At 69.9% G+C, this 55,764-nt stretch carries 56 protein-coding genes and 1 pseudogene (2 of these 57 cut by a window edge); 17 read left to right on the forward strand and 40 right to left on the reverse strand.

The window, feature by feature from the left end; translation table 11 throughout:
* From ACFVRO_RS16375 to ACFVRO_RS16415, 9 genes are all read right to left on the reverse strand, one after another.
* Positions 1 to 216, reverse strand: partial view of an ABC-F family ATP-binding cassette domain-containing protein gene (locus ACFVRO_RS16375; RefSeq protein WP_386954203.1) — the 5' portion only. 1,473 nt of this gene lie to the left of the window's left edge; 216 of the gene's 1,689 nt are visible here — the first part of the coding sequence; it begins with the start codon at positions 214 to 216; the stop codon falls past the left edge of the window.
* A 137-nt stretch (positions 217 to 353) separates the two neighbouring features.
* Positions 354 to 905, reverse strand: a complete 552-nt coding sequence (locus ACFVRO_RS16380; RefSeq protein WP_386954205.1) for an OsmC family protein — start codon at positions 903 to 905, stop codon at positions 354 to 356.
* A gap of 98 nt (positions 906 to 1,003) precedes the next feature.
* Positions 1,004 to 2,773 (reverse strand): ATP-binding protein, encoded by a 1,770-nt coding sequence (locus tag ACFVRO_RS16385; RefSeq protein ID WP_386954208.1) that lies wholly within the window; start codon positions 2,771 to 2,773, stop codon positions 1,004 to 1,006.
* Positions 2,770 to 3,117 carry a response regulator gene (locus tag ACFVRO_RS16390; protein ID WP_386954211.1) on the reverse strand — a complete coding sequence of 116 codons (348 nt, stop codon included), beginning with the start codon at positions 3,115 to 3,117 and terminating at the stop codon, positions 2,770 to 2,772. The genes ACFVRO_RS16385 and ACFVRO_RS16390 overlap by 4 nt, the downstream gene beginning before the upstream one ends.
* Positions 3,114 to 3,257, reverse strand: coding sequence for a hypothetical protein (locus ACFVRO_RS16395; protein ID WP_386954214.1), 144 nt, complete (start codon positions 3,255 to 3,257; stop codon positions 3,114 to 3,116). The genes ACFVRO_RS16390 and ACFVRO_RS16395 overlap by 4 nt, the downstream gene beginning before the upstream one ends.
* Positions 3,254 to 4,744: a glycosyltransferase family 2 protein gene (locus ACFVRO_RS16400; RefSeq protein ID WP_386954215.1), complete on the reverse strand. Its 1,491-nt coding sequence runs from the start codon at positions 4,742 to 4,744 to the stop codon at positions 3,254 to 3,256. Before ACFVRO_RS16400 ends, ACFVRO_RS16395 begins: the two co-directional genes overlap by 4 nt.
* A complete protein-coding gene (locus ACFVRO_RS16405) occupies positions 4,741 to 5,454 on the reverse strand; it encodes a PHP domain-containing protein (protein WP_386954218.1) in 714 nt (237 codons plus the stop codon). The genes ACFVRO_RS16400 and ACFVRO_RS16405 overlap by 4 nt, the downstream gene beginning before the upstream one ends.
* Positions 5,451 to 6,437: an ATP-grasp domain-containing protein gene (locus ACFVRO_RS16410; protein WP_386954221.1), complete on the reverse strand. Its 987-nt coding sequence runs from the start codon at positions 6,435 to 6,437 to the stop codon at positions 5,451 to 5,453. Before ACFVRO_RS16410 ends, ACFVRO_RS16405 begins: the two co-directional genes overlap by 4 nt.
* 1 nt (position 6,438) lies before the next feature.
* Entirely contained in the window at positions 6,439 to 7,485 is a 1,047-nt protein-coding gene (locus ACFVRO_RS16415) for a response regulator (protein WP_386954223.1), read from the reverse strand.
* Positions 7,486 to 7,712: 227 nt separating this feature from the next.
* Here ACFVRO_RS16415 and ACFVRO_RS16420 point away from each other — a divergent pair, with 227 nt between their 5' ends.
* Positions 7,713 to 8,177 (forward strand): DUF4190 domain-containing protein, encoded by a 465-nt coding sequence (locus ACFVRO_RS16420; protein ID WP_386954226.1) that lies wholly within the window; start codon positions 7,713 to 7,715, stop codon positions 8,175 to 8,177.
* A gap of 70 nt (positions 8,178 to 8,247) precedes the next feature.
* Here ACFVRO_RS16420 and ACFVRO_RS16425 read toward each other — a convergent pair whose 3' ends face one another.
* Positions 8,248 to 8,883, reverse strand: coding sequence for a TetR/AcrR family transcriptional regulator (locus ACFVRO_RS16425; protein WP_105672712.1), 636 nt, complete (start codon positions 8,881 to 8,883; stop codon positions 8,248 to 8,250).
* A 95-nt stretch (positions 8,884 to 8,978) separates the two neighbouring features.
* Here ACFVRO_RS16425 and ACFVRO_RS16430 point away from each other — a divergent pair, with 95 nt between their 5' ends.
* A complete protein-coding gene (locus ACFVRO_RS16430) occupies positions 8,979 to 10,415 on the forward strand; it encodes a DHA2 family efflux MFS transporter permease subunit (RefSeq protein WP_386954228.1) in 1,437 nt (478 codons plus the stop codon).
* Between the two features lie 63 nt (positions 10,416 to 10,478).
* Here the strand turns inward: ACFVRO_RS16430 and guaB are convergent, their stop codons facing one another.
* Entirely contained in the window at positions 10,479 to 11,981 is a 1,503-nt protein-coding gene (gene guaB, locus ACFVRO_RS16435; protein WP_344011954.1) for an IMP dehydrogenase, read from the reverse strand.
* A gap of 260 nt (positions 11,982 to 12,241) precedes the next feature.
* Between guaB and ACFVRO_RS16440 the strand changes: the two genes are divergently transcribed.
* The 4 genes from ACFVRO_RS16440 to ACFVRO_RS16455 are packed head-to-tail and all read left to right on the forward strand — an operon-like array spanning position 12,242 to position 16,317.
* Positions 12,242 to 13,591 carry a branched-chain amino acid ABC transporter permease gene (locus tag ACFVRO_RS16440; RefSeq protein WP_386954231.1) on the forward strand — a complete coding sequence of 450 codons (1,350 nt, stop codon included), beginning with the start codon at positions 12,242 to 12,244 and terminating at the stop codon, positions 13,589 to 13,591.
* A 2-nt stretch (positions 13,592 to 13,593) separates the two neighbouring features.
* Positions 13,594 to 14,571 (forward strand): branched-chain amino acid ABC transporter permease, encoded by a 978-nt coding sequence (locus tag ACFVRO_RS16445; protein WP_105672708.1) that lies wholly within the window; start codon positions 13,594 to 13,596, stop codon positions 14,569 to 14,571.
* A gap of 49 nt (positions 14,572 to 14,620) precedes the next feature.
* Entirely contained in the window at positions 14,621 to 15,583 is a 963-nt protein-coding gene (locus ACFVRO_RS16450) for an ABC transporter ATP-binding protein (RefSeq protein ID WP_386954500.1), read from the forward strand.
* Positions 15,580 to 16,317, forward strand: a complete 738-nt coding sequence (locus ACFVRO_RS16455; protein WP_105672707.1) for an ABC transporter ATP-binding protein — start codon at positions 15,580 to 15,582, stop codon at positions 16,315 to 16,317. The genes ACFVRO_RS16450 and ACFVRO_RS16455 overlap by 4 nt, the downstream gene beginning before the upstream one ends.
* A 104-nt stretch (positions 16,318 to 16,421) precedes the next feature.
* Here ACFVRO_RS16455 and ACFVRO_RS16460 read toward each other — a convergent pair whose 3' ends face one another.
* The 3 genes from ACFVRO_RS16460 to groES all read right to left on the reverse strand — a co-directional run bounded on the left by ACFVRO_RS16460 (position 16,422) and on the right by groES (position 19,211).
* Positions 16,422 to 17,681, reverse strand: a complete 1,260-nt coding sequence (locus ACFVRO_RS16460) for an ABC transporter substrate-binding protein (protein ID WP_386954232.1) — start codon at positions 17,679 to 17,681, stop codon at positions 16,422 to 16,424.
* Between the two features lie 144 nt (positions 17,682 to 17,825).
* Positions 17,826 to 18,761, reverse strand: a complete 936-nt coding sequence (gene rarD, locus ACFVRO_RS16465; protein WP_386954235.1) for an EamA family transporter RarD — start codon at positions 18,759 to 18,761, stop codon at positions 17,826 to 17,828.
* 153 nt (positions 18,762 to 18,914) lie between these two features.
* Positions 18,915 to 19,211, reverse strand: coding sequence for a co-chaperone GroES (gene groES / locus ACFVRO_RS16470; protein WP_017203655.1), 297 nt, complete (start codon positions 19,209 to 19,211; stop codon positions 18,915 to 18,917).
* Between the two features lie 142 nt (positions 19,212 to 19,353).
* On the opposite strand from groES, the gene ACFVRO_RS16475 reads away from it, so the two are divergent.
* A complete protein-coding gene (locus ACFVRO_RS16475; protein WP_386954501.1) occupies positions 19,354 to 20,559 on the forward strand; it encodes an SAM-dependent methyltransferase in 1,206 nt (401 codons plus the stop codon).
* Here ACFVRO_RS16475 and ACFVRO_RS16480 read toward each other — a convergent pair whose 3' ends face one another.
* From ACFVRO_RS16480 to ACFVRO_RS16530, 11 genes are all read right to left on the reverse strand, one after another.
* Positions 20,560 to 21,768 carry a hypothetical protein gene (locus tag ACFVRO_RS16480; RefSeq protein WP_386954238.1) on the reverse strand — a complete coding sequence of 403 codons (1,209 nt, stop codon included), beginning with the start codon at positions 21,766 to 21,768 and terminating at the stop codon, positions 20,560 to 20,562.
* A gap of 45 nt (positions 21,769 to 21,813) precedes the next feature.
* The gene (locus tag ACFVRO_RS16485; RefSeq protein WP_386954241.1) at positions 21,814 to 22,281 is read right to left on the reverse strand and encodes a hypothetical protein; all 468 of its coding nucleotides are present in this window, start codon (positions 22,279 to 22,281) and stop codon (positions 21,814 to 21,816) included.
* Positions 22,278 to 23,342, reverse strand: coding sequence for a tRNA (adenosine(37)-N6)-threonylcarbamoyltransferase complex transferase subunit TsaD (tsaD, locus tag ACFVRO_RS16490; protein WP_386954244.1), 1,065 nt, complete (start codon positions 23,340 to 23,342; stop codon positions 22,278 to 22,280). Before tsaD ends, ACFVRO_RS16485 begins: the two co-directional genes overlap by 4 nt.
* A complete protein-coding gene (gene rimI, locus ACFVRO_RS16495) occupies positions 23,339 to 23,830 on the reverse strand; it encodes a ribosomal protein S18-alanine N-acetyltransferase (RefSeq protein ID WP_386954246.1) in 492 nt (163 codons plus the stop codon). Before rimI ends, tsaD begins: the two co-directional genes overlap by 4 nt.
* A complete protein-coding gene (tsaB, locus tag ACFVRO_RS16500) occupies positions 23,827 to 24,438 on the reverse strand; it encodes a tRNA (adenosine(37)-N6)-threonylcarbamoyltransferase complex dimerization subunit type 1 TsaB (protein ID WP_386954249.1) in 612 nt (203 codons plus the stop codon). Before tsaB ends, rimI begins: the two co-directional genes overlap by 4 nt.
* On the reverse strand, positions 24,435 to 25,592 hold the full coding sequence (locus ACFVRO_RS16505) for a hypothetical protein (RefSeq protein WP_386954251.1): 1,158 nt from the start codon (positions 25,590 to 25,592) through the stop codon (positions 24,435 to 24,437). Before ACFVRO_RS16505 ends, tsaB begins: the two co-directional genes overlap by 4 nt.
* Positions 25,589 to 27,178, reverse strand: a complete 1,590-nt coding sequence (locus ACFVRO_RS16510) for a sensor histidine kinase (protein WP_386954253.1) — start codon at positions 27,176 to 27,178, stop codon at positions 25,589 to 25,591. The genes ACFVRO_RS16505 and ACFVRO_RS16510 overlap by 4 nt, the downstream gene beginning before the upstream one ends.
* A 184-nt stretch (positions 27,179 to 27,362) precedes the next feature.
* A complete protein-coding gene (locus ACFVRO_RS16515) occupies positions 27,363 to 28,148 on the reverse strand; it encodes a response regulator transcription factor (RefSeq protein ID WP_386954256.1) in 786 nt (261 codons plus the stop codon).
* On the reverse strand, positions 28,145 to 28,630 hold the full coding sequence (tsaE, locus tag ACFVRO_RS16520) for a tRNA (adenosine(37)-N6)-threonylcarbamoyltransferase complex ATPase subunit type 1 TsaE (protein ID WP_223586964.1): 486 nt from the start codon (positions 28,628 to 28,630) through the stop codon (positions 28,145 to 28,147). The genes ACFVRO_RS16515 and tsaE overlap by 4 nt, the downstream gene beginning before the upstream one ends.
* The gene (gene alr / locus ACFVRO_RS16525; protein ID WP_386954258.1) at positions 28,627 to 29,733 is read right to left on the reverse strand and encodes an alanine racemase; all 1,107 of its coding nucleotides are present in this window, start codon (positions 29,731 to 29,733) and stop codon (positions 28,627 to 28,629) included. The genes tsaE and alr overlap by 4 nt, the downstream gene beginning before the upstream one ends.
* Complete coding sequence (locus tag ACFVRO_RS16530; protein ID WP_105672694.1) at positions 29,730 to 30,089, reverse strand: holo-ACP synthase; 360 nt, start codon at positions 30,087 to 30,089, stop codon at positions 29,730 to 29,732. Before ACFVRO_RS16530 ends, alr begins: the two co-directional genes overlap by 4 nt.
* A gap of 163 nt (positions 30,090 to 30,252) precedes the next feature.
* Between ACFVRO_RS16530 and ACFVRO_RS16535 the strand changes: the two genes are divergently transcribed.
* A complete protein-coding gene (locus tag ACFVRO_RS16535; RefSeq protein ID WP_386954260.1) occupies positions 30,253 to 30,717 on the forward strand; it encodes an endonuclease domain-containing protein in 465 nt (154 codons plus the stop codon).
* A 215-nt stretch (positions 30,718 to 30,932) separates the two neighbouring features.
* Here ACFVRO_RS16535 and glmS read toward each other — a convergent pair whose 3' ends face one another.
* Positions 30,933 to 32,780, reverse strand: a complete 1,848-nt coding sequence (glmS, locus tag ACFVRO_RS16540) for a glutamine--fructose-6-phosphate transaminase (isomerizing) (protein ID WP_386954262.1) — start codon at positions 32,778 to 32,780, stop codon at positions 30,933 to 30,935.
* Positions 32,781 to 32,921: 141 nt separating this feature from the next.
* Positions 32,922 to 33,866: a type I pantothenate kinase gene (gene coaA / locus ACFVRO_RS16545; RefSeq protein ID WP_105672691.1), complete on the reverse strand. Its 945-nt coding sequence runs from the start codon at positions 33,864 to 33,866 to the stop codon at positions 32,922 to 32,924.
* Between the two features lie 36 nt (positions 33,867 to 33,902).
* Here coaA and ACFVRO_RS16550 point away from each other — a divergent pair, with 36 nt between their 5' ends.
* Together ACFVRO_RS16550 and ACFVRO_RS16555 are read left to right on the forward strand one after the other, a co-directional pair.
* Complete coding sequence (locus tag ACFVRO_RS16550) at positions 33,903 to 34,850, forward strand: Ppx/GppA phosphatase family protein (protein ID WP_386954263.1); 948 nt, start codon at positions 33,903 to 33,905, stop codon at positions 34,848 to 34,850.
* Entirely contained in the window at positions 34,847 to 35,527 is a 681-nt protein-coding gene (locus tag ACFVRO_RS16555; protein ID WP_386954265.1) for a low molecular weight phosphatase family protein, read from the forward strand. Before ACFVRO_RS16550 ends, ACFVRO_RS16555 begins: the two co-directional genes overlap by 4 nt.
* 8 nt (positions 35,528 to 35,535) lie before the next feature.
* Here the strand turns inward: ACFVRO_RS16555 and ACFVRO_RS16560 are convergent, their stop codons facing one another.
* On the reverse strand, positions 35,536 to 36,309 hold the full coding sequence (locus ACFVRO_RS16560) for a type II CAAX prenyl endopeptidase Rce1 family protein (RefSeq protein WP_386954267.1): 774 nt from the start codon (positions 36,307 to 36,309) through the stop codon (positions 35,536 to 35,538).
* Positions 36,310 to 36,395: 86 nt separating this feature from the next.
* Between ACFVRO_RS16560 and ACFVRO_RS16565 the strand changes: the two genes are divergently transcribed.
* Positions 36,396 to 37,886 carry a polysaccharide biosynthesis tyrosine autokinase gene (locus ACFVRO_RS16565; RefSeq protein ID WP_386954270.1) on the forward strand — a complete coding sequence of 497 codons (1,491 nt, stop codon included), beginning with the start codon at positions 36,396 to 36,398 and terminating at the stop codon, positions 37,884 to 37,886.
* A gap of 129 nt (positions 37,887 to 38,015) precedes the next feature.
* Positions 38,016 to 39,563, forward strand: coding sequence for a sugar transferase (locus tag ACFVRO_RS16570; protein WP_386954272.1), 1,548 nt, complete (start codon positions 38,016 to 38,018; stop codon positions 39,561 to 39,563).
* A 19-nt stretch (positions 39,564 to 39,582) separates the two neighbouring features.
* Here the strand turns inward: ACFVRO_RS16570 and ACFVRO_RS16575 are convergent, their stop codons facing one another.
* Positions 39,583 to 40,908 carry a hypothetical protein gene (locus ACFVRO_RS16575; protein ID WP_386954274.1) on the reverse strand — a complete coding sequence of 442 codons (1,326 nt, stop codon included), beginning with the start codon at positions 40,906 to 40,908 and terminating at the stop codon, positions 39,583 to 39,585.
* Between the two features lie 28 nt (positions 40,909 to 40,936).
* Here ACFVRO_RS16575 and ACFVRO_RS16580 point away from each other — a divergent pair, with 28 nt between their 5' ends.
* Entirely contained in the window at positions 40,937 to 41,809 is an 873-nt protein-coding gene (locus ACFVRO_RS16580; protein WP_386954276.1) for a polysaccharide pyruvyl transferase family protein, read from the forward strand.
* Positions 41,806 to 43,140, forward strand: coding sequence for an O-antigen ligase family protein (locus tag ACFVRO_RS16585; protein ID WP_386954279.1), 1,335 nt, complete (start codon positions 41,806 to 41,808; stop codon positions 43,138 to 43,140). The genes ACFVRO_RS16580 and ACFVRO_RS16585 overlap by 4 nt, the downstream gene beginning before the upstream one ends.
* A gap of 12 nt (positions 43,141 to 43,152) precedes the next feature.
* On the opposite strand, the pseudogene ACFVRO_RS16590 reads toward ACFVRO_RS16585, so the two are convergent.
* Positions 43,153 to 43,833, reverse strand: a pseudogene (locus ACFVRO_RS16590) (glycosyltransferase family 4 protein); the annotation flags it as partial.
* A 490-nt stretch (positions 43,834 to 44,323) separates the two neighbouring features.
* Between ACFVRO_RS16590 and ACFVRO_RS16595 the strand changes: the two are divergent.
* Both ACFVRO_RS16595 and ACFVRO_RS16600 read left to right on the forward strand, forming a co-directional pair.
* Entirely contained in the window at positions 44,324 to 46,144 is a 1,821-nt protein-coding gene (locus ACFVRO_RS16595; RefSeq protein ID WP_386954282.1) for a DUF4012 domain-containing protein, read from the forward strand.
* A 117-nt stretch (positions 46,145 to 46,261) separates the two neighbouring features.
* Complete coding sequence (locus ACFVRO_RS16600; protein WP_386954285.1) at positions 46,262 to 46,837, forward strand: cell wall protein; 576 nt, start codon at positions 46,262 to 46,264, stop codon at positions 46,835 to 46,837.
* 48 nt (positions 46,838 to 46,885) lie between these two features.
* Here the strand turns inward: ACFVRO_RS16600 and ACFVRO_RS16605 are convergent, their stop codons facing one another.
* From ACFVRO_RS16605 to ACFVRO_RS16625, 5 genes are all read right to left on the reverse strand, one after another.
* Positions 46,886 to 47,737 carry a patatin-like phospholipase family protein gene (locus ACFVRO_RS16605; protein WP_386954288.1) on the reverse strand — a complete coding sequence of 284 codons (852 nt, stop codon included), beginning with the start codon at positions 47,735 to 47,737 and terminating at the stop codon, positions 46,886 to 46,888.
* 76 nt (positions 47,738 to 47,813) lie between these two features.
* Positions 47,814 to 49,172, reverse strand: a complete 1,359-nt coding sequence (gene glmM / locus ACFVRO_RS16610) for a phosphoglucosamine mutase (protein WP_105672678.1) — start codon at positions 49,170 to 49,172, stop codon at positions 47,814 to 47,816.
* Positions 49,173 to 49,186: 14 nt separating this feature from the next.
* Entirely contained in the window at positions 49,187 to 49,672 is a 486-nt protein-coding gene (gene rpsI, locus ACFVRO_RS16615; protein WP_105672677.1) for a 30S ribosomal protein S9, read from the reverse strand.
* A 27-nt stretch (positions 49,673 to 49,699) separates the two neighbouring features.
* A complete protein-coding gene (gene rplM, locus ACFVRO_RS16620; protein WP_105672676.1) occupies positions 49,700 to 50,146 on the reverse strand; it encodes a 50S ribosomal protein L13 in 447 nt (148 codons plus the stop codon).
* Positions 50,147 to 50,367: 221 nt separating this feature from the next.
* Positions 50,368 to 51,120: an MBL fold metallo-hydrolase gene (locus tag ACFVRO_RS16625; protein WP_386954291.1), complete on the reverse strand. Its 753-nt coding sequence runs from the start codon at positions 51,118 to 51,120 to the stop codon at positions 50,368 to 50,370.
* 70 nt (positions 51,121 to 51,190) lie between these two features.
* Between ACFVRO_RS16625 and ACFVRO_RS16630 the strand changes: the two genes are divergently transcribed.
* Positions 51,191 to 52,150, forward strand: coding sequence for a GlxA family transcriptional regulator (locus tag ACFVRO_RS16630; protein ID WP_386954294.1), 960 nt, complete (start codon positions 51,191 to 51,193; stop codon positions 52,148 to 52,150).
* A 1-nt stretch (position 52,151) separates the two neighbouring features.
* On the opposite strand, the gene ACFVRO_RS16635 is transcribed toward ACFVRO_RS16630, so the two are convergent.
* The 5 genes from ACFVRO_RS16635 to ACFVRO_RS16655 all read right to left on the reverse strand — a co-directional run.
* Positions 52,152 to 52,820 (reverse strand): endonuclease/exonuclease/phosphatase family protein, encoded by a 669-nt coding sequence (locus ACFVRO_RS16635; protein ID WP_105672673.1) that lies wholly within the window; start codon positions 52,818 to 52,820, stop codon positions 52,152 to 52,154.
* Between the two features lie 43 nt (positions 52,821 to 52,863).
* Positions 52,864 to 53,745, reverse strand: coding sequence for a hypothetical protein (locus ACFVRO_RS16640; protein ID WP_386954297.1), 882 nt, complete (start codon positions 53,743 to 53,745; stop codon positions 52,864 to 52,866).
* A 173-nt stretch (positions 53,746 to 53,918) separates the two neighbouring features.
* Positions 53,919 to 54,764, reverse strand: a complete 846-nt coding sequence (gene truA / locus ACFVRO_RS16645; protein ID WP_386954300.1) for a tRNA pseudouridine(38-40) synthase TruA — start codon at positions 54,762 to 54,764, stop codon at positions 53,919 to 53,921.
* A gap of 9 nt (positions 54,765 to 54,773) precedes the next feature.
* Positions 54,774 to 55,247: a ribonuclease E activity regulator RraA gene (gene rraA / locus ACFVRO_RS16650; protein ID WP_344012001.1), complete on the reverse strand. Its 474-nt coding sequence runs from the start codon at positions 55,245 to 55,247 to the stop codon at positions 54,774 to 54,776.
* On the reverse strand, positions 55,247 to 55,764 hold the 3' portion of the coding sequence (locus ACFVRO_RS16655; protein WP_386954303.1) for an APC family permease. Its footprint extends 1,021 nt past the window's final position; 518 of the gene's 1,539 nt are visible here — the last part of the coding sequence; its start codon lies beyond the right edge, outside the window — the gene reads right to left on this strand; it ends in the stop codon at positions 55,247 to 55,249. Before ACFVRO_RS16655 ends, rraA begins: the two co-directional genes overlap by 1 nt.

Below are 55,764 nucleotides of genomic sequence, written 5' to 3' on the forward strand. Positions count from 1 at the left end.
CTGGTCCATCACGCCGAGCCCGCCGTCGATCGTCACGACGCCGTCATCCGCCGCCTGATCACCGCGGATGATCCGCAGCATCGTCGTCTTGCCTGCGCCGTTCGGTCCGATCAGCGCGCTCGTCGAGCCTGATCCGACCCTGAATGTCGCTTCATCGAGAAGCGGTCTGCCGTCTGGGAGCGTCAATGAGACGCCGGAGACATCGATATACCCCACCGTGCGTGGCCGTCCTTCCGCCCGCATGGCGAGCCGACCAGGCTATCAGGACTCGGGGCGCACGGCGAACCGTCGCGGACGGCGGGTGCGGTGCGGGCGCACCCGTCATCCGCGACGGCTCGGTTCCGCGGCGACGATCAGACGAGAGCGCCCGAGGTCGGCACCGGGTTCGCGAACAGGTCGAGCACGGGGCAGTGCGCGTCGACGACCCGGCGCAGCTCCTCGTACTGCTCGGCCGTGTCGGGGCCCGTGATGTCGACCCGCACGCGCACGTCGTGGAACCCCGCACGACCGGACTCGTCGATGCCGAACAGCTTGCGCACGTCGAGGTCGCCCTCGGCCGTGATCTCGATCTCGTCGATCGTGAGCCCGAGCGCCTGGGCGTACAGGCGGAAGACGACGACCTGACAGGAGACGAGCGCGCCCAGGGCGTACTCGACCGGGCTCGCCGCCGCATCGTCTCCGGCGAGGGCGCCCGGCTCGTCGACGAGGAAGCGGTGCTTCCCCGCGCGGATCTCGGTCGCCACGGATCCGATGCCGCGACCCGTGACCTTGTAGGTGAGAGCGGCCGCGCCCGCATCGGCGGCGATGCGCTCGTTCCACGCGGTGCCCGCGGCGGTGAGACGCTGAGCGCGCTCCTCGGCGGTGACGTCGGCGATGATCGAGAGCTGTTCCTGGAGAAGAGTCATGCGGCGAAGGTACCCGCGCGCCGTGCGGCGCCGCACGGTCGGCGTCACCCGCGGTCACCCGCCGTCACGGCGCGACACACGGGGGCGCCGCCGGCGCCTCAGCCCAGGCGCAGCGCCTCGGTGCGGGGCGCGAGCGGCAGGGTGATGCGGAACTCCGTGCCGACCCCCTCCTGGCTGCTGACGTCCATCGATCCGCCGTGCGCGAGCACGATGGCACGCGTGATCGTGAGCCCGAGCCCGACGCCCGGCACCGCGTTCCTCGTCGCACTGGACGCGCGGAAGAAGCGGGTGAAGAGCATGCCCTGCTCGTCCTCCGGGATGCCGATGCCGGTGTCGGCGACCGAGAGCCGGATCACGCCGTCCCCTCGCTCGACCCGCGCCGTCACCCTGCCGCCACGCGGGGTGAACTTGATGGCGTTGGAGAGCAGGTTGTCGAGCGCCTGCCCGATGCGGCCGGCGTCGGCGTCGAGCCGGAAGGAGTCCACGGGGATCTCCGCGGCGAGCTCGATGCCCTCGCGCTGCGCGTGCGGCCGCGCCGAGGCCACGGCGGAGACGACGAGGGCGCCGATGTCGGCATCCGCCTTCTCCAGGGGGAACCGGCCCGACTCCACCTGCGCGGTGAAGAGGAGGTCTCCGACGAGGTTCAGCAGCCGTTTCGCATTGCGCTCGATCACCGTGACGAACTCGGTCTGGTCGGCGGTCAGCGGCTGCCCCGGGTCGTTCTGCAGCAGATCGAGGAACCCGATGATCGCGCTGAGAGGGGTGCGCAGCTCGTGCGAGATCATCCCCACGAACTCGTCCTTCATGCGGGCGACCTCGACGGCCTTCGTCTCGTCGGTGATGACGAGCAGATACCCTCGTCGCACGCCGGAGCCGTCGCGGTGCGCCGTGACGGTCAGGCGGGCGGGGACCGACGAACCCCCGGCCGTCCTGACGTCGAGGTCGGCCTCGACGAACTGGTCGGTGTCGGCCGCTGCGAAGAGGCGCCGCAGCCCCTCGGGGAGTCCGGGGGCGTGGCCTGCGGGAGCGGTGGCGGGGCAGTCCTCGAACGTCGAGAGCGAGGAGGCGGGGAAGAAGCGGTCGACCCGCACGTCGGCGAGCGCCTCCGCGGGGGTCAACCCGAGCAGGCGCACCGCGCCGGGGTTCCATTCGACGATCTTCCCGTCGAGGTCTGTCGCGATGACGGCCTGGGCGGTGATCGACTGCCACAGGCTCTGAAAGGAGTCGAGAAGCGTGCGGTACTGGGCCTCGCTCGCACGGAGCTGCTCGACCATGGCGAGGTTCTCGGCGAGGGCTTCGGTGCGCTCGGCCACCAGACGCTCGGCCTGCGCGATGCGCAGCCGCTGCTGCCGCGACAGCTCGTTGACGAGGGCGCCGACGGCCGCGAAGACGAGGGGCCCGATCACGCCGCGCAGCCACGACACCGTGTCGGGCGGCGGCGAGGTCAGGTACGGCATGAGCAGGGCGATCGAGGTGAAGATCGCCACGATGAACACGTGACGGATGCCGGGGGCCGCCGCGATCCAGACGACCGGCAGGAGCACCAGTGAGGAGAACAGCGACGAGGCGCCTCCGGTGCCGGTTCGCAGCAGGCCGATCCCGAGGATGTCGATGATCGGGATGAGGAGCACGACCCAGCCCTCGTGCACATGCCGGATGCTGAGGACGACGGCGAGGGCGGTGGTCGCCATCACGACCGCGATGCCGGCGATCGCCGCCGCGACGCTCGTGAGAGGGAAGCTCGGGATGATCGCGATGAGCACGGCGGCGACGAGGACCGCGATGGTCGTCGGCGCCTGCTTGACGAGCGGCGAGGGGTCGTCGAAGAACCGGCGCCACCCCTTCTCCGTCGCGGTCAGCTCGCTCACCGCCCGATCCTCCGGACGAGCTCGCGGAGATCGGCGCCGATGATCGGCTTCGGGAGCGCGGCGTCCGCCGGCGGGTAGTCCGCCGCGTCGAGGACCGAGCTGATCACGAGGAAGCACTCGGGGAAGCGCCGCTGCACTTGACGCGCACACTCCTGACCGGAGATGCCGGGGAGAAGCAGGTCGAGGACGGCGATGACGGGCTCGATCTCATCGAACGCGGCGATGGCGGTCTCGGCGTCCTTCGCCACGAAGACCTCGAACCCCTCGCGCTCCAGGTGCCGGCGCAGCAGTGCCGCTTGATCCTCGCTGTCCTCCACGACGAGCGCCAGACGTCGCGCGCTCATCGGAGGAACAGCTCTCTGACGATCACGATGACGACGACGACGCCCAGTGCGATCAGCGCCTGCGGCACCAGCATCCGCTCCTTCTCGGCGTCGCGCGCGATCTCCTCGCGCTCGTCGTTCTCGTTCGGCATCCCGGTCATGAGTCGACCCGCCCGATCTTCTCGGTCTTGATCCAGGTGGCGTCGGCCCGGCGCCACTCCTTGAGATAGGAATCCACGGTGACCGCGCACAGGAGCGATCCGTACCCGCAGATGTACACGAGCAGCCCGGCGAGGAACCGGCCTCCGGGCAGCGGCTCCACCGCGCGGGCGAGCCAGATGCCGAGCATCGAGATCGGCCCCCAGAGGAAGAAGACCACCGCCCAGGCGAAGCGGGTCTGCTCGGTGAGCGACCCGCCGAGCGCGCGGATCAGCGCGTCGAACGCCCAGGGGAACAGCGCGATCAGCATGAGCAGGAGCGCCCCGAGCCCCGGGAACATGATCGCCTCCCGCCAGGCGTGCCGTGATGTCTTCGGGTCGAGCTGCACCGAGAAGAGGATCGAGAACAGGTAGATGCACGCCGCCGCGATCCACATGAAGCGGAACACGAACTCGGCGATGTCGCTGTGCAGGATCAGGAGCACCAGGAGCGCCGCGGCCGCGAGGAGCATGAACGCGGGGAGCAGCAGGATCGTGAACCACGCGAGCCCGAAGGAGAAGCTGCCGAGCGCGTGCTCCTTGCTCGGCCGGAACCACAGCGAGCGGTAGATCGACGTGAGCTGCACGTTGCCGCGGGCCCAGCGCAGGCGCTGCTTCCAGAGGGCGTCGATGGAGCGCGGCTCCTCGGCGAGCACCCGAGCATGCGGCTCGAACACCGCACGACGGCCCTTGAGCTGGCCCTCGAAGGTGGTCATGGTGTCCTCGGCGAGGGTGCCAGCGGGGATCCGCCCGCCGATGGCCTCGAGGTTGGCCCTGGAGTGCAGCTGCGCGCCGCCCGCGAGGCAGGCCATCGCGCCCAGCACGTTCTGCGTCCGCCGGGCGGAGAGCTGCCCGATGATGTACTCGACCGCGATGAACCGAGTGAGGTAGTTGCGGTCGCGGCTGCCCTCGGCGATGTAGGCGGTCACCGCGCCGACCTTCTCGTCGGCGAGGTGCCGGGTGAGCTTGCGCAGCGAATCCCTCGCGAAGATCACGTCGGCGTCCATGATGAGCACCGCTTCGGTCCACTCGTCGGCGAGCACGACGTCGAGACCGTGGTTCAGGGTGTGGGCCTTGCCCTCTCCCCCGACCTGACGTCGCAGATGGACGACGCGTCCGGGGTGAGCGGCGGCCTTGGCGGCCACGACCTCCGGGGTGTCGTCGTCGGACGCGTCGTCGACGACGAACACGCGCAGGCGCTCGGCCGGGTACTCCAGCTGCAGCAGGCGCTCGATCGCGGGGCCGATGACCCTGCCCTCGTTCCACGCGGGGATCACGACCGCCACGTTCGGGTGGAAGGGCGCGGCCTTCCCGTAGTGGTTCGTGAATGCGTGCAGAGGCAGCGAGAGGAACTGCAGTCCGGTGTTGATGACGGGCAGGGTGCCGACGAGGACGCAGAGGAGGAGCAGGATCACGACGGCGGTCTGCAGCCAGGTCAGGTCGGCGGTCACTCCCCCGCCTCCTCTGCCAGCAGACGACGCACCCGCTCGTAGCGCCCGACGGTCGCCGCCTCATGGCTGTCGGTGGAGGCCACGATCATCGCACCCGCCGCACGGAGGGCGCGCAGGGTCCGCGGTTCGGGGCATCCCCACTTCTCGTTGACCTCCACGAGCGTGTCCGTCCGCGCGGCGGTCTCGGCCCATGCCGCGAGAGCCTCCTCGCCGAGGTCCTGCTCGGAGAGGCCGATCTTGGGCAGCAGGGAGAAGCAGTGGGCGAGCTGGTTGCCGGGGTGCCGCTCCATGGCCGCGATGAACGACGAGGTGAACTGGTCGAGCACGTCGCGGGGCGCCCATCCGCCGGAGATCCGCTCGCGCACGTCACTCGGGCTCAGCGGTCCGTCGACGCCGGGGTACTGATGGTCGGCGATGAGGATGCGGTCGACGCCGGTCGGGAGAACGGGGATGTCGAGGCGCCCGGACGCGTCGAGCACCTTCGCCTCCACGCCGGTGAGCACGGTGAGCCCCTCCGGCACGCGGAGCGCCGTGATCGCGGAGAGGTACTCGGGAACCCAGGTGGTGTCGCGGCGGACGTGGTCGACGAGGCGGAGGGTCGTGAGCCCCGCGGACACGGCCGCGGCGACGTTCTCCTCCGGAGTGGAGACCGCGTCATCCGAGAACGTCGAATGGACGTGATGGTCTCCCCGGAGCAGGACGTCGCTCACAGCTCCTCCTGGTGCCCCGCGTGATCGGAGACCAGCACCTCGTCGATCTCCACGATGATGTCCTCGAGGAATCTCACGAACGCGACCTCGCGGAACGGCACGCTCGCCGGCAGCTCGCGGCCGAGGAACAGGTCGACGACGAGCGACGGGATGTCGACGCCCGCGGCGATCGTCAGCGGCAGCGCGCCGGGGAACCTCGGGTTGACCTCGAGCAGCATGGCGCGCCCGTCGCGGCCACGGCGCAGCTGCACGTTGGCGACGCCGACGAGTCCGATGGCCTTCGCGATCGCCGACGCGGTCTCCTCCAGCTCCGGGTCGTGCACCGTGCGGCCGGCGATCGCGACCCCGGAGTCGACGCGGGCCCTGGTGCGCGGCACCGCGGCCACGACCTGCCCCGCGGCATCCGCGATCACGTCGACGGAGTACTCCTCCCCGGGGAGGAAGTCCTGCACGATGAGCCCCTCGTCGACGGGGAGCGCATCGAGCGCCGCCCGGTCGGGGACGAGCCGGATGCCGCGGCTGCCCGCCCCCTGGCGGGGCTTCGCGAAGACGGGGAACTCCCAGTCAACGGCCTGCGCCGCGGGGCCGGCGAGCACGGTCCGGGGAGCGCGCCCCGTGTCTGCGCATCTCTCGGCGAGCAGCAGCTTGTCGAGGGAGACCTCCAGCGTGTCGGCGGACGGCGCCGCGAGGACGGCGGGGGCCAGCTCATCGCGGCGCTCGGAAAGCGCGATGAGCTCGACGTCCACGGTCGACACGACCACGTCGATCGCGTCGTCCTCGACCAGTCGCGCAAGGGCGGGCACGAACTCCTCCGCCCGGCCGGGGGGCACCAGTCGCCGCTGCTCGACGGGGACGAGGTAGAGCCCTGCGGCCCAGCCGTCCATGTCGGCCGCGAAGACGGTCAGCTCCGGGCGCTTCAGGAGCGAGCGGATCACCACCACTCCCGCCGGCCCTCCGGCTCCCGTCACGAGTACACGGGGCATGTCAGCCTTCCTGTCGCACGAATTCGTGGGCGCCCACGAAGGCCGCGGTCTCCCGGACGATCTCCAGCGGCTCGACCGCCAGTCCGCCGCCGAACCGCGACCAGTACCGCGCCGTCGCGCGGACGAAGTCCGGTGCGAGGTAGTCGCGATTCGCCGTCTGCGAGTCGAAGCACGCCAGCAGACGCAGCTTTTGCTCCACGTAGCCGTCGATGCGGACGAACCGCGTCGGACGGAAGTCGATCGTCGATGAGGGGCTCTGGTAGCAGGCGACGGTCCCCACGGCGCGGGTCGCGACGGCGGTCGCCTCGTTCACCGCGCGGTGGTCCTGGTGCCGGTCGTGCGGCGAGTGGGTGTACACGATGGTGGGCTGAATCTCCTGGACCACCTCTTCGATGAGGCGCACCGTCGATCCTCCGCCCGACATCTCGGTGTCGACGAGGTCGTGCAGGAACAGCCGTGCGCCGAGGATGTCCGCGGCTGCCAGCGACTCCCGCTGGCGGCTGTCGGCATCCCCTCCCCGTGCTCCGCGCGAGAGCGTCAGGATCGTGATCTCGTCTCCGGCCGCCGCGTGCGCGGCGAGGAGCCCTCCGATGCCGATCTCGACGTCGTCGGGGTGCGCGCCGACGGCGAGCACGACCTCCCTGCGCCGCTCGGCCTCACGCCGGCGACGACCTTCGACGGCCAGGCGCTGGACCGACTCGACGAGGCGGACGTTGTCGAGGGGCTTGGTGAGGAACTCGTCGGCCTGCGCGCGGAGCGCCGAGACCGCGTACTCGACGGACACGTGCGCGGTCATCACCAGCACCGGGATCGCGGGAGCGGAGCGGCGCAGTTCCGCGAGGAGCTCCAGTCCGTTGAGTCCGGGCATCTCGATGTCGGTCACGACCACGTCGGGGCGTATCGTCGCGACGCGTTCGACGGCCTCGCGACCGTCGGCGGCGAGGTCGACGATGCAGCCGGCTCGTCGTTCGAGCACGGTCTTGACGAGCAGCGCGACGTCGGCGTCGTCATCGACGACGAGGACGCGAGTGGGGGTCTCGGTTGTCATTCAGCTCTCCTTGGGGAGATTCCCTGCCGTGGGGAACGGCGCTGCATCCTGGTGCCTTCATCACCGTGACGCGGGAAAGGGCGAGCGGGGTATGACGATTCTGGCATACGGGCATATGGGAGGGATGCTCGGCGCGCGAGCCGCTCGCACGAACCGGTGGTGGCCCGCTCCGCGCAGTCGCTACGCTCGGACTGACGGATTTTCCACCCCAGATCAAGGAGCGATCCATGTCGACCCCGGACCCGCAGAACCAGCCGCCCTCCTCCACGCCGCCACCCGCTCAGGACGGTGGGTTCCCCGTGCCTCCCGCACCCGGCCCGGCCGGGTACGCGGCCCCCGCCGCACCAGCCGCACCGGGGTACTCCGCTCCCGGCTACCCCGCCGCACCCCAGGGCTACCCCGCCACGGCGCCGGTCCCCGGCCGCACCCTGTCGATCGTCGGGCTCATCCTCGCCTTCGTCCTGCCGCTCGTCGGCATGATCCTGAGCCTCGTGGCCCGCTCGAAGCTGAAGAAGGCCGGTGCGCCGACGGGTCTCGCGACCGCGGGGTTCTGGGTCGGCCTCATCCTCACCATCGTCGAGATCATCGGCTTCATCGTGATCGTGATGCTGTTCTCGAGCCTGTTCTCCATGTGCTCCGACCTCGGCCCCGGAGTGTGGGACGTCAACGGCGTCACCTACACCTGCAGCTGAGTCGTCTCCACGAAGAGCGGGACGGATGCCGTGGCGTCCGTCCCGCTCTTCGTCTGCGCAGGGCCCGCCGTCACCAGCGCTCGGCGCCGCGCGGGAGCACGTCGAGCACGTGCGGCAGCTCGCTCGGGAAGCAGGAACGGAACAGCTCGGTGATCTGCGGGTCGGAGCCGTAGTCGTCGACGATACGGAGCCCGATCATGGTGCTGATGAGCATGCCCTCGGCGAAGAACGCCCTCGCCTCATCGGCGTCGAGCCCCACCTCGTCGCGGAAGAAGCGCCAGACCTGCGCGAACCCTCGGCGCGCGGCAGGGCCGATCACGGGGTGGCTGCCGAGCAGGTACGAGTGCGCGAGGGTCTGGTGGAGTCCGCGCACCTCGATGAGGTCGACGTACGCCTCGCCGATGCGCTTGCCCGCGGGGAGGTCGTCGTCTTCGCGGGCGAGGGCGGCGCGGAACGACGTCAGCAGTCGGGCGAGCGCCTCCTCCACTGCGGCGAGGAAGAGGTTCTCCTTCGAGCCGAAGAGGCGGACGACGTAGGGCTGGCTCACGCCGGCCGCCCGAGCGACCTCGTCGGTCTTCGCGCCCTCGTAGCCACGCGCGCCGAACACCGCGAGCGCCGCCTGGACGATCTGCGCGCGCCGCTCCTCCGAGGAGAGTCGCCTGCCCGAGTCGTCGGAGAGGACGTCGGATGCGGCGGCTGAGGTCATGTCGAAAGGTTATCAGCGAATCACTTGACTTTGTAATCATTCGATTACTACATTGCTTCCAGGACAAGTAATCATTCAATTACAACTGGAGCATCATGTCTCAGCCCACCTCCGCGATCAGGCGTCGCCCGGTCGCGCTCGTCATCGCCGCGGCATCCCTCCCGATGTTCATGGCCACGCTCGACAACCTCGTCATGACCAACGCCCTCCCCGTGCTGCACCAGGAGATGGGCGCGAGCGTCGAGGAGCTGCAGTGGTTCGTCAACGCCTACGCCCTCGCGTTCGCCGGCGCGATCCTCATCGCCTCCGCTCTCGGCGACCGGTTCGGCCGCCGCACCGTCTTCGCGATCGGCATCGCCCTCTTCGGCGCCGGCTCCCTGTTCGCCGCCCTCAGCTCCGACCCCGGCCAGCTCATCTCCGCCCGTGCCGTCCAGGGCCTCGGGGCCGCAGCGGTGATGCCCCTCTCGCTCGCGCTCCTCACCGGGGCCGTCCCCGCATCGCGTCGCCCGCTCGCCATCGGGATCTGGGGCGGCGTCTCCGGACTCGGAGTCGCGGTCGGGCCGCTCGTCGGCGGCGCCATCATGGAGGGCTGGAACTGGCAGGCGATCTTCTGGATCAACATCCCCGTCGCGATCGTCGCCATCCCGCTCGCACTGCTCGTGCTCCGCAACGACTTCGGCGCCCGCTCCCGCATCGACATCCCCGGAGCCGTGCTCGCGGCATCCGGCGTCCTCGCTCTCGTCCACGCGATCGTGCGCGGCAACGACGACGGCTGGGACTCCCTCGGCGTGATCCTCGAGCTGGCGCTCGGCACGGTGCTGCTCGTGGCCTTCGTGATCTGGCAGATGCGCGCGAAGGCCCCGCTGGTGCCGCTGCGCCTGTTCCGCGACCGCTCCTTCTCGATCACGAACGTGGTCGGCTTCGCCTTCAGCTTCGGCACCTTCGGCTCGGTGTTCATCCTCATCCAGTACCTGCAGGTCGTGCAGGGGTCGACCCCCTTGGAGGCCGCGGTGCAGACCACGCCCTGGACGCTGGCCCCGATGTTCGTCGCCCCGCTCGCCGGCATGATCGCCCCTCGCGTCGGCACGCGCGCGCTGCTCGTGCCCGGCCTGCTGCTGCAGGGCGTCGCCCTCGCATGGATCGCGCAGATCACCGCCCCCGACCTGCAGTACCCGAACCTGATCGCCCCGTTCATCCTCGCGGGCATCGGGATGGGACTCGTCTTCGCCCCGTCGGCGACGGCGCTGCTCGCGACCCTCGGACTCGTCGACCACGCCAAGGCATCGGGCGTCAACTCGACCATCCGCGAGCTCGGCGTCGCACTCGGCACCGCGGTGATGACCGCGATCTTCGTCGGAGCGGGCGGCCAACTGACGCCCGACCTCTACGTGGACGCCGCGAAGCCCGCCGTGTTCACGGGAGCCGCCGTGCTGTTCGCGGCGACGGTGATCGCGCTGTGGCTCCCGTCCGGGAAGTCGACGGACGCCGCCGCCGCCGAGGCCGTCGAGACGGAGCCGGCGCTCGCGCACTGAACCGGGGACGCAGAAGGGGGCGGATGCCGCAGCATCCGCCCCCTTCTCGCGCCTACGCCGGGCTCACTTCTTGTAGTTCGGCGCCTCGACGACGATCTGCACGTCGTGCGGGTGCGACTCCTTGAGGCCGGCCGCGGTGATGCGGACGAAACGGCCACGGGCCTTGAGCTCCTCGATCGTGCGCGCACCGACGTAGAACATCGACTGACGCAGGCCGCCGACCAGCTGGTAGGCGACGGCCGAGAGCGGGCCGCGGTACGGGACCTGACCCTCGATGCCCTCGGGGATGAGCTTGTCGTCGCTGGGCACGTCGGCCTGGAAGTAGCGGTCCTTCGAGTACGAGGTCTGCTTGCCGCGGGTCTGCATCGCTCCGAGCGAGCCCATGCCGCGGTACTGCTTGAACTGCTTGCCCGACTGGAAGACGATCTCGCCCGGCGACTCGTCGGTGCCCGCGAGCAGCGAGCCCAGCATCACGGCGTCCGCACCGGCCACGAGGGCCTTCGCGATGTCGCCCGAGTACTGCAGGCCTCCGTCGGCGATCACCGGGACGCCCGCGGGGCGCGCGGCGAGCGACGCCTCGTACACCGCGGTGACCTGCGGGACGCCGACGCCGGCGACGACGCGCGTGGTGCAGATCGACCCGGGGCCCACGCCGACCTTGACCGCATCCACCCCTGCGTCGACGAGCGCCTGAGCGCCCTCGCGGGTGGCGACGTTGCCGCCGATGACGTCGATGTGCGCGAACGACTCGTCCGCCTTCAGGCGGCGGACCAGGTCGATGACGCCCTGGGACTGGCCGTTGGCGGTGTCGACCACGAGCACGTCGACTCCCGCGTCGCGCAGCGCCTCTGCGCGCTCCCACGCGTCGCCGAAGAATCCGATCGCGGCGCCGACGCGCAGCCGGCCCTGGTCGTCCTTGGTCGCGAGCGGGTACTTCTCGCTCTTGTCGAAGTCCTTGATGGTGATGAGACCGGCGAGCGTGCCGTCCGCGTCGATGAGCGGCAGCTTCTCCACCCGGTGACGGGCGAACAGCGCGATGACCTCGCCCGCCGCGACGCCGACCGGAGCGGTGACGAGGTTCTCGCTGGTCATGACGTCCTTGACGAAGGTCGTCTGACGCTCGAAGCCGGAGACGAACCGCATGTCGCGGTTGGTGATGATGCCGACGAGCTTGCCGTCGGGGTCGACCACGGGGAGGCCCGAGATGCGGTACTTCGCGCACAGCGCGTCGACCTCTTCGACCGTCGCGTCCGGCGTCGTGGTGATCGGGTCGGTGATCATGCCCGACTCGCTGCGCTTGACGCGGTCGACGTGCGCGGCCTGGTCGGCGATCGACAGGTTGCGGTGCAGGATGCCGATGCCTCCCTCGCGCGCCATCGCGATCGCCATGCGCGACTCCGTCACGGTGTCCATCGCGCTGGAGAGCAGCGGGGTCGCGACCGAGATCCGGCGCGTGATGCGCGAGGAGGTGTCGGCCTCGCTCGGGATCACATCGGTGTGCCCCGGGAGGAGCAGCACATCGTCGTAGGTGAGTCCGACGAAACCGAAGGGATCGTGCTGGTCCATGGATTGTCCTCCTGCGGGGCGCGTGGTGGGGCGGCGGCGTGTACCAATTCTAAGCGTGTCGCGGCTGGAGATATTCCCCGCTTCTCCGCAGGAGGACGGGGATTCCGAGGCCGCAGCCGCATCGTCGGACGACACGGGCGGCGCGCCGTGAGCAGATCGTGCCTTGGCTGAAACAGAACCGACACATTACGCTCATACCGTCGTACATCAAGGCTGATGAACAACTCCGTCATCGCCTGCGTACTGGGGCTGGAGGATCTGTGAGTCTGACGATCACGGCGAGACGGAGCGGAACCCGATGGATCGTGGTGCTGCTCGGCGCACTCCTCGCCATCGCGTTCCTCTGGTTGCAGCCTCCGGCCACGGCATCGGCCGACACGACAGACGACGGCCAGGAGATCACAGACTTCTACTTCGCCGGTGTCATCACCTTCGATGACAAGCCCGTACCCGATGTGGTCATGACCATCAAGGGCAAGGGCTTCGACGGCGAGACCAAGACGGATGCCGACGGCAAGTGGCGGCTGTATGTGCCCGAGAAGGCCACCTACACGCTCACCGTCGACGAGGACACGCTGCCGAAAGGCGTGATCGTCGACGCCGCGCAGCTCCCCGAGGGCACGCAGCCCATCGCGGGGACGACGGCGTCGTTCGAGGTCGAGTTCGGGTTGACCGGCACGAAGATCATGAACCTCTTCCTCGGCGAGGGAGAGCGGATAACCGTCTCCTTCTGGGATCAGCTCTTCTCCCGACTCGTCGGAGGGCTCAACTTCGGACTGCTGCTCGCGCTGGCGTCGATGGGCGCGGCGCTGATCTACGGCACCACGCGCATGTCGAACTTCACGCACGGCGAGATGGTCACCTGGGGCGGACTGCTCGCCATGGTCACGACCACCTTCTGGCACCTCCCCCTGTGGGCGGGGCTCATCGCCGCGGTGGTCGGAGGCGGCCTGTTCGGCTGGGGCATGGATGCCGCGGTCTGGCGCCCGCTCCGCCATCGCGGTCTCGGCACCGTGCAGCTGATGATCGTCAGCATCGGCCTGTCCCTGGCCCTGCGGTACGTCTTCCAGTACTTCGTCGGGGGCGGCACCTACCAGCTCCCCGGCGCGAGCCCCGCACCGATCCAGCTCGGGCCGATCTCGCTGTCGTACATCGACATGATCGCGATGGGCGTGAGCATCGTCGCCATCCTCGCGGTGGCCTACTTCCTCACCCGCACCCGCATCGGCAAGGCGACCAGAGCCATCTCCGACAACCCTCAGCTGGCTGCCGCCTCCGGCATCGACGTCGACCGAGTGGTCCGGATCGTCTGGGTCGTCGCCGGTGTGCTGGCCGCGATCTCCGGCATCCTGTGGGCGTACTTCCGCCCCGGCGTGAAGTGGGACATGGGCACCCAGATGCTGCTGCTCATGTTCGCCGCGATCACGCTCGGCGGACTCGGCACCGCGTTCGGCGCGCTCATCGGCTCGCTGATCGTCGGCATCGCGGTCGAGGTCTCCACCCTGTGGATCCCCTCCGACCTGAAGTACGCGAGCGCCCTCGTCGTGCTCATCGTGATCCTCCTGGTCAGGCCGCAGGGTCTGCTCGGACGCAAGGAAAGGTTGGGCTGATCATGGACTTCGGAAGCATCTTCTCCAACACCGCCGTCTACCTCATCAGCCCGGTCACGATCGCGTACGCCCTGGCGGCGACGGGCCTGGCCGTGCACTTCGGCTACGCGGGCCTGCTGAACTTCGGCATGGCGGCGTTCATGGCGATCGGCGGCTACGGCTACGCCATCTCCGTGCTCTCGTTCGGGCTCCCCTGGTGGCTCGGCATGCTGATCGGCATGGCCGGCGGCGCCCTGTTCGCCGTGCTCCTCGGCATCCCGACCCTGCGGTTGCGCGCCGACTACCTCGCCATCGCGACGATCGCAGCGGGAGAGATCGTGCGGCTGCTGTTCACCACTCAGCTGTTCGACGAGTGGACGAACTCCGCAGACGGACTCGCCCAGTACAACGGCGGCTTCCGCGACGCGAACCCCTTCCCCGAGGGCACCTACGGGTTCGGCCCGTGGACGTTCTCGGCCGACGACCTGTGGAACCGCGTGTTCGGCATCCTGCTGCTGGCCGTGTCGATCCTGCTGGTCTGGTCTCTGATGCGCAGCCCCTGGGGCCGCGTGCTCAAGGGCATCCGCGAAGACGAGGACGCGGTGCGCTCGCTCGGCAAGAACGTGTTCGCCTACAAGATGCAGGCGCTCGTCGTCGGTGGTGTGATCGGCGCCGCCGGCGGCATCGTGTTCGTGCTCCCCTCGGCCGTCGTGCCCGGCAACTACACGACCTCGCTCACCTTCTTCCTGTGGACGATCCTGCTGCTCGGCGGCGCCGCCACGGTGTTCGGACCGACCCTCGGCGCCGTGCTGTTCTGGGTCGTGTTCGCGTTCCTCGCGAACCTGCTGCCCGGCATGGCGAAGGCCGGCGTGCTTCCGATGTCCGATAGCCAGGCCTCGACGCTCGTGTTCATCTTCGTCGGCGTCGCGCTCATGCTGCTCGTGATCTTCCGCCCGCAGGGCATCCTCGGAGACAAGAGGGAGATGACCTTTGTCAAGTGAACTGAACCCCGAGGGCTCCGCGGAGTCCGCCGCCCCCGCGACGGGAAGCATCCGCCGTCCGAAGACGACGGGCCTCGCGAAGGGACCTGCGGCGCCCGGCGTCGCGAAGGTCGATCCGATCCTCGTGGTCGACGCGGTGCAGCGCCGCTTCGGCGGTCTGACCGCGGTCGACGTGGACCACGTGGAGATCCCGCGCGGCGCCATCACCGCCCTGATCGGGCCGAACGGCGCCGGCAAGACGACGCTGTTCAATCTGCTGTGCGGGTTCGACCGCCCCAACAGCGGCTCCTGGTCGTTCGACGGGAACAACCTCGCGGGAGTGCCCTCGTTCAAGGTCGCGCGGATGGGCCAGGTCCGCACGTTCCAGCTGACGAAATCCCTGTCGCTGCTGACCGTGCTCGAGAACATGAAGCTCGGCGCCCCGCACCAGAAGGGCGAGGGCTTCTGGGCTTCGCTCTTCCCGTTCCTCTGGCGTTCGCAGGACACCGAGATCGAGACGAAGGCGCGCGAGCTGCTCGCGCGCTTCAAGCTCGACGCCAAGGAGAAGGACTTCGCGGCGGCGCTCTCCGGAGGTCAGCGCAAACTGCTCGAGATGGCTCGGGCGCTGATGAGCGACCCTACCCTGGTGATGCTCGACGAGCCGATGGCCGGCGTCAACCCGGCCCTCACCCAGTCTCTGCTCGACCACATCCTCGACCTCAAGGAGCAGGGTATGACCGTGCTCTTCGTCGAGCACGACATGCACATGGTCAGGCACATCGCCGACTGGGTCGTCGTCATGGCCGAGGGGCGCGTCGTGGCGGAGGGTCCGCCGGAGGACGTCATGGAGGACCCCGCGGTCGTCGACGCCTACCTCGGCGCGCACCAGGACCTCGACCTCGGAGCCGTCACCGGGCGCATCCCTGTGCTGGAGGATGCCGCGGCCGCACGGCTGCGCGAGAAGATCGAGGCTGAAGCCGAGGCGGAGCTCGCCGTGGAAGAGAACGATTCCCCCGAGGAGGGTCGCGCATGAGCGATGAGAAGGTGATCGTCGAGCTGAAGGACGTCCATGCCGGGTACCTGCCGGGCGTGAACATCCTCAACGGGGCGAATCTCGTGGCCAGGCAGGGTGAGCTGATCGGGATCATCGGCCCGAACGGCGCCGGCAAATCGACCCTGCTGAAGTCGATCTTCGGCATGGTGAACGTCCGCTCCGGCGACATCACCGTGAACGGCGAGAGCATCGTCGGCCTCAAGGCCGACAAGCTCGTCAAACGCGGGGTGGCCTTCGTGCCGCAGACGAACAACGTCTTCCCCTCGCTGACCATCGAGGAGAACCTGCAGATGGGGCTCTTCCAGAACCCCAAGATCTATGCCGAGAGGCTCGAGTTCGTCAGCGGCATCTTCGCGGAGCTCGGCAAGCGGCTCAAGCAGCGCGCCGGCTCCCTGTCGGGTGGAGAGCGCCAGATGGTCGCGATGTCGCGCGCTCTGATGATGGACCCGTCGGTGCTCCTGCTCGACGAGCCGTCTGCGGGCCTCTCCCCCGTGCGACAGGATGACGCGTTCATCCGCGTCTCCGACATCAACAAGGCCGGCGTGACCACGATCATGGTCGAGCAGAACGCCCGTCGCTGTCTGCAGATCTGCGACCGCGGGTACGTCCTCGACCAGGGCAAGGACGCGTACGAGGGCACGGGGCGCGACCTGCTGAACGATCCCAAGGTCATCGGACTCTACCTCGGCACGCTGGGCACCGACGCCGCCTGACGCGCGTTCGTCTCGTCGCTGCGCTCCTCGCTCTGCGAACGAGACGAACGCGCCGGGCACGGAGAAGGCCCCGGATGCGAGCATCCGGGGCCTTCTCGGCGATATCAGTTGGTGCGGGTGATGGTGTTGTCCGCGCCGTACTTGTAGATGCCGATCGTGGCGCCCTGCGGGTCGCCGTTCTCATCGAAGGTGACCTCGCCGGAGTAGCCGTCGTAGTCGGCCACCTTGCCGGAGTTGATGATCTTGGCGCAGTCGGCGAAGGTCGTGCACTTCTCGCCGTCGCCGGAGCCGCCCGAGACCTCCTGCATCTTCGCCGCGATGTCGGCGCCCTTGGTGGAGCCGGCGGCGAGCGACGCGAGAGCCACGAGCACGACAGCGTCGTACGCCTCACCCGCGTAGGTGAAGTCCTTCACCTCGGCATTGCCCTCGCCCGTCCAGAAGGTCTGCAGACGCTTCGTGAAGTCGTCGGCGAGCTTGGGGCCGGCCTTGGTGCCCTGTGCGCCCTCGAGCGAGACGGGGATGTCGGTGCCGTAGTCGGACAGGTTCCCGTCGACCATGTAGAACTTGTCGGCCGTGATGCCGGCGTTCACCAGCAGCGGGGCGATCGTCTTGAACTGGTCGAAGGACACGATGGCGACGGCGTCCGGGTTCTGCGCCTTGATGGTCTCGACCTGTGCGTCGAACTGCGCGTCGCCGACGTTGAACGACGCCTCGGCGACGACCTTGCCGCCGGTGCCCTCGAACGTCTTCTTGATGGCGTCGTTGAGGCCGGTGCCGTACGCGTCGTTCTGGTAGATGATGCCGAGGGTCTTGTGACCGTCTTCGGCGATCAGGTTTCCGAGCACCTCGCCCTGCAGCAGGTCGCTGGGGGCGGTGCGGAAGTACAGGCCCTTGTCGTCCCACGTGGTGAAGTCGGGGGAGGTGTTCGAGGCCGAGATCTGGAGGATGCCCGCCGCGACGTTGCCGTCGAGGATGAGCTTCGAGACGCCGGACGCCGCAGCGCCGACGATGGCGGACACGCCTGCACCCTGCAGCTTGGTGATCGAGGTCTCGTAGGCCTTGGTGTCGGTGTCGCCTTCGTCCTCGGCGGTGAGGTCGATGGTGATGCCGGCCTTGGCGTCGTTGATCTCCTTGACGGCGAGGCCGACGCCCGACTCCATGGGCGGACCGAGGAAGGCCAGGGCGCCGGTCTGCGGCAGCAGCGACCCGAGCTTGAGAGTGAGATCCGCGGACGGCTTGCTGCCGCCGTCGCCGGAGTCGGACGGCGTGCTGCTCGCGCAGCCCGAGATGACGAGTGCGGATGCGCTGACCAGCGCGATCCCCGCGAAGACCTTCGCTGTGCGCGAGCCCTTCAGTGCGTTCATGATGCTCCCTTGCGTAACTGAACGTGGATTGTGACCACAGTCGGGTGCTCTAACCCTAGAGCGTGGCAGGAGCGCGTAGTGGGTGCTTAGGTTTCGGTGCGTTAACGATCCGGCACCGGGTACCGCCGTCGATGCACCCGAGGTTCAGACGAGTTCTGCAGGTCCGCTTCCACGGCCCCGCCGCCCCGCGAGGAGAAGGTCGGCCACGAACACGCCGATCGCGATCCAGACGAGGATGAAGCCGGCCCAGCGTGCGGGAGGCATCTCCTCATGCAGGAAGGCGACGCCGATCACGAACTGCATGATCGGGGTGATGAACTGGATCATCCCGATGAGGGTGAGGTCGATCCGTCGCGTCCCCGCCGCGAACAGCAGCAGCGGCACCGCCGTCGCGACGCCGGCGAAGCCCAGCAGCAGTGCGTGGGGGACGCCGTTCGCCCCCATGGTGATGCCTGCGGGGGTGAAGGCCACCAGGATGAGCTGCACGATCGCGATGGGGATGAGCCAGAAGGATTCGAGGGTCAGACCGCTCACGGCATCCACCGCCGGTCCGATCTTCTTCTTGATGAGTCCGTAGATGCCGAAGGACGCGGTGAGCGAGAGCGCGATCCAGGGGAACTCCCCGTAGGCGACGACGATCACGATCACCGCGACGGCGGCGATGCCGATGGCCGCCCACTGCATCCGGCGGATCCGCTCGTGCAGCACGAAGACGCCCAGCAGCACCGTGGTGATCGGATTGATGAAGTAGCCGAGGCTCGTCTCCACGACCCGGTCGTTCAGGGTGCCGAGGACGAACACCTGCCAGTTCACGTAGATCAGCAGGCCCGCGAGCGCCGTGAGTCCGAGCAGCTTCGGTTGCCGGATGATGACGCCGAAGGCCGTCCATCCACGTGTGACGGTGAGCAGGATCAGGCAGAAGACGAAAGACAGCAGCACACGCCAGGCGACGACCTCCCACGCACCCGTGGGCACCAGCAGCAGGAAGTACAGCGGCAGCACGCCCCAGAGCAGGTAGGCGGCGACGGCGTAGACGGCCCCCGCGGTCTGGCCGGTGCGGGCGGGAGCGTCAGGGGTCACCGCACAACCCTATGCCCGTGGGCGCAGGCCAAGCGCGCGTTCACGCGCCACGACCGCGGTTCGGCAGGAATCGATCGCCGCGTGGCCGCTCCGGACATGCGAAAGGGGTTCGGATGCCGAAGCATCCGAACCCCCTCTGCGATGTGCGCTGGATCAGCGGACGACGACCGCGAGGACGTCGCGAGCCGACAGGACGAGGAACTCGTCTGCGCCGAACTTCACCTCGGTGCCGCCGTACTTGCTGTAGAGCACGCGGTCGCCCACGGCGACGTCGAGCGGGACGCGGTTGCCGTTGTCATCGATGCGGCCGGGGCCCACGGCCACGACCTCGCCCTCCTGGGGCTTCTCCTTGGCGGTGTCGGGGATGACCAGGCCACTCGCGGTGGTCTGCTCGGCCTCGACCTGCTTGATGACGATGCGGTCCTCGAGCGGCTTGATGGAAACCGACACGGTCTACCTCTTCTTTCTTGACGCTGACACGAAAGACTTGTTCGCACTCTCAACCCGAGAGTGCTAATCCAGTCTAAGCGCTCAGCTGGCACTCATGCAATGCGAGTGCCAGCCGGGCACGACCTAAGCTGAACGGGTGGAGATGTCCGAGCTGCGCGCCCTGCTCACCCCCGACGGAATCGAGCTCCTCGACGCCCTCGGGCCGATCGAGTCGACGGGCGAGGTCGCCAGGGCGGTGTCGCGGCTGCGCGCTGCGGGCCACTCCCCCGACCTCGTCTCGGCGGTCGTGGGGCAGGCCCACCTGCGCGCCAGGGCACGGACGAAGTTCGGTGACTTCGCCGAGCGGATGCTGTTCACCCGCGCCGGCCTCGAGCAGGCGACGAGACTGGGGGTCGCCGCACGGCACGCCCAGCGCATCCGCAGCGCCGGTCTGACGAGCGTCGCCGATCTCGGCTGCGGAATCGGCGGCGACGCCCTCGCCTTCGCCGGGGCAGGACTCGAGGTCACGGCCGTTGACGCCGACGAGGTCACAGCCGCGATCGCCGCGTACAACCTCGCGCCGCTCGGATCGGACGTGCGCCACAGCACGGCGGAGGATGCGTACCGGGAGCTGAGCACGGCGACCGCGCCCGCCGCTCGCGCGATCTGGATGGACCCCGCGCGACGCACCTCCGGGCACAGCGAGACCCGCCGCGTCTCGGCCGACGACTACTCACCGTCGCTGGACTGGGCCTTCGACGTGGCATCGCGCACGCCGACCGGCATCAAGCTCGGCCCCGCGCACGATCGCGACAGCCTCCCCGCCGACGCAGAGGCCCAGTGGGTGAGCGCCGACGGCAGCGTCGTGGAGCTCGTGGTCTGGACCGGCGTCCTCGCCAGAGAGGGCGTGCGCAGAGCGGCGCTCCTCATCCGCGGCGAGCGCTCCTACGAGCTCACCGCGGGCGCCGACGCCGAGGACGCGCCGGTGCGCCCGCTCGGCGTCTTCCTGCACGAACCGGACGGAGCCGTCATCCGTGCACGGCTCATCGGCGATGTCGCCCGCAGCCTGGAGGCGGGCATGCTCGACGAGCGCATCGCATACCTCACCTCGGATGCCGCGCTCACGAGTCCGTTCGTGCAGTCGTTCCGCGTGCGCGAGACGATGCCCGCCAATCCCAAGGCGATCAGTGCGGTGCTCAAGAGGAACGGAATCGGCACCCTGGAGATCAAGAAGCGCGGCATGGACGTCGACCCTGCGGCCTTCCGCAGGAAGCTCGCGTTGAAGGGTTCGGAGTCGGCGACGCTGATCCTCACCCGCATCGGTGACGAGCGTCTGGCGATCCTCGCCGACCGGGTGTCTGCGGCTTAGTCAGCCCGCCGGGTCCACGGGAACCTGGACCTCGATCGGATCCCCCGACTCGGTGTCGATGACCACGAGCGATCCGCCGGTCGGACCCTCGGTGATCGTCAGATAGGGCATGCCCCATCCGGTGAACTCCACTGTGAGCGACCACGGCGAGTCGTCCGCGTCGCCGGAGCTCAGCCGGATCGGCGCCTGATTCCCGCTGTTGTCCGGTGCGGCGCACTTCGATGCGTCCACGACGTCGACGATCAGGCATCTCTCCATCGAGCCCGTGTCGGTGAAGCGGTCGGCGACCCACACGGGCTCTCCGCGGAAGTGTCCGATCAGGGACATCCCCGGCTGGTACCCCTCGTCGATGAGCTCCTGCGCGCGCACCTTCTCCTCACCCTCGAACTGATCGAGCATCGAGGCGACATAGTCCCAACGGTTGATCGCGACCATCACCTCGCCGGACGTGGACAGCATGCCTACAGCATTGACGCTGGTTTCGCTTCCCGGTTGGTCTTCGCTATCTGACGGCACCGAGATCGACGCGTTCAGCGGGAACGTCCCGAACTCCTCGTCCGAGACGCAGTTGATGGAGGACTGCTCCCCCACATCGAGGGTCAGGCACGACTGCGGCTCTGGCGCGCTCTTGGTGGCGAACCAGACGAGGGCGTCTCCATCGCGCGCGACCGCGCGCAGCGAGCCGTCGTCGAACTTCTGCGCCGTGTAGAGCTCCAGCTTGCGCTCCACCTCCTCCGCGCTGAGCGGGATGTCGCTCGCACGCGGAGAGAACAGCGCCCAACCCGCGCCGAGTCCGATCGCCAGCAGGACGGCGGACGCAACGGCCACGGGCTTCCAGTGCGACCGCAAGGTCGTCCAGATACCCGGCGCCGCCTCACCTGCCACGCTCTCGGTCACGGGCTCCTCGGCCACGGGCGCCGCTGCGGTGCTCTCCTCGTCGACGACTCCCCGCGGAACGGGAGGCTGCGCCTCGCCCGTCCGCATGCCGTCCAGACGGGCCCCGTCCAGGCGGGCCCCGTCCGCCCCACCCCTGTCGGGGACCGCCGTCCGCGCGGAACGCTCCGCCGTGGCCTCGGGGCGGGCGCTCTCGCGGAGGGCGTGCTCGAGCTCGTGCAGACGCCGAGCCTCGGCATCCGTGAGCGACGCCTCGCGGCCATACGCCTTGCGCTGGAGCGCACGACGCTCCTCGCCGTCATGATCGTGCGGCATCGGCCCCCCTGATGACATCGATGTCCGGTCGGCGTCGAGCATCCGCTACCCGAACCTCTCGAACTGCAGACCGGCCCACACCAGCCAGCCCAGACTGTATGTCGTCGCCGCGAGGCCGAGCACGAGGGCCCACGTCGCGACGGCTCTGCTCTCGGCCGGACGCCGCAGCGACATGATCGCCGCGATCACGGCCACCACCGCGACCGGGATCACCCAGCCGACGAAGAACGAGGCGCACAGCGAGACGATCGCGGCGAGCAGCGCCCAGGGCGCGAGCCGCGTCTCGTCGACGGCCACGGGGGATGCCGAGGGCTCCCACCCGTCGCGTTCGTCGCCCTCGTCTTCGAGGTGCGGCCCGCTGGCGACGACCGGCTCCACGGTCACCGGCCCGGTGGGCAGCTTCGTGTACGCGTCACGTCTGGCGCCGGGGAGACGAGCAGACCCCGCCGGCCGCTCGACCTCGCCGCTGGGTCCTTCGATACGGGCACGCAGCCCGTCGTCCGGTGTGGTCATGAGCGCTCGGCCACCTGGATCTCCGTGACAGGGAGAGTCGAGTCGGCGCCGAAGGCGAGTGTCGACGGCCGCCGACCAGAGGAGATCAGCTCTGCGGCGAGCGCCGCGATCATGGCGCCGTTGTCGGTGCACAGCGACAGCGGCGGGATGCGCACCGTCACTCCCGCCTTCTCGGCACGGGCGAGCGCGACCTCGCGCAGCCTGCGGTTCGCGATGACGCCCCCGCCGAGCAGCAGCCGCGGGACCCCGAGATCGTCGCACGCCGCCAGCGCCTTCGTCACGAGCACGTCGACGACGGCCTCGCGGAAGCTCGCCGCCACATCGGCCACCGGCACCTCGACGCCATCGGCCTCGCAGCGCTCGACCCAGCGGGCGACGGCGGTCTTGAGTCCGGAGAAGGAGAAGTCGTAGCGGTGCTTCGCCAGATCGGACGCCTTGGACAGGCCACGGGGAAAGCGGATCGCGTTCGGGTCGCCGTCGACCGCGGCCCTGTCGATCTCGGGCCCGCCGGGGTAGGGCAGGGAGAGGAGCCTGGCCACCTTGTCGAAGGCCTCGCCCGCGGCGTCGTCCATGGTCTCGCCGAGCAGCTCGACGTCGGTCGTGAGGTCGCGGACGTGCAGGAGCGAGGTGTGCCCGCCCGAGACGAGGAGCGCGATGGTCGGGTACTCCAGCGGCGCGGAGTCCGCCGTGAGGATGTCGGCCGCGATGTGCCCCACCAGGTGGTTGACCGCGTACAGGGGCTTGTCGATCGACACCGCGAGACCCTTGGCCGCGCCGACGCCGACCATGAGCGCCCCCGCGAGCCCCGGCCCGCTGGTGACCGCCACCGCGTCGAGGTCCTGCAGACGGATGCCGGCCTCGTCGAGAGCCACGTCGATCGACGGCTGCAGCGCCTCCAGATGGGCGCGCGCGGCCACCTCCGGAACGACGCCGCCGTAGCGGGCGTGCTCGTCCATGCTCGAGGCGATCGTGTTCGAGAGCAGGGTGCGTCCGCGGACGATGCCGATGCCGGTCTCGTCGCAGCTCGTCTCGATGCCGAGCACAAGGGGGGCGGCGGTCATGCGGTCTGCTCCTTCGGCGTCGCGGTGCGCCGCGCATCCCACGCGCGCAGGTCGAGGCGCATCACGATCGCATCCACATCGTCCGGCTGATAGTAGCGGGGGCGGCGGCCGATCTCCTCGAAACCCTCCGAGAGGTACAGCCCCGCCGCGGCGGGGTTGTCGTCGCGCACCTCGAGGAACACCTCTCGTGCGCCCCGCCCGACTGCCGCCTCGAGCAGCGCGCGCAGCAGGGCCCGTCCTCGGCCCTCACCGCGGCGATCGGCATCGAAGGCGATGGTCTGGATGTCGGCATCCGACCCGCCCTGCAGCGCCCGCACACCGCCGTAGCCGATCGTCACGCCGTCGACCTCGTCGACGAGGTAGCGGGCGTGCGGGCTGGCGAGCTCGGACGCCATCGACTCGGCGCTCCACGCGTCGGTCGGGAACGCGCGGTTCTCGATCGCCATGATCCCGTCGAGATCGGCCGGAGTCGCGGGACGCAGCGTCATGATCCCACCCGCTTCGGCGCTCCGGGGAGCACGACGTCGGGGTGCCGCAGGTACAGCGGCTCGTCGTCGGCCAAGACGCGTCCTGCCGCGAGTGCGCGCGCCCCGACCCGCGCCAGGTCGGCGCCGGACAGCTCCGCGACGTCGATCCGCCGGATGCCGCCCAGGTGCGCATCGGCCTCGACCGCGGGCACGAGAACAGTGTCGGCGACGACGGCGGGGATGCCGGCGGCATCCGTCCCCTCGAACACCGTGACCGCGACCTCTCGACGACGCGCGTCGGTGACGATGGCGAACGGACCGTCGGCGGACACCGAGAGCGCCGCCGCGAGATGGCTCGGCACCGGGACCACGGGGATGCCGCGCCCGAGGGCGAAGGCACGAGCCGCCGCGATGCCGATGCGCAGGCCGGTGAAGGGCCCGGGGCCCATGCCGGACACGACGTGGGTGATCTCCCCCGCCCCCGCGTCCTTCAGGACGTCGGCGAGGAGATCGCCGATCACCTCGGCGTGCCCGAGCGGGTCGGCGGTCGCCGCCTCGGCGCGGAGGGCGCCGTCGGCGTCGATGAGGGCCACGGCGGTACCGAGGGAGGTGTCGACGGCGAGGATCACGCTTCCAGGGTAGCCGGGGATGCTGAGCCGTTCTCCTCCGCGCGCTTCCAGCGGTCGCCGCCATCGGCGCGGGCGGACGCCGATGCCGCGCCGGCCGCTGCCGCCAGCGCGTCGTAGTCGTGCCCCCAGGCCGACGCGCTCGCCCAGCCGATGCTCGCCGACACCCGGATCCCGGAGGCGCCCGCATCGTGCTCGATCGCCGAGATCCGCTGCAGCAGAGCGCGGATGTGGTGCCGGATCTCCTCTTCGCTCCCGCGGATGACGATGATCGAGCGGGAGTCATCGACGCGATCGGCGTCGGCACTCGCGGGGAGCACCTCCTCGATGTCGGAGTGGAAGCGCTCGACGATCGCCGCATATCCGGTGCTCGTCGACGCCTCCCTGAGGTCCAGCGGATCGTCCAGCCGCACGTCGAGGACGGACCAGGAGTGGTCGTTCTGGGCCTCCGCCTTGCGAAGCCTGCGCGCCGCACGTGCGGCCGCATCGCCCGTGGCCGGAGCGACCCGATCGGACCGCACGAGGAGCACGAGGGTGAACGCCGCGCAGATGCTGGTCACCACCGTGCCCACGCTGTTGACGCCACGGAGCACGCTCAGCTGCTCGCCCGAGCTCACGCCGTTGTCCAGCAGCACGGAGACGGCGCCGGCGATCGCGACGACGACGAACGAGCACGCGGCCAGGAGAAGGGGCATCGTGATGTCGCGCGACACCGTCCTCAGTCGGATCAGCTCCCACGCGACGAGCCCCGCGAAGACGCTCGCGCTGAGGAACGAGAGGCGGAACGTCACCTGGAACGCCGGTGTCCCCGCCGCGAGCACGAGCACGGTCGGGATGAGCACCATGAAGGCGAGGAGCGGCCACCAGAGCGGGCGCGCACCCCTGTGCATCCGCAGCCCCAGCCAGAGCAGCGGCTCGAAGCAGAGCAGCAGTCCAGAGGCTCCGGCCGTCAGACGCGGCTCCTGCAACTGGAGACCGCCGACCCACAGGTAGGTGCCGAGCATCCCCAGTGCGAACGCCGCTCCCCAGGTGATCGTCGCCCTGCTCGGCCGCGCGAGCGTCGCGAGCCCGATCACGACCACCGTCACGACCGTCACCACCGCGACCATGCTGGTCATGACGTCGACGCTGATCGCGGTGTGCGTCAGCTCCCTCATGATCCGTCCTCCTCGGTCAGCGGGAACCGCACCGTGACGCGGGTTCCCGCACCGGGAGCGCTGCCCACCTCGATGCTCCCGTCGTGGTCGCTCACGATGTCGCGGGCGATGCCCATGCCCAGCCCGGTGCCGGGGGCGCCCCCGACCACGGCCCGCGCGGTGCGGAAGTAGGGGTCGAAGACCCGCGCGACCTCGTCGGCCGTCATCCCGTCGCCGGTGTCGGCGATCGTGAGCACCGCCCCGCCGTCGTCGGCGCCGAGACTCACCCGGATGCCGCCACCACCCGGGGTGTACTTGACCGCGTTGCTCAGCAGATTGTCGAGCACCTGGCGCAGACGGAAGGCGTCTCCGCGCACCACGAGGCTGTCGAGTCCCTCCACGACGAGCTCCTGCCGGTTGCTCCTCGCGATCGCCGAGTACGACGCCGCCGACGCATCGACGACCTGGCGGAGATCGACCGGTTCCGGCAGCGACTCCGATGCGCGCCTCGCTTCGTCCTGCGTGCTCTCCACCAGCCGCTGCATCCGTTCGCTGGCGTTGGAGATGACCTCCAGCTGCGCGACGACGGATCCGGGCAGGTCGTCGCGCTCCCGCAGAAGGTCGACGTGGCCGAGGATCGCCATCAACGGATTGCGCAGCTCGTGCGACACGATCGCGGTGAGGGTGCGCCGCTCCTCGGCGGCCTCGATCAGCGCGGTGACATCGTCGATGATGAGCAGGGTGCTGCGGTCGCGCGCCGTCGCGTCGGCGAGGCGCTGCGTGCTCGCCTGCAGTGCGCGCCACCGCCCCTCCTGATCGAAGAGCCAGATCCGCTCGCTCCTGAGCTCCTCGCCACGTGCCGCGAGCGACAGGGTCGTCCGCTCTGGTGGCAGCGGTGCGCCCCTGCGCTCGTCGTACTCCACGGCCGTCGACGGCAGCGCGGCTCCGAACCGATCACGACCGTACAGCGTGCGATAGGCGTCGTTCATCTTCAGGATCCGGCCGTCCGCATTGACCACGACGAGCGCCACGTCCAGGGCGTCGATGACCTGGGTGACCCGCTGCTCCTGGGTCTGCGCACGCTCGGCAGCCCTCTCCGCCTGCTCGGACTGCCGCTGCAGGAGCCGTCTCGCGGCCCGCGAGCGCTGCGCGCCGATGCGGATCGTCGTGCCGAGGAAGCTCAGCGTCAGCACGACGATGAGCACGCGCACGAGCACGTCCGCGGGTTCTCCGCTGCGGCTCGTGAAGAGGAGAAGACACGCGCTGATGAAGCCGATGCCGGCGAACACCCACGGCAGCGCGAAGTACGACGCGAGCCAGGCGACCGGGAACACCCAGAGGAGCTCGATGCGCATCCCGGGAGCGCTCGTCGCAAGGCCCACGGCGAGCGCGTCGAGAAGCGGCACCGCGACGACGATCGACCGCGGAATGCGCGGCCACGGAACCATGAGCGTCGCCAGGGTGGTCGCAACGAGAACGACGAGCGCCAGCGCCACCAGCGGGCTGCCGAGGGTGTGCGGCGCGAAGGCGGCGATCACCACGACGACCGCGAGCATGCTGCCCGTGAAGATCAGCTGCCATCGCCAGATCGACAGCGTGCGGGACATCGTCGACCGCCTCTCCCTCGATCCTCAACGTTCTCGCAAGATTACTCAAAGAAGGCGGATGCTGCGTCCGCCGGGGGCGGCGCGGGCAATACGATCCTGATGGGGACGGAAACCGCGGCTGGGGAGCGCGGCTGGGGGCCGCGGTTGGGGAACCGCGGCCTCGACCGCCCGAGACCTCCGGGACTCAGCCGGTCGGGAGATCCGCGGACGTGAGGCGATAGCCGACACCGCGAACCGTCTCGATGAATCGAGGGTCGGCGGGGGTGTCGCCGAGCTTGCGGCGCAGATTCGTCATGTGCGCCTCGACGGTGCGCTTGTCGGGCTCGCCGACGTAGTCGGACACCCCTCCCGCGGTGTCGCCGCGGAGGACGAGGGCCAGTTCGGACTTGCTGCGCACACGGCGTCCTGAATCGAGCAGGGTCGCCAGGAGATCGAACTCGGTCGGGGTGAGCTCGACCTCTCCGCCCCCGACGAGCACCGTGTGCGTGTCGGGATCGAGGGAGAGATCGCGATGCGTCTGCAGGCCGGCCGCAGGCGACGGCATCGGCGCTCCTCCGGAGGGAGACCCGGGCGCGAGCGGCGCCTCGAAGCGCGGACGACGCATGACGGCCTCGATCCGGGCGCGCAGCTCGCGCGGGCGGACGGGCTTCACGAGGTAGTCGTCGGCTCCCGCGGAGAGGCCGAGGACGACGTCCGGCTCCTCCGACAGCGCGGAGAGCATGATGATGAACGTCGTGCTGACCTCGCGGATCCGTCGCGCGGCCTCGAAGCCGTCCATCCCCGGCAGGTTCACGTCGAGCGTCGTGATCACGGGGTGGTGCGCGACGACGGCGGCGATGCCCTCGGGCGCAGACCCGGCCAGCACGGTCTCGAACCCCGCAGCGCGGAAGACCTCGTCCAGCAGCGTCTGCACGTCGACGTCGTCCTCGATGATGACGGCGACGCGCGCGGACTCCGAGACGGTGCTCATCGACGCTCCTCCCGAGCGATCGTCACGATCCTGGGAGCGTCGGCGTCCAGCTCGGACGCGTCGAGGCCGTCCGCCCGTCCGACGGGTCGCTCCAACTCGACGTCCCACCACGCGTCGGCGAGATCCTCGGCCATCCCTCGTCCCCACTCGACGACCACGACGGAGCGTGCGAGATCGAGATCGAGGTCTTCCAGCTCCGCTCCGGAGCCGAGCCGGTAGGCGTCGACGTGCACGAGCGGTGCGCGACCGACGAGCGACGGATGCGTGCGTGCTATGACGAACGTCGGGCTCTGCACCGGTCCGCGCACCCCGAGCCCTTCGGCCAGCCCCCGGGTGAAGGTCGTCTTTCCCGCACCGAGCGGACCGGTGAGGATCAGCAGGTCCCCGGCCTCCAGAGTCGCCCCGAGCGTCCGCCCGAGCTCCTCCATGTCGTCCGCGGTCTCGATCTCCCGACGTCCGAGGAGGGAGGGGTCGACGCTCACGTGGTCCTCCGCGGAACCCTGGCGCCGATGCGCGTGACGATCTCGTAGCCGATCGTGTCCGCGGCATCCGCCCACTCCGCCGCCGACGGGACGCCGAGCGTGGGGTCGCCGAACAGCACGACCTCATCGCCGATCGAGACGGGGGTGTCGCCGACGTCGACGACGAACTGGTCCATCGCGATGCGTCCCGCGTTCAGGAAACGGCGCCCTCCGATCGACACCGGAAGCCGGCCGGATGCGTTCCGCGGGACCCCGTCCGCGTACCCGAGCGGCACCAGAACCAGGGTCGTGTCCCGATCGGTGCGGTGGGCGTAGCCGTACGAGACGCCCGTGCCGGCCGGCACCCTGCGCACAGCCGCGATGGAACCGCGCAGCGTCATGGCCGGACGCAGGCCGAGCGATGCCGGCGTGCGCTCCTCGAAGGGCGATACGCCGTAGATGCCGATGCCGATGCGCACCGCGTCGAGGCGCGTCTCCGGCAGGTCGATGGCGGCGGCGGTGGCCGCGATGTGCCGGATCTCTGGGCGGATGCCGAAGGAGGCCGCCGTCGCGACACCCTCCTCGAACCGGGCGAGAGCCGCCCTGTCGTCCTCGGGAGAGGTGTTGGAGAGATGGCTGAAGAGCCCCACGATCCGCAGACGTCCGATGCGCTCCAGCCGAGCGGCCTCCGCGAGCACGCGGCCCCAGTCGGCGGGGGCGATGCCGTTGCGCGACAGCCCGGTCTCGAACTTCAGATGCACGCCGACGGGATGGTCGACGTCGGCCGCCCTGGCAGCGGCCTCGAGCTGGTCGAACGACGAGATCCCCAGCTCGATGCCCTGCGCGGCCGCCTGCTCGAACCGCTCACCCGGGGCGTGCAGCCACGCCACGATCGGAGCAGTGATGCCCTGTCGTCGCAAATCGAGAGCCTCGGGGATCTCCGCGACCCCCAGTCGGGTCGCGCCCCCGGCCAGAGCGGCGACGGCCGCGGCAGCGGCGCCATGTCCGTAGGCGTTGGCCTTGACGACGGCGATGACCTGCACGCCGGTGAGCCTCGTGAAGTGGCGCACGTTGTCGCTGATGGCGCCGAGGTCGATGCTCGCCTCGCGGAACGGAACGGTCACAGCGGCTCTCCTTCGGCGACGACGAACGCGGCGGCGAGGCCTGCGTCGTGGGTGAGGGTCAGGTGCAGCGTGGTGATGCCGCGCTCGTCGACGACGGCGGCGGTCGTGCCGCTGAGCACGAACCGGGGTCGACCTGAGGCCTCGGATGCGATCTCGATCTCGGTCCAGTGCACGCCGTCCGAGCCGCCGAGCGCCTTGATGAGCGCCTCCTTGGCGGCGTAGCGCGCGGCCAAGGAGGGCAGCCGCAGGGTCTGCTCGCTCGGCGTGAAGAGGCGCTGCAGCAGTCTGGGCGTGCGCTCGATGGTCCGCTCGAATCGCGGGATGTCCACGAGGTCGATGCCGGTCCCGATGATCACCCGTTCAGCCTAGTAGGCGCCGGTTCCGGCATCCCCGCCGTGTTCCTCGCGCCCTCCGTTCGTCGGCGCGAAGGCCTTGCTGTCGGCTGAGAGGCCCGGGTTCCGCAGACACTCCGTGATCTGAGCCGCCAGAGCGTCGCTCGACTCACCTTCCACACGTCGCATGACTCCTCGTCCACAATCGCGAAGTTCCCGGAATCCGTCCACAACACCGCTCCGAGCCGCCACGGACACGGAAACGGACGGATGCTCGGAGGATGTTCGATCCTGCATACCTGCTCGAGCGCTTCGGCGGCATCAGCCACGGTTCCCGCATCCCGATGCGGAGAGCGGGCTGGAGTCGCTCCTACGGCTCCGGCTGCACCTGCTCGGCATCCGACTCGACTGCCACGTCGACATCGCCGGCGTCGGCCGCGTCGACTTCGTCGTCGGACGCCGACTGATCCTCGAGGTCGACGGCAGAGAGAATCACGCGGGCGTCGACCGGAGGCACCGGGATCTGATGAGGGATGCCGCAGCATCCGCCCGGGGATTCGAAACCCTGCGCTTCGACTACGCGATGGTCGTGCACGAGTGGCCGAGCGTGGTCGCCGCCATCGAGCAGGCCCTCCTCCGCGCCGCGCACTGACTCCGCGCCGCGCACGCTCCGCCTTGCGCACCGTCCGCCCCGCGCACCGTTCATACGCCTCTGACGCGTCGTTCTGTCGGCGCTGAGGCCACTCTGTCGGCGCGGTGGGCCCGGTCGGGCCGACAATCGGGGCTCCGAGCCGACAAGCAGCACGGGCCCGCGGCACGAAGCGACGCGGACCCGGCCTCAGTGTCGGGACGAATCCCGCAGGAGGTCTACTCGACCGTGACCGACTTCGCGAGGTTGCGCGGCTGGTCGACGTCGAGGCCCTTCGCGGTGGCGAGGGCCATGGCGAAGATCTGCAGCGGGACGACCGACAGCAGCGGCTCGAACATCGCTCCGGCCAGCGGGATGCGGATGACCTCGTCGGCGAACGGGAGCACAGCGGCATCCCCCTCTTCGGCGACCACGATCACCCGGGCGCCGCGAGCGCGGATCTCCTGGATGTTCGAGACGACCTTCGAGTGGATGAGCGCCGAGTGACGGGGCGAGGGCAGGAGCACGAACACGGGCTGCCCCGGTTCGATCAGTGCGATCGGGCCGTGCTTGAGCTCGCCGGCGGCGAAGCCCTCGGCGTGGATGTAGGAGATCTCCTTGAGCTTGAGCGCGCCCTCGAGCGCGATCGGGAAGCCCACGTGGCGGCCGAGGAAGAGCACCGAGCGGGTGTCGGCCATCCAGCCGGCGAGCTGCTGCACGTGGTCCTGCTCCTCCGCGAGGACGCGGGCGATCTTCTCCGGGAGCGCCTGGAGCTCGGCGACGTCGACGGAGGCGTCGGCGACCGTTCCGCGGACGCGGCCCATGTGCAGGCCGAGCAGCAGCAGGGCGGTGATCTGCGCGGAGAACGCCTTGGTGGACGCGACCGCGACCTCCGGTCCGGCGTGCGTGTAGACGACGGCATCCGACTCGCGGGGAATCGTCGCACCCTGCGTGTTGCAGATCGAGAGCGTGCGCGCGCCGCGTTCGTTCGCGTACTTGACGGCCATGAGCGTGTCCATGGTCTCGCCGGACTGGCTGATCGAGACGACGAGCGTGTCGGCGCCGATCACCGGGTCGCGGTAGCGGAACTCGTGGGCGAGCTCGACGTCGACGGGGATCCGCGCCCACTGCTCGATCGCGTACTTGCCGACGAGAGCCGAATAGGCGGCGGTGCCGCACGCCGTGATGATGATGCGGTTGATCCCCGCGAAGAGCTCATCGAGACCGTCGAGCTCGGGGATGACGACCTGGCCGTCGTGGATGCGACCGCGGATCGTGTTCGCGACGGCCTCCGGCTGCTCCGCGACCTCCTTGGCCATGAAGGACGACCATCCGCCCTTCTCTGCGGCGGCGGCATCCCACGACACGTCGAAGGGCTCGGCCTCGACCGGGGTTCCGGCGAAGTCGGTGACGGTGACGGCATCCGGCGTGATCGAGACGATCTGGTCCTGACCGATCGCGAGGGCCTTGCGCGTGTGCTCGACGAATGCGGCGACGTCGGAGCCGAGGAAGTTCTCGCCCTCGCCGAGGCCGATCACGAGAGGGGAGTTGCGGCGAGCGCCGACGACGAGGCCCGGGTGGTCCTGGTGCATCGCGAGGAGGGTGAACGCGCCCTCGAGGCGGTTCACGATGCTGCGGAAGGCGAGCTGCAGGTCTCCCCCGTTGCCCGCGTACTCGCGGCCGAGGAGCGCGGCGGCGACCTCGGTGTCGGTCTCGCTGCGGAAGACGACGCCGTCAGCCAGGAGCTCGTCGCGGAGCGTGGCGAAGTTCTCGATGATGCCGTTGTGGATCAGGGCGAGTTTGTCGCCGTCCGCGAGGTGCGGGTGGGCGTTGAGGTCGGTCGGTCCACCGTGCGTCGCCCAGCGGGTGTGCCCGATCCCGGTGCTGCCGTCGGGCAGGGCCGATTCGGCGAGCGAGTCGCGCAGGGCGCTGAGCTTGCCGGCCTTCTTGCGCATCCCGAGCGTCCCGGCGTCGTCGATGACGGCGACGCCCGCGGAGTCATAGCCGCGGTACTCGAGGCGAGCGAGTCCTGCGAGCAGGATGTCCTGGCTGGGGCGCGGGCCCACGTATCCGACGATTCCACACATACCCTCAAGGGTAAGCGCACACTTTTGGCAGGATTCCGAACGAATAGCGGATGTCGCGTGAGGCCGCGCTTCGACTCGTTGTGCTCGCTCAACGACCGGGAGGCGGATGCTCGACGACCGGAAAGGCGGAGGAAGAGTCGGTCAGAGCTTGCGGAGCAGCACGCTCTCGACGGAGTGGTCGACGCCCTTGTTCAGGACGAGCCGCGCTCGATGCTTCGTCGGCATCACGTTCTCGACGAGGTTCGGCATGTTGATCTCGTTCCAGTACCCGAGCGCCGTCGTGATCGCCTCGGTGTCGGTGAGGTGCGCGAACACGTTGAAGTACGAGGACGGATTCGAGAACGCCCCCTGGCGCAGCGCGAGGAAGCGGTCGACGTACCACTTCTCGATGTGCGCGGTGTCGGCGTCGACGAAGATCGAGAAGTCGAACAGGTCGCTCACGGCGACGTCGTTCGGCGCGGGCGGCGGCTGCAGGACGTTGAGGCCCTCGACAATCACCACGTCGGGGCGGCGCACCACGACGTGGGCGTCGGGGACGATGTCGTAGCGCATGTGCGAGTAGAAGGGCGCACGGACCTCCGGTGCACCGCTCTTCACCTCGGTGAGGAACTGGAGCAGCGATCTGCGGTCGTACGACTCAGGGAACCCCTTGCGGTCCATGAGGCCGCGGCGCTCGAGCTCGGCGTTCGGGTAGAGGAAGCCGTCGGTCGTGACGAGCTCGACGCGGGGCGTGCCCGGCCAGCGGCTCATCAGCTCGCGCAGCAGTCGGGCGATAGTCGACTTGCCCACGGCGACGGAGCCGGCGACCCCGACGACGAACGGCGTGGTGGAGTCGTCCTCCTGCAGGAAGGACGACGTCGCCGCGCCGAGCTTCTTGGTCGACGTCGCGTACAGGCTGAGCAGCCTGCTCAGCGGGAGGTACACCTCGCGGACCTCGGTGAGGTCGAGCCGGTCGCCGATGCCGCGCAGTTCGACGACCTCGGTCTCGGTGAGCGGCTGATCGAGACCTGCCGCGAGCCGCGCCCACTCGGCGCGATCGATCTCCCGGTACGGAGACAGTGGCAGCGTGGGGTCGACGGTGGTCACGCATACATCGTAACGGGGCACCGGTAGTCTCTTCCCGTGCGCTTGGGAGTCCTCGATATCGGATCGAACACCGTCCATATGCTCGCGGCGGACGTCCGCCCCGGCGGAAGGCCTCTCGCGACGACGAGCGACCGCACCGTGCTGCGGCTCATGCGCTATCTCACCCCGGACGGCGCGATCTCCGAAGAGGGCGTCCTGGCACTCGAGGCCGCGGTCACGCAGGCGCGCAGGGTCGCCGCGGAGGAGCGGGTGGACGAGCTGCTCGCGACGGCCACCAGCGCGGTGCGCGACGCCCGCAACGGCGCCGACGTGATCGCGCGCATCGAGAAGGCTCTCGGCCAGCCGCTGCAGGTGCTCGACGGAGAGACCGAGGCCGAGCTGACCTTCCTCGCCGTCCGACGGTGGTTCGGCTGGTCGGCCGGGCAGCTCCTGCTGCTCGACATCGGCGGCGGCTCGCTCGAGATCGCGGCCGGTGGCGACGAGATGCCGGATGCCGCGGCATCCGTCCCTCTGGGCGCGGGGCGGATGACCGTGCAGTTCCTTCCGAACGACCCGCCGGGCGAAGACGACGTCGAGCGCCTGCGCGAGCACGCCAGGGCGACGCTCGCCGAGATCCTCCCCCGGTTCGCGGCCCTCCCCCGCCCCGACCACGTGGTCGGCTCCTCGAAGGCGATCCGCTCTCTCGCGCGGCTCGTCGGCTACCCGGTCCCCGGCTGGTCGGGGATCGAGCGGATGCTGCTGCCCCGCGCATCCCTCGGGTCCTGGATCCCGCGTCTGGCGCGCCTCCCCGCATCCGCTCGTCAGGAGCTGCCCGGCATCACGCCCGACCGCACGTTCCAGATCGTCGCTGCGGCCGTCTCCCTGCACACCGCGATGACGGTGCTCGACATCGACGAGCTGGAGGTCTCGCCGTGGGCGCTGCGCGAAGGCGTGCTGCTGCGGTACATCGAGCAGCTCAACTGGAGCAGCGGCGCGGGGCGATGAAGGATCTCGACTCCTTCGACGCGCCGGCGGACCGGAGCGCGCCGCGGGGGCTCGACCGGTCCTCCGATGCGTCGGCGGACACCGGGACGCCCGTGATCCTCACCGTCTGCACGGGCAACATCTGCCGGTCCCCCCTGGCGGAGACCCTGCTCCACGCCCGCCTGCACGGGGTCGACGCGACCGTGCACAGCGCAGGCACCCACGCGCCGGTCGGCGCCGAGATGACGGGCATGTCGCAGGAGATCGCCGTGGCGCACGGAGCCTCCCCCGATGATGTCGTGACCCACCGCGCCCGGTGGTTGACCGAGCCGATCGTCGCGGGAGCCGACCTCGTCCTCGCCATGTCCCGCGAGCACCGGACCGCGTCCGTCGAGCTCGCTCCCTCGGCTCTGCGTCGCGCGTTCACCGTGCGGGAGTTCGCCGCGCTCTCCACCGCTCTGGACGACGACGCCATCCGTCGGACCGCGGATGCCGCGGGAACAGCCCCGCGTGCGCGCCTCGCCGCCGTGCTGGCGCTCGTCGCGGGTAGACGAGGGCAGATGCCCCCTGCCAGAGCGCAGGACGACGATGTGATCGACCCGTATCGTCGCGATCGCGCCGTGTACGAGGAGTCCGCGTCGCAGCTGATCCCCGCCGTGGACGAGGTCGCCCGAGTCCTGCGAGCCGCGCTGCTCTGAGTGGCCGGTCAGCCGAGCAACGTCCCGGCGACGATCAACCCGACCCCGCTCAGGTTGAACACGATGTGCACCAGCACCGCGGGCCAGATCCGCCCGGTGAGCACGACGAGCGCGCCGGTCGCGATGCCGAGGAGCGTCAGCGCGACCGCGGCATCCGGTGTCAGAGCCGACACGAGCTGATGCGTCAGGACGAACAGCACGGTGGTGACCGTGACCGATACGACGCCGGCCCTCCGGATGCCGGCGCCCCGACGATCCGGCGATGCTCTCCGCGCGCTCCGCCTCACCACGCTGAACAGGGCGACGAGGAGAACCCCGCGGAAGAAGAGCTCCTCGATCACGGGGGCCACGATCCCCCCGGCCAGGAGGTCCTCCGCCCACCAGAGCGCCGGCAGCGATCCGTCGAGCGATCCGTAGGACGGGAGGGCGCCGGAGCCTCCGAACGCGACCGCGGACCATCCCTGCACGACCCGCAGCACGAGGCCGAGGACAACGCCGTAGAGCAGGTCCACCGGACGGACGGCGAGCAGCCCCCGGGGGATCCCCCTCCGGAACGCGAGGATGACGGGTGTCAGCAGCGCCGCCCACAGCGCGGCCTGGCCCCACACGCCCCCTAAGAGCATCCCGAGCCACGCCCCCAGGAGCATGCCGGCGCCGAGGCCGATCACGCTCCAGCCGAGGAGCTCCCCGTTCCATGCGCGCACGGTCGAGCCGCCGCTCCACCACGCCCTCCGTCGAGGCGCGGGCGAGCGATGCGACGGGTCAACGGCGGAGTCGGTCATCGGGATCCACCGTAGCGCCAACCGGAATATCAGAATGCTGTTCCTATGCGACAATGAACCGCCAAGGGGAACCGACGAGAGGCGACATGGAGCTCAGCGACTACATCCGCATCCTGCGCAAGAGCTGGCTCGCGATCGTGATCGCGACGCTGCTCGGACTCGCCGCCGCCGCCGGATACTCCCTCACCCGCACGCCGATGTACGAGTCGCAGAGCGTGGTCTTCGTGCAGTCGCAGGCAGGCAGCACCGTGACCGAGCTGCAGCAGGGGTCATCCTTCGCGCAGTCCCGCATCACGACGTACGTCAGTCTGGTGCGCGAACCCGTCGTGATGAACCCCGTGATCACCCAGCTCGGCCTCGACACCTCGGCCGACGACCTGGCCGAGAACGTGAAGTCGTCGAGCCCGCTGAACAGCACGCTGATCCAGATCACGGTGCAGGACCCCGATCCCGTCATGGCGGCCGACATCGCGAACGCACTCGGTGCGAGCCTCGCCGCGGCCGTGGAGCGCATCGACACCCCCGCCGGCCAGGACCAGAGCGCCATCAAGCTCACCAGGGTGCGGGATGCCGCCGCCGCGTACGCCCCCGTCAGCCCCAACATCCCGCTGAACCTCGCCCTCGGCCTGCTCGTCGGCCTCGCGATCGGCATCGGCATCGCCGTGCTGCGGTCGGTGCTGGACAACCGCGTCCGCTCCCCTCGCGACGTGGAGGAGCTCACCGATCGACCGCTGATCGGCGCCATCCCGCTCGACCCGAAGGCGAAGGAGCGGCCGCTCATCATCCAGGCCGATCCGCTCAACCCGCGCTCCGAGGCGTTCCGCTCGCTGCGCACGAACCTACAGTTCCTGGAGATGGACGGCGGCCACACGTTCGTCATCACCTCCAGCATCCCCACGGAGGGCAAGTCCACGACGACGCTCAACCTGGCGATCGCGCTCGCCGACAGCGGCAAGCGCGTGGCCCTGGTGGACACGGACCTGCGCAAGCCGAAGGTCGCCGAGTACCTGGGCATCGAGGGCGGCACCGGCCTCACCGACGTCCTGATCGGCCGCGCCAAGGTGTCGGACGTGCTGCTGCCCTGGGGCAATCGCTCGATGTACGTGCTCCCCGCGGGCAAGATCCCGCCGAACCCGAGCGAGCTGCTCGGCTCCGCCCGGATGCAGAAGCTCCTCGACGCGCTGGCCGAGGAGTTCGACGTCGTGCTGTGCGACGCTCCTCCCCTGCTGCCGGTGACGGATGCCGCTGTGCTGTCCCGGGTGACGTCGGGGGCGATCATGGCGGTCGCCGTCGGCAGGACGACGACGCACCAGCTCCAGGGGGCTCTCGACGCCCTCGCGACCGTGGGCGCGAAGGTCGCCGGAGTGGTCCTGACGATGGTCCCGACGAAGGGCGCCGACGCGTACACCTACGGGTACGGGTACGGGTACGGCTATGGATACGGGTACGGTCACGGCCACAAGGCGGGCGCCTCGTCGGCGTCCTCGGCCGCGAAGAGGCGCTCGACCGGCAAGGCCGTGATGCCCGCGGAGTCGGACTCCGCCGACGCGTTCGACGACCTGCTCAAGCGCGGCTGAGCCGCCAGCAGACTGCGGTCTTGGTGGATTGTTACATCCACATGAAATCCGCGACCTCGAGCACCTTCCGGCATCCTCCGCTCTGCTACTGTTCACGCGGGGGAAATACCAGAATATTACGAGGTCACAGTGACGTCGACACACGACATCGACGCGACGAAGAAGACGCAGGAAGAGAGTGACACCGGGGCGGGCGCAGACAGGAGAGCGCTCGGTTCCGCAGCCGGCAGCATGCGGGCCGGCTTCGACTGGCGCGCGCGCTACGCACGCAACCTCCGGATCACCGATCTCCTCGCGCTCATCTGGGTCGTGTACGGCACGCAGATCGCCTGGCTGGGATTCGGCAACACCTCGGTGCCGACCGACAACCTGCTGGGCGTGGGCAACATCTCCTACTGGCTCTTCTCCGCGGGGCTCGTCATCGCCTGGGCCTGCGCGCTCGGCCTCGCCGACTCCCGCAGCCATCGCGTGATCGGCACCGGGACGACGGAGTACGTCCGGGTCGCGCGCGCCAGCCTCGGCGTCTTCGGCATGATCGCGATCGTCGCCTTCCTGACCAAGTCGGAGGTCGCACGCGGCTACCTGCTGATCAGCCTCCCCGCGGGCATCGTCACGCTCGCGCTCGTCCGATGGCTCTGGCGCCAGTGGCTGGTGTCCAACCGTCGCGCCGGAGGCTACTCGGCACGCGTCCTCCTCGTGGGGTCCGGCGAGTCGGTGACGGCGATCGCCAAGGAGCTCCGCCGAGTGTCCGACGCCGGTTACACGGTCGTGGGCGCCTGCATCCCGGGCGCACGGATCGGAGACCTGGTCCCCGGCACGGACGTCCCCGTCGTCGGCTCCGTCGACGACGTCGAGCTCGGCCTCGTCCGCACGGGCGCCGACACCGTCGCGGTCACCAGCACCGGCGACCTGCCGCCCTCGCGGCTGAAGCAGATCTCCTGGTCGCTGGAGGCCGGGCGACAGCACCTCGTGCTCGCTCCGAGCATCACGGACATCGCGGGGCCGCGCATCCACTCGCGCCCCGTCGCCGGCCTCCCCCTCATCCACGTCGAGATCCCCCGGTTCAGCTCGGGGCAGCGCATCGTCAAGCGCACCATGGACATCATCGGCGCGCTCGTGCTCATCGCGCTCTCCTCGCCGCTCCTCCTCGGTGTCGCGATCGCCGTGAAGGCCACGAGCCCCGGCCCCCTCCTCTTCGCCCAGGAGCGGATCGGGTTGAAGGGCACCCCGTTCAGGATGCTGAAGTTCCGATCCATGCGCGTGGGAGCCGACGCCGAGCTCCGCGCCCTGCTCGACGCCCAGGGCACGAGCGAGACGCCGCTGTTCAAGGTGAAGGACGACCCGCGGATCACACCGGTCGGACGGTTCATCCGCAAGTACTCGCTCGACGAGCTGCCGCAGTTCTTCAACGTGCTCGGCGGATCGATGAGCCTCGTCGGCCCCCGCCCCCAGGTGGCCGCCGAGGTCGCCCTGTACTCCGACGCCGCGCGGCGGCGGCTCCTCGCCAGACCCGGCGTCTCCGGCCTCTGGCAGGTCAGCGGCCGCTCGACCACGACGTGGGAGGAGACGGTCCGCCTCGACCTGTACTACGTGGAGAACTGGTCGCTCCTCGGCGACATCGGCATCCTGCTCAAGACGCTGAGAGCGGTGATCCTGCCGGGGAACAGCGCCCACTAGCGTGCGGCGATCGACCCCGTCAGACGCCCGTCACCGCGACCACGACGCCCGCGACGGCGAGCAGGGCGACGCAGGCGGCCACCGGGAGCGCGATCCTGTAGAGCATCAGCCGGGTGGCGTCCCGCGTGACCCGGTCGGGGTTGAAGGACCCCAGCACGGCGGCGACCGCGGCCAGCGTCACGGGAGCGATCGCGTAGACCCAGGACAGCCCCTGCAGGGTGTCCGGTCGCATCACGACGGTCGCGAGCGCCCACAGCACCACAGCGCCACCTGACGCGGTGAGCAGCCTGATCGCGGAGCCGGTCCGGAGCTGGATGGCCGACGAGGCGTAATACACGGCGAGCGCCGGCACGGTGAGGCCCAGCGGGGCGGCGACTGCGAGGGGCACGGCGACGCCCGACACCATCGGGAGCACGAGATAGAAGATCAGGGTGATCACGGTGCTCGTCAGAGCGAGGGCGCCGTAGCCGATCGATGAGGCCCGTACAGCCGCGGTCAGTTCGGGGTCGTCGGCCGTCTGCATCCGCACCGAGAGCAGCGCGTGGACGGAGTTGATCAGGACGCTGACCATCGTGACTCCGAGGGCGGCCAGATGAGCCTGCTCCAGCAGAGCGGGGGCGCCGGCGACGATCGCCGAGAGCCGGATGCCCTGCATGAGCACGGCGAACAGGGCCAGATGCGGCACCAGCACGGTCGCCATCGCGAGCGTCCTCGCGGCCTCTCCCCCCGGCGCGGACGGATGCGCGGACAGCAGCCCTCGCATTCCGAACCAGATCCCGGCGCACAGCACGGTCATCACGGCGACGGTCGCCGTCGCGGCGAGGTCGAGCGGAAGCCCGAGTCCGGCGAAGAGCATCCACGCCAGCGGCAGGATCGGGTTGAGCAGGCCACCCGCAGCCATCAGGAGAGTCGACTCGCGGATGCGGGCGACCTGCGCCGCGATCAGCCACGTCCCCATCCCCGCCGCGTAGGACGCGGTCAGCGCACCGGTCTCCACGGGGAGGCCCGCGATGCCGACGATGGAGAGCACGATCCCGACCCCGAGCGCGACGGCGAGGATGCCGCAGACGATCCGCAGAGGCACCGCCCACGCGCCGGGGCGCAGGTAGCTCCCGTCCGCCCCACGGCGAAACGCGTTGGGCAGCGTAACCGGTATACCGATAGTCAGGGGCAACGCTAGGATGGGGCCCAGCGCGAAGGCCACGATCGCGGGCTCCTGTTCCATCCCGCTCGCGATGCGCGGAAGGACCATCCACGCGACCATCCCCGCCCCCGCGGAGGCCAGCTGGATCGCCGCGAAGCGCAGCCTGTGCCACGCAGGACCGACGGTCGCCGATTCGCCCATAGCAGGCCCTTCCCGGAAGGAACGAAGCTTGACCCTCGCACTCCACTGGTGGCGGCCACTCGGCAATCCTCGCACAGCCGCCGGGGAGCTCCTGCGACACGGGTCGGCATGGGCGCACGCCGTCAGGATGGGCGGTGTTCCCCTCAACTTCGGCGACGAGGCCAGCCGCGTGGCCCTCGGCGAACTCAGCGGACGCCCGATCAGACGCAGCGAAATCGGCTCCGCGGATGTCCTGGGCGTCGGGTCGATCCTCAACAGGGCATGGAAGGCGCAGCCCGACGCGACGGTGTTCGGAAGCGGACTCCGCGAGCCCGACCACAGGCCGCTCCCGATGGCCGCCGACCGCATCCTCGCCGTCAGAGGGACCCTGACCCGCGACGCCCTGGGCCTGCCCTCGACGCAGACCCTCGGCGATCCCGCCCTGATCGTCGGCGACGTCTACGGAGGCGGCCCGGCGATCAGGAAGAGCGCCCCGCTGTTCATCCCCCACTTCACGATGCTCGCCGAGCGCGCCAGTCGCGCCCATCTCTCCGGCATCCGCGCCCGCGGTTGGGACGTGCAGCTGCCAACCACCACCCCTCTCGCCGTGGCGGAGGCCATCCGGAGCGCCCCGGTCGTCGCGACGAACAGCCTCCACGGGGTGGTGTTCGCCCATGCGCTGGGCACCCCGGTGGTCGCGGTCGACGTCGCCGGGCACGCCGAACCCGACTTCAAGTACGACGACTACCTGTCGGTGTTCGGACTGCGGCATCGTCCCACCGACGTCACGGTCGTCGCAGACCTCTCGTCCGCCGCGCTGATCGATCAGGTCGCCGCGCAGACCGAGATCGTACGGGCGGCCCTCCCCGCGCTCGTGACGAGCCTGCACAGGGCGGCGGCGCCGTTGCGGAGCACGTCATGACCATCGAGGCCGTCGTCGCCCTCGGGATCTGCGCGGTCGTGGCCGCCGCGATCGTCACGACGAGGATCGGACTCGTCGCCACCGTGGCGTACGCCGCCTTCTTCTCCCTCGCCCTCGTGCCGGTGTCGCTGATCTCCGACTCCGGCGCCTTCCACGTGGGGATCGCCGGCTCCTCCCCCGACCTGCGCACCTTCACCCTCGTCATCGCAGTCGGCGCCGTGCTCCTCACCTTCATCGCGAAACCCCCTCTCGTGGGGATCTTCGTCCCGCTGCTGCTCTGGATCGCGATCGGCGCCCTCTTCATCTGGCCCTCCGACCCTCCGGGCATCGCCGGCGTCGTGCAGCTCTGCATCGCCGTCCTCGCCTGGGGGATCGGGATGCGCGCGGCCCGCTCCGACCCGGACTCGAGGCTGCGCCGCGGCCTGATCGTGCTGATCGTCATCGTGGTGCTCGCGCACTCCGGAGTCGCGGTGCTGCAGGCGCTGGGTCTGAACATCAACGCCGTGGCCGCCGCCGACCAGGAGATCCTCGGCTCCCGTGTGAACGGGCTCTCGAACCACCCCAACAACCTCGGGAAGATCCTGGTCATCTCGATCGCGCTCCTGCTGAGTCTGCTGAACTCCACGAAGGACCGCGCCCGGCTCATCTGGATCACGATCGGCGTCGCCTTCGTCCCGCTGGTGCTCGCTCAGGGCCGGGCGAACCTCGCCGCGGCCGCGGCCCTCGTGACCGGCTGGGTCCTGCTGCAGCCGTCCCTGCACCTCTCCCGCAAGCTCTCGGTGATCCTGGGCCTCGGCGTCGCAGGTCTCGCCGCCTCCGGTGTGATCATCACCCGGTTCGAGGAGGACCCCACTGGTGGCGTCCGCGGCGAGATCCTCTCGTACGCGGCCCGCATCGTGTCGACGTTCTTCTGGACGGGCACGGGCCCGAACCGCTACACGATCGAGAACGCCCCGCTGACGGGCTCGTTCATCCCCGTCCACAACTCGTTCGTGCTCGCCCTCGCCGAGCTCGGCATCGTCGGCTTCGTCCTGCTCTTCGCACCGATCGTCGTCATGACCGTCGCCGCGTGGAGGCGACGCAACCTGGTGTCGGCGAGCGGGGACGCCGCCCGCGCGATCGTCGCCAGCGCCCTGCCGATGGTGATGATCGCCTACACGGGCTGGGGGATGCTCGCGACGTCAGTGCTGTCGCTGGGGATGTTCTGCTTCGGATTCATGTGGGGCCAGGTCACGTCGCGCCCTCCCGTCGGCGAGCGCGACGCGCAGGCTCTCTCCGATGGCGCGGCTGTCGTACGCGTCCGCCGCCCACGCCTGCGCGCGCACGCCTAGCTCCGCACGCAGCTGCGGCGATCCGTGCAGGCGCTGCACGGCATCCGCCCATTCCGTCGGCGACTCCGCGACGAGGCAGTGGATGCCGTCGACCAGGCCGGCGCGTTCCGCCGATATCCTCGTCGTCACGATCGCCCTGCCCAGCACGGCCGCCTCGATCAGCTTCATCTGCACGCCCGTGGCCATCTGGATCGGGACGATGCACACGTCCGCGGCGGCGTAGTAGGGCGCCACCTCGTCGACCGTGCCGATCAGCTCGACCCCGTCGGCGACGAGCGCACGGACATCGGGGCCGGCGCCGCGCCCGACGATGTACAGCGTTCCCGCCGCGCCGCGCCTGCGCAGCTCGGGGACCACGTGCTGGACGTACCACGCGAGCGCCTCGCGATTCGCCCGGTACGACAGCCGTCCGACGAACAGCGCCGATGACGGAGCCAGCCTCACCTCCGCGTCGTCGCCCGGCGAGAGGTCGAGAGCGTGCGGCGAGCGCACGAGGCGGACGACCCCGTCCGGACGCAGCTCCGCGGGAGACGAGACGAGAACCGCGTCGGCGTCGTCGACGACCTGCTCCTCCGCGCGGCTCAGCCGGCCGGCCTCGATCCTCGCGATGACACGCCACAGCGGATTGCGGCCGGTGGCGAGCAGCTGACGGTAGTAGTCGCTCCGGAACTCGTCGAGGTCGACGACGCGCATCCCCCGCGCCAGCGGCAGGAAGTTCGCCGAGCGGATGACGTTGAAGAAGATGATCTCGGGCGCGGTGTCGGCGATGGTGCGTCTGATCGCCGCGTCGGCTCTGCGCGCACCGGTGAACGCCTGCTGCAGAGGCCGCCGCGAGAACACGGCGCATGCGGCGCGGGCGAGCCCGCCGATCCTGCCGAGACGCACGACGCGGATGTCGGTGTGCTCGGGGAGGAGGGCGATCAGTTCGCGCACGTCCGCGGAGTCCTGGGCCGACCAGACGAGGAGGAGCGCGGTGACGTCGTAGTCCTCGACGAGCGCCTTCAGGATGCCGAGGCTGCGCGGACGCTGCCGAGACGGCACCCACGGCGCGACGAAGAGGAGCCGCTCCCGTCCCTGCGATTCCCCATCGTCCACACCCGCTCCTTCGATGCCGAGGTCACTCACCCTGCGAGACTACGCGGTGCCGAGGCATCCGATATACCAATACGACTATCGTGTCCCTGTGACCTCCGCGCCCCGCACCTCCCGTCGTCGACGCCGGGCCGGGCGCATCTCCGCCTGGGTGCTCGGCGGCATCCTGCTCGCCGCCGCCGTGTGCGCGGTGTGGATCGGCATCCGCGGTTCCCTCGCCTACCAGCACCTGGAGAGCGCGCGGGAGGCGGCGGCCGAGGCCCCCTCCGTGCTGGCGGATCCCTCGGCGGCGCCCGCCCTCATCCGACGCATCGCCGACGACACCTCCGCCGCACGCGCCCTCACGGGCGACGCGATCTGGAAGGCCGGCGAGCACGTGCCCTGGATCGGGCCACAGCTGGCCGCCGTGTCGACGGTGTCCGCAGCCCTCGACGACATCGCGTCGCACGCCCTGACCCCGCTCTCGCACATCGCGGCGACGTCCTCGCTCGACAGCATCCGCCCGAAGGAGGGAGTGATCGACCTCGCGCCGTTCTCGGAGATCGCCCCCGCCGCGGCGACGAGTGCGGACGCTCTGGCCGCTGCGCGCGAGACGATCGGCGACATCGATCCCGCCCCCCTGATCTCCCCCGTCCGCGCGGCCGTGGCACAGGTCTCCGATCTCGTCACCGGCGCCCACGAGGGCGTCGACGCCCTGCGTCGCGCCTCGGCTCTCGCACCGTCGATGCTCGGCGTCGACGGCCCGCGCGACTACCTGGTCGTCCTGCAGAACAACGCGGAGTGGCGCTCCCTCGGCGGGATCGCCGGAGCGATGCTGCAGCTGCACGTCGACAGCGGGCGCCTGACTCTCGTCGCTCAGAGCTCCTCGTCCGACTTCCCGATCTACGCAGAGCCCGTGCTCCCGCTCAGCGAGGAGGAGACGCAGCTCTTCGGCACGCAGCCGGGGCGCTTCGTGCAGAACGTCACTCAGATCCCCGACTTCACCCGCGGCGCCCCCGTCGCGCGGGAGATGTGGCTGCGGCAGACGGGCGTCGAGGTCGACGGGGTCATCGCACTCGATCCCGTCGCGCTGTCGTACCTGCTCGCGGCTACCGGCCCCGTGACGCTTCCGACCGGCGACGTGCTCACCGGCGAGAACGCGGTCGACCTGCTGCTCAGCGGGGTGTACGAGCGCTATCGGGAGCCCCGGGAGCAGGACGCGTTCTTCGCCGCATCCGCCGGTGCGGTCTTCGATGCGCTCACCTCGGGGGCGGGGTCGCCCGCAGATCTCCTCGAGGCCCTGGCCCGCGCCGGGTCCGAGCACCGGGTGCTGGTGTGGAACCAGGACCCTGCGGAGCAGTCCGTCCTCGACGGCACGACGCTGCAGGGCGCCTTGCCCGAGACCGACGCGACGACGACCGCGTTCGGGGTCTACGTCAACGATGCGACCTCGTCGAAGATGGACGTCCACCAGACGCTCGAGACGCAGACGTCGTGGTGGTGCGGGGCGGATCAGGCGCAGACCACCGTGACGATCCGCAACACCGCGCCCGCCGATGCCGCCGACCTCCCGAGCTACGTCACAGGCGGCGGCAGCCACGGCGTCCCGCCCGGTCACGTGAAGACCGCCGTCTACGTGTACCTGCCCCAGGGCTCGACCCTGCTGTCGACGGATGCGGCAGGAGACGCGGTCACCCCCGGCGTCGGAAGCGGGGTGGATGCCGGCCGTGACGTGTTGATGTGGACCGTTCAGCTCGCTCCGGGACAGACCGCGACCTTGACGGTGCGCGTGCGGACTCCGCACACTCCCGTGCTCCTCACCCGAGTGACCCCGACGATCGGCCAGGCATCTCAGACCATTGGCCAGACGACTCCGACGAATGGCCAGGAGGAGTCCTTGGCCATTGCACAGGGTTGCGATATTCCGGGATAGTGATATTTAGGAGGGGGGCTTCTGGTGGGAGACCATCGCGGCTCCCCGCCTCGCTTAACGCTCGGAACCCTCACAGCCCTCCGAGTTCTTGCCCCACTCCCCCAGAGAGGCCCCGCCATGAAGCGCAGTTTCATCAAGGCAGCCGCCACGACCGCTCTCGTCGCCGGCGCACTGCTCCTCACTCCGGCCTTCGCCGGCGCAACGTCGTACACCCCTCCGTCCACCGGAACCGTCAGCGCGGCGACCGTCGCACCGGGCGGCACGTTCACCTTCTCCGCCCCCGCGGAGATCTTCGCCCCCGGTGAGAGCGTCACCATCAGCCTCACCGGAGAGAACGCCCTGGGCGCCTCGCTCGGCTTCGTGAAGTTCGCGATCGAGACCAAGGCTCTCGGCACCGTGAGCGCCGGCAGCAACGGCGGCCTCGGAGCGGTCAGCATCACGCTCCCCTCCAACGCCTCCGGCCGCTACTCGGTGCTGGCGACCTCGGAATCCAACCCGACCGGCATCGCCGCGTACGTCAGCACGGACGCGGGCGCGGGCACGGGAACCGGCGATGACGGCCTCGCCGCCACCGGAGCCGACAGCTCCGCGCTCCTGCCCATCTGGATCGGCGGAGGCGCGCTCGTCCTGGCCGGCGGCGGCCTCGCCGTCGCGGCGACGGTTCACCGCAACCGCAAGCACGAAGCAGCCTGATCTGACGAGAGAGGGGGTCCGGTCGAGAGACCGGACCCCCTCTTCTCGTCAGCGCCAGAAGTCCGAGAGCCCGCCTGCGAGCTCGAACCCCTGGGAGTGGCCGAGCAGCGCCGCCTCCGGGCGCAGGGTCAGGTCCATCGCCGATGCTCCGAACAGATGCACGGCGCCGTCACCGGGGACGATCACCTCGACGCGACTCCCCGTGGAGCGCAGTTCCTCGACCTGAGTGACGAGGTCGCTTCCCCACTCGATCGGATGCCGCGACCGCCCGCCGAACGGTGAGAGCACGAGGACGCGCTCGCACCCGGCTGCCAGATCGGCGTTCTCATTTCGACGATAGCCGCCGTCCAGATAGCGCTCCTCGCCGATCGCGTACGCGAACCCGCTCGAGCAGCTCGCCGCGACGGCATCCGCCAGCTCGACACCGCTCCCCCGCGTGAACACCACCGGCTCGCCCGTGCGCGCGTCGACAGCGGTGATGCGCAGCTCCCGATCAGGCCAGTCCTGGCGCGGGAGCCTCCTCGCGACCATCTCGCGCCACCGCGTGGAGCGCGACCCGTCCTGGTCCATCGCCGAAGCGGCCTCACCGAGCCTGCGGCGCAGATCCTCGATGTCGGCGGAGGCGGCGATGATGTCGGCCGTCCTCGCCATGCCCCCCGCTGCCGCCCTGGTCCGGTCGGGCCCGGCGCCCTGCGGGATCGGAACCAGCGATGCCGCGTACAGCTCTCCCACAGCGCCCGACAGCGCCTGGACGGCCGTCGTCGACCCCGCGGATGTGCCGACGACCACATCCGCGTCCGTGACGTCGAGCCCGCCGTCCGCGAGGCCGGCGATGACGCCGAGAGCCCAGGCGTTGCCCGTGGACCCGCCGCCTCCGATGATCAGTGCCGTTCCGCTCATATCCCCTCCGCACCGCCTCGGATACGACGAAGCGGACGGACGCCTTTCGGCATCCGTCCGCTTCCTCTCATGATGTTCAGAGCGCGAGACGCTCGCGCACGACGTCGGCGAGGCGCTCGGCGTAGGTCTGCACCGATTCGGCATCCGCCGCCTCGACCATGACCCGCACCAGCGGCTCCGTGCCGGACTTGCGCAGCAGGACGCGCCCGGTGTCGCCGAGTTCGGCCTCCACCTCGCGAACCGCCGCCTGCACGACCTCGTCGCCCTCCAGGGCGTCCTTGTCGACGCCCCGCACGTTGATGAGCACCTGAGGGTAGACCTTCATGACGCTCGCGAGCTCGGCGATCGACTTCTTCTGCCGAGCCATCTCGCTCACCAGGTGCAGACCGGTCAGCAGGCCGTCTCCGGTGGTGGCGAACTCGCTCATGATCACGTGGCCCGACTGCTCGCCGCCGAGCGCGTATCCGCCCTCGTTCATGTCCTCGAGCACGTAGCGGTCGCCGACGGCGGTCTGCCGCACGGTGATCCCCTGCTCGCGCATGGCGACGTGCAGACCGAGGTTGCTCATCACGGTCGCGACGAGGGTGTCGTCGGTGAGGTGCCCGCGCTCCTTCATCGACACCGCGAGGATCGCCATGATCTGATCGCCATCGATGACGTTGCCCTGGGCGTCGACCGCGAGGCAGCGATCGGCGTCGCCGTCGTGGGCGATGCCGATGTCGGCGCCCAGCCGGACGACAGCCTCGGCGAGGTTGTCGAGGTGGGTCGAGCCCACGCCGTCGTTGATGTTCAGACCATCGGGGTCGGCCCCGATGACGGTCACGTTCGCGCCCGCGTCTCGGAACGTCTCGGGTGAGACCCCCGCGGCCGCACCGTGCGCGCAGTCCAGCACCACGTGGATGCCGTCGAGCTGATGCGGCAGCGAACCGAGCAGGTGCACCACGTAGCGGTCCTCGGCATCCGCGAACCGGATGATGCGTCCGACGCCCGCGCCCGTCGGACGGAGCTTCTCGTCGGCCATCGCGGCCTCGATGCGCTCCTCCACGACGTCGGGGAGCTTGACCCCGCCTCGGGCGAAGATCTTGATCCCGTTGTCAGGAGCGGGGTTGTGCGACGCCGAGATCATGACGCCGAAGTCGGCATCCCTGTCGGCGACGAGGAATGCGAGCGCCGGAGTCGGGATGACCCCGGCCTCGAGCACGTCGACGCCGGAGGACGCGAGCCCCGCGGCGACCGCCGCGGTGAGGAAGTGGCCGGAGACCCGGGGGTCGCGTGCCACAACTGCGGTGAGTCGCTTGCCTTCGGCTTTGCGAGCCTCCGCAGTACGGCCCTGGCCCAGGACGACAGCAGTCGCCTGGGCCAGGGTGAGCGCCAGATCGGCGGTGAGGATGCCATTGGCAAGTCCTCGCACGCCGTCCGTGCCAAAGATCGGCATCGGTCGGATGGACCTTAACGCTTCGAGTACTGAGGCGCCTTGCGGGCCTTCTTGAGACCGGCCTTCTTGCGCTCCTTGACACGAGCGTCACGGGAGAGGAAGCCGGCCTTCTTCAGGGTCGGGCGGTTGTTCTCGGCGTCGATCTCGTTCAGCGCACGGGCGATGCCGAGGCGGAGCGCACCGGCCTGACCCGAGGGGCCACCACCGGAGATGCGGGCGATGACGTCGTAGCCGCCGGCGAGGTTGAGGACCGTGAACGGGTCGTTGATCAGCTGCTGGTGCAGCTTGTTCGGGAAGTAGTCCTCGAGGGTACGGCCGTTGACCGTGATGGTGCCGGCGCCGGGGATCAGACGCACGCGGGCGATGGCCTGCTTGCGACGACCAACGGCGGCACCCGGGACGCTCAGCACGGGGCGGGGAGCCGCCTCGACTGCTTCGGTCTCGGGAGTCGACGTCGAGAAGTTCTGGAGGTTTTCGGTGGTGTCCTGGATGTCAGCCACGAGTATGTCCTTAAGTCTTTACGGCGCTTACTGGGCGACCTGGTCGAGGGTGTACGGCGTCGGCTGCTGCGCGGCGTGCGGGTGCTCTGCACCGACGTACACCTTGAGCTTCGACAGCTGCTGACGGCCCAGGCTGTTCTTGGGGAGCATGCCACGGATGGCCTTCTCCACAGCGCGGACCGGGTTCTTCTCGAGGAGCTCGGCGTAGGTGACCGACTTCAGGCCGCCCGGGTAACCCGAGTGGCGGTAGGCCAGCTTCTTCTGGAGCTTCTGACCGGTGAGCGCGACCTTGTCGGCGTTCACGATGATGACGAAGTCACCCGAGTCGATGTGGTTGGCGAAGGTCGGCTTGTGCTTGCCACGCAGGAGCGTAGCGGCGTGCGAAGCCAGACGGCCGAGAACGACGTCAGTGGCGTCGATGACGACCCAGTCACGCTGGACCTCGCCGGCCTTCGGGGTGTAAGTGCGCGTCACGATAGTGCTGCTTTCTTGTTCGAACGGAGAAGTTCGTGAATCCCACTCCGGGGTGGTTCTCTCCCCAGGGGGAGGAACACGCCAGTGGAGGGCTCACGTTCGCGGCACTCGGCAGTCGAGTACCAAAGTGACAGCTTACGTCATCCGAGCCGGTTCCCCAAAACCGCGCCTCCCTGCCGGAGAGCCCGTCTCCGGCAGGGAGGTCGGCGAGGCGCCTCGCCTCAGCCGATGGCGACGCGCTCACCCGGCGTGAGGATGCGCAGCCGACCGGCGCTCCCCGCGTGCTCGAACATGCCGATGAGACGGTCACGGGTCTCCGAGAAGTGGAACCATCCCTCTGCGTGCACGGGCACGATGATCGCGCCGGCCAGCGCCTCGGCCGCTTCGAGCGCGGTGCGGGCGTTGAGGGTGAGGTCGACGTCGCCGAACCTGCCGACGTTGGCCGCACCGGTGAAGAGCACGGCGACCTCGATGCGCGGGAAGCGCTCGGCGATCTCGCGCACGAGGGCGACGGAGGCGTTGTCTCCCGACACGTACACGGTCGGCTCGCCCGCCGCCTCGAGGATGAAGCCGGTGACGACGCCGGTGAGTGCCTCGGCTCCCTCCGGACCGTGCAGCGCCGGCACCGCCGTGATCATGGCGTCGCCGACGCAGTGCTGCTGCCACGGGTCGAGACCGGTGACGTGCGGGATGCGCTCGGCCGAGTCGGGCGTCCCGAGCACCAGGGGGACTTCGGCGAGCAGCGCGCGCCCCGCGGAATCCAGGTTGTCCTCGTGCTGGTCGTGGGAGAGCAGCACCACGTCGACGGGGCCGAGATCCGCGGCGGCGACCGCGGGGCCGACGAGCTTGTGCAGCGTGATCGGACCGGGGTAGGCGCCGGGCTCGTCGAACGTCGGGTCCGTGAGGATCGCGAGTCCCGCATAGGTGAAGTGGAGCGTCGGGCCGCCGATCAGAAGGGCTGGGATCTGTGTCATGGCATCAGTCTTCGGCATCCGTCGCGGGCGATCCAGTGGCCTTGAGGAATCTCTTCGATAGGATCAGGCCATGAGGAGACGAACCGTCGCGGTGCTCGCATTCCCGCAGATCAGTCCCTTCCACCTGTCGGTGCCTACGCTCGTGTTCGGCGGCGCGGGGCTCGACGGCGTCGAGGGCCTCTACGACGTCACCGTGTGCGCGGAGCACCCAGGGTCCATGCCCACCGGTGCGGGGTACGCGATCCAGGTGAACGCGGGGCTGGAGACGATGGCCGTCGCCGACCTCGTCGTCATCCCGAGCTGGCGCGAGGGCATGACGCCCTCCCCCGCCCTTCTCGGCGCCGTCACGTCGGCCCACGCCCGCGGCGCCAGGGTGGTGGGGCTCTGCCTCGGGACGTTCGTCGTGTCGGCATCCGGCATCGCCGACGGCCGGGAGGTCTCCACGCACTGGGCCGCCGCGGCGAGGCTCACCTCGGAGCAGCCGCAGGTCGAGGTCCGCGACGACGTGCTGTGGACGGACCTGGGCGACGTCATCACGTCGGCCGGCGCCGCAGCCGCCCTTGACTGCTGCCTGCACATCGTGCGCTCCGACCACGGCGCCGCGGCCGCGACCGCCCTGGCGCGGGCGCTCGTGCTGGCGCCGCACCGCACCGGCTCGCAAGCGCAGTACATCCCGGCGCCGGTGGTCGCGGCCTCCGCGGACGACCCGATCGGACGCGCGATGATCTGGGCGCGGGCCCGCCTCACCGAGGTCTTCGATCTCGACGAGTGGGCGGAGGCCGTGCACCTCTCGCGGCGGACGTTCACGCGGCGGTTCCGCGAGCGCACGGGCACGAGCCCGCAGCAGTGGCTGCTGGATCAGCGGGTGGATGCCGCCCGCACCCTGCTCGAGAGCTCGGACGAGTCGGTCGACCGCATCGCGGAGCTCGCCGGATTCGGAAGCGCGGTGTCGCTGCGCCTGCACTTCCGTCAGCGCCTGGGCGTCAGCCCGGCGGCGCACCGCTCGACGTTCCGGGTCGGGGCCGCATGAGTCAGTCGAGTCGTGCGGTCACCAGGATCGGGCGATGGTCGCTCATGCCCTGAGGCAGGGTCGTGACACGTTCGATCTCGAACCCTGAAGAGGTCGCGAAGTCGTAGTGCCCGCGGAACACGCGATACCGCGTGTACGTGTGATCGTCGCTGAGGGTGAGCGCGTAGCCGTGCTCACGCACGGCGTCGCCGAGGTTCTCCTTGAACACGGGGTAGTTGTAGTCGCCGACCATGAGCTGCGGGAGTCCGGCGCCGAGCGCGGCGAGCTGGGTGAGCGCGGCGCGGATCTGGTGCCGACGCAGCGAGTTCAGCGCGGTGAGCGGTGCCGCATGGAACGATGCGACGATCAGCTCGCGTCCCTCGTCGATCTCGAGCAGTCGCACCCCGAGAACCCTCTCGTGGGCGGGCTTCGCGATGCGGTCGTGCAGCGACTTCTTCAGCTCGAGGGTCTTCACGCCCAGCACCCGGAACGTGCTCGCGCGGTAGTACAGCGCGAGGCCGAGGCGATTGCCCTGGGTCGCCTCGGCGAGCACGAGGTCTCCGATGCGCTCGGGAAGCTCCTGCACATCGCACTCCTGCAGGCAGAGGACGTCGGGATCGTGCACGCCGACCAGCTCGACGAGCTCGCTCGCGGCGCGATGCTTCTGGAGGTTGTACGAGATGACCTTCATGACACTCACACGCTACCCGTCGGTGCTGAGCGGTCGCGATGAATCACCTGTCATAGCCCCAGCGGATGCCGAGCATCCCCGGGCCGAAGCCGTGCCTGGCGAGGTGCACCGATCCCGACCTCACCGCACGCGCCGTGGACGCGTACTCCTCCTCCGTCTCGATGAACTCCTCGCACCAGCTCGGCACGGCATCCGGATGGAAGCGCACCCAGATCAGCGTCTCCCTCGCGGCCCTCGACGTCGCGTGCCAGACGGACTGCCGTGGCGGATGCCCTGGCGGATAGGTCTCGGTGAACTCGATGAGCGTCGTGCCGCCCGTCGTGATGGGCTCGTCGAGGGCGATCACCACCCCGGAGAGGAGACGCCCCGGATGCAGGTACTCGCGGTCGACCCGACCGCCGATGACGTCGGAGAACACCGACATGACGTCGCTCTCGACCGGGGTCGCGTCGATGAGGGGGATCTCGGTGATCGTGCCCTTTGTCGACTGCACGAGGGCCCTCGTGACCACGCGCTCGACGGCTCCGTCGCGACCGACGTGCGCGACGTACTGGGTGGACAGATCCCGCAGCGACTCCTGAGGAGCCGATCGCAGCGCGGCGAGGGTCTCCTCCGCCTCGCGCTGCACCCTCTCCTCGTCGAACGGGAGCTTCGGGGGCGCCACCGTCCCGAGCCGCGCCGAGGGCCCGAGCAGGCTCGTCAGGTGGCCGCGGTCGAGGGCGAGGCGATCCTCGATGCCCTCGACGACGCTCAGCGACTGCGCGCCCTCCGGCTGCCGCGCCCCCGATCGCCAGTAGCTCAGCGTCGCCATCGACACCGGGTTGCCGTCGTCGTTCAGCAGCGCCTGCAGACGCGCGAGCGACATGCCGCGTTCAGAGATCGCGACGCGCAGTGCGGCCGCGAACGCCGATGTCCGATCCGTCACAGTTCTCCCTGCCGTCGTGTGAAGGAGCCTCGTCTACAGTCAGCATACGGATTCGCGCTCGCCTCCCCTCAGAGCGGCGGCCCGTCATCACCGTCAGACGGCTGGGGCCTTCGGGTGAAACGTCCGTTGCGGCTGCCCTTCTTTGGGGGAAGGACAGCCGCAACGGAGCCCCGTCAGTCGTCGGACGTGCGGCGTGCGCGCGTCTGCTCAGCCCGCGTCGACAGCAGCTCGTCGGCCGGATAGCCGACCTCGGTGAGGGTCAGGCCGCGCGCGGCGAGCACCTTGAACTCGCTCGTCCTGGCGAGGGCGTCGCGCAGCACGGCCACATCCGCCACGTCGAGTCGTCCCTCGCCGACCGCGGCGCACGCTCCGACGAGGGCGCGCACCATGCTGTGGCAGAACGCGTCGGCCTTGAGCTCCGCGACGAGCACGCCGTCGGCATCCCGCGCCCAGCGGTACTCGAGAAGGGTGCGGATCGTCGTGGCCTCTTCGCGGGGCTTGCAGTACGCCGCGAAGTCGTGGAGGCCGATCAGCGTCTGCGCTGCGGCATCCATCGCCTGCTCGTCCAGGACGCCTCGATGGGTGGTCGTGTTCAGCCGGCGCAGCGGATCGTAGCCGGAGGCCTCGTCGGCGAGCCGGTATCGGTACCGCCGCCACACCGCGGAGAAGCGGGCGTCGAAGCCCTCGGGCGCAGGTGAGGAGCGGGTCACCGTGACGTCCGGGTAGGCGCCGAGCACGCCGCGTATGCGACCGGCGAGGGAGCCGGCCGGATCGTGCGCCGCCTTCCCGTGCCGCGACTCGACGCGCGACCACTGCTCATCGTCGAGGTCGACGTGGACGACCTGACCGGAGGCGTGCACGCCGGCATCCGTCCGCCCGGCGACCACGAACTGCACCGGAGAGCCGACGATGCGGGCCAGTGCGTCTTCCAGCGTGCCCTGCACGGTGCGCAGGCCCGGCTGCTTGGCCCACCCGCGGAAGTGAGTGCCGTCGTAAGCGATGTCGAGCCGGATGCGCACGCATCAAGACTAAGACAGGCGCTCGACCAGGATGCCGTCCTCATCGCTGTACAGGTGCGCGCCCACCGCGAACTCCACGCCGCCGAACGAGACGGTGACGTCGACCTCGCCCGCGCCGAGCTTCGCGCTCTTGCGCGGGTTGGTGCCGAGAGCCTTCACTCCGAGGTCGAGTCCGTCGATCGCGACGCTGTCGCGGATGCCGCCGTTGATCACGACACCCGCCCATCCGTTCTGAACGGCCGACGCGGCGATCAGATCGCCCATCAGTGCGGTGTTCAGCGATCCTCCCCCGTCGATCACGAGCACGGCGCCGTCGCCCGGCGTGGCCAGGAGGGACTTCACGAGCGCGTTGTCCTCGAGGCAGCGCACCGTGCGGATGGGGCCGTCGAACGCCCGCCGCCGGCCGAAGGAGCGCAGCTGCAGCGGAAGCGACTGGATGCCGTCGCCGAGCTCGTCGTACAGGTCGGCGGTGGCCACCGCCATCAGATGCCGCCGTCGATCGAGCGGATGAAGTCGCCCGGCTCGTCGGGCACCATGACCTCCGTGTCACGGTTCAGGCTCTCGCCGCGGAAGAACCGCTTCGACCGCGGGAAGAGGAACCAGATGAACATCAGCACGATGCCGATCGCGAGCGAGCCGATGCCGACGACGAACGTGCCGCCGATTCCGAGGAGCACGGTGTTGCCGTAGTCCACGTCCCACATGTCGATCGCCGACTGCACGAAGGCCGCGGCCAGCATGAGTCCGCCCAGCAGCGGGAACAGCCCCTTGAAGAAGAAGTCGCGCGGCGAGCGCATGAGGTCCTTGCGGAAGTACCAGACGCACGCGAACCCGGTGATCGAGTAGTAGAAGGCGATCGCGAGGCCGAGCGAGAGGATCGAGTCCTGCAGGATGTTGTCGCTGATGAGCGTCATCCCGACGTAGTACGCGATCGCGACGATGCCCATGATGATGGTCGAGAACGACGGGGTCTTGAAGGTCGGGTGCACGTCCTTGAACT

Source organism: Microbacterium sp. NPDC057944, from assembly GCF_042887445.1.
Lineage (GTDB): Bacteria > Actinomycetota > Actinomycetes > Actinomycetales > Microbacteriaceae > Microbacterium > Microbacterium natoriense.

What these genes read in the sequence shown, in the direction of transcription:
- ACFVRO_RS16480 (WP_386954238.1), bottom strand. Translation starts at nt 21,768, where the DNA reads ATGCCGCACGATCATGACGGCGAGGAGCGTCGTGCGCTCCAGCGCAAG.
- ACFVRO_RS16630 (WP_386954294.1), top strand. Translation starts at nt 51,191, where the DNA reads ATGAGGAGACGAACCGTCGCGGTGCTCGCATTCCCGCAGATCAGTCCC.
- rimI (WP_386954246.1), bottom strand. Translation starts at nt 23,830, where the DNA reads ATGACGCTGCGTCCCGCGACTCCGGCCGATCTCGACGGGATCATGGCG.
- ACFVRO_RS16535 (WP_386954260.1), top strand. Translation starts at nt 30,253, where the DNA reads ATGACTCCTCGTCCACAATCGCGAAGTTCCCGGAATCCGTCCACAACA.
- ACFVRO_RS16410 (WP_386954221.1), bottom strand. Translation starts at nt 6,437, where the DNA reads ATGCCCCGTGTACTCGTGACGGGAGCCGGAGGGCCGGCGGGAGTGGTG.
- ACFVRO_RS16415 (WP_386954223.1), bottom strand. Translation starts at nt 7,485, where the DNA reads ATGACAACCGAGACCCCCACTCGCGTCCTCGTCGTCGATGACGACGCC.
- ACFVRO_RS16635 (WP_105672673.1), bottom strand. Translation starts at nt 52,820, where the DNA reads ATGAAGGTCATCTCGTACAACCTCCAGAAGCATCGCGCCGCGAGCGAG.
- ACFVRO_RS16605 (WP_386954288.1), bottom strand. Translation starts at nt 47,737, where the DNA reads ATGAGCGGAACGGCACTGATCATCGGAGGCGGCGGGTCCACGGGCAAC.
- guaB (WP_344011954.1), bottom strand. Translation starts at nt 11,981, where the DNA reads ATGGACCAGCACGATCCCTTCGGTTTCGTCGGACTCACCTACGACGAT.
- glmS (WP_386954262.1), bottom strand. Translation starts at nt 32,780, where the DNA reads ATGTGTGGAATCGTCGGATACGTGGGCCCGCGCCCCAGCCAGGACATC.
- ACFVRO_RS16445 (WP_105672708.1), top strand. Translation starts at nt 13,594, where the DNA reads ATGGACTTCGGAAGCATCTTCTCCAACACCGCCGTCTACCTCATCAGC.
- ACFVRO_RS16575 (WP_386954274.1), bottom strand. Translation starts at nt 40,908, where the DNA reads ATGGGCGAATCGGCGACCGTCGGTCCTGCGTGGCACAGGCTGCGCTTC.
- ACFVRO_RS16505 (WP_386954251.1), bottom strand. Translation starts at nt 25,592, where the DNA reads ATGAGGGAGCTGACGCACACCGCGATCAGCGTCGACGTCATGACCAGC.
- ACFVRO_RS16425 (WP_105672712.1), bottom strand. Translation starts at nt 8,883, where the DNA reads ATGACCTCAGCCGCCGCATCCGACGTCCTCTCCGACGACTCGGGCAGG.
- rraA (WP_344012001.1), bottom strand. Translation starts at nt 55,247, where the DNA reads ATGGCGGTGGCCACCGCCGACCTGTACGACGAGCTCGGCGACGGCATC.
- ACFVRO_RS16455 (WP_105672707.1), top strand. Translation starts at nt 15,580, where the DNA reads ATGAGCGATGAGAAGGTGATCGTCGAGCTGAAGGACGTCCATGCCGGG.
- ACFVRO_RS16585 (WP_386954279.1), top strand. Translation starts at nt 41,806, where the DNA reads ATGACCATCGAGGCCGTCGTCGCCCTCGGGATCTGCGCGGTCGTGGCC.
- ACFVRO_RS16510 (WP_386954253.1), bottom strand. Translation starts at nt 27,178, where the DNA reads ATGTCCCGCACGCTGTCGATCTGGCGATGGCAGCTGATCTTCACGGGC.
- ACFVRO_RS16560 (WP_386954267.1), bottom strand. Translation starts at nt 36,309, where the DNA reads ATGACCGACTCCGCCGTTGACCCGTCGCATCGCTCGCCCGCGCCTCGA.
- ACFVRO_RS16555 (WP_386954265.1), top strand. Translation starts at nt 34,847, where the DNA reads ATGAAGGATCTCGACTCCTTCGACGCGCCGGCGGACCGGAGCGCGCCG.
- ACFVRO_RS16390 (WP_386954211.1), bottom strand. Translation starts at nt 3,117, where the DNA reads ATGAGCGCGCGACGTCTGGCGCTCGTCGTGGAGGACAGCGAGGATCAA.
- glmM (WP_105672678.1), bottom strand. Translation starts at nt 49,172, where the DNA reads ATGCCGATCTTTGGCACGGACGGCGTGCGAGGACTTGCCAATGGCATC.
- ACFVRO_RS16395 (WP_386954214.1), bottom strand. Translation starts at nt 3,257, where the DNA reads ATGACCGGGATGCCGAACGAGAACGACGAGCGCGAGGAGATCGCGCGC.
- ACFVRO_RS16430 (WP_386954228.1), top strand. Translation starts at nt 8,979, where the DNA reads ATGTCTCAGCCCACCTCCGCGATCAGGCGTCGCCCGGTCGCGCTCGTC.
- ACFVRO_RS16565 (WP_386954270.1), top strand. Translation starts at nt 36,396, where the DNA reads ATGGAGCTCAGCGACTACATCCGCATCCTGCGCAAGAGCTGGCTCGCG.
- ACFVRO_RS16485 (WP_386954241.1), bottom strand. Translation starts at nt 22,281, where the DNA reads ATGACCACACCGGACGACGGGCTGCGTGCCCGTATCGAAGGACCCAGC.
- ACFVRO_RS16380 (WP_386954205.1), bottom strand. Translation starts at nt 905, where the DNA reads ATGACTCTTCTCCAGGAACAGCTCTCGATCATCGCCGACGTCACCGCC.
- ACFVRO_RS16600 (WP_386954285.1), top strand. Translation starts at nt 46,262, where the DNA reads ATGAAGCGCAGTTTCATCAAGGCAGCCGCCACGACCGCTCTCGTCGCC.
- ACFVRO_RS16460 (WP_386954232.1), bottom strand. Translation starts at nt 17,681, where the DNA reads ATGAACGCACTGAAGGGCTCGCGCACAGCGAAGGTCTTCGCGGGGATC.
- tsaD (WP_386954244.1), bottom strand. Translation starts at nt 23,342, where the DNA reads ATGACCGCCGCCCCCCTTGTGCTCGGCATCGAGACGAGCTGCGACGAG.
- ACFVRO_RS16515 (WP_386954256.1), bottom strand. Translation starts at nt 28,148, where the DNA reads ATGAGCACCGTCTCGGAGTCCGCGCGCGTCGCCGTCATCATCGAGGAC.
- ACFVRO_RS16475 (WP_386954501.1), top strand. Translation starts at nt 19,354, where the DNA reads ATGTCCGAGCTGCGCGCCCTGCTCACCCCCGACGGAATCGAGCTCCTC.
- ACFVRO_RS16420 (WP_386954226.1), top strand. Translation starts at nt 7,713, where the DNA reads ATGTCGACCCCGGACCCGCAGAACCAGCCGCCCTCCTCCACGCCGCCA.
- ACFVRO_RS16625 (WP_386954291.1), bottom strand. Translation starts at nt 51,120, where the DNA reads ATGACACAGATCCCAGCCCTTCTGATCGGCGGCCCGACGCTCCACTTC.